The 41,055-nt window shown below is 57.7% G+C and carries 31 protein-coding genes and 6 pseudogenes; 23 read left to right on the plus strand and 14 right to left on the minus strand.

The annotated features are described in order from the left end of the window. Positions 1-254 (minus strand): annotated as a pseudogene (locus tag C492_RS08860) (ISH3 family transposase); the annotation flags it as partial. 543 nt (positions 255-797) lie between these two features. Between C492_RS08860 and C492_RS08870 the strand changes: the two are divergent. From C492_RS08870 to C492_RS25255, 9 genes are all read left to right on the plus strand, one after another. After that, on the plus strand, positions 798-1,691 hold the full coding sequence (locus tag C492_RS08870) for a hypothetical protein (RefSeq protein WP_008422571.1): 894 nt from the start codon (positions 798-800) through the stop codon (positions 1,689-1,691). A 451-nt stretch (positions 1,692-2,142) separates the two neighbouring features. After that, the gene (locus C492_RS08875) at positions 2,143-3,063 is read left to right on the plus strand and encodes an ArsR/SmtB family transcription factor (protein WP_008422572.1); all 921 of its coding nucleotides are present in this window, start codon (positions 2,143-2,145) and stop codon (positions 3,061-3,063) included. Positions 3,064-3,652: 589 nt separating this feature from the next. After that, positions 3,653-6,004 (plus strand): PAS domain-containing sensor histidine kinase, encoded by a 2,352-nt coding sequence (locus tag C492_RS08885; protein WP_049892905.1) that lies wholly within the window; start codon positions 3,653-3,655, stop codon positions 6,002-6,004. A gap of 604 nt (positions 6,005-6,608) precedes the next feature. Further along, entirely contained in the window at positions 6,609-7,205 is a 597-nt protein-coding gene (locus C492_RS08890; RefSeq protein WP_008422576.1) for a metal-dependent hydrolase, read from the plus strand. Between the two features lie 1,002 nt (positions 7,206-8,207). Then, the gene (locus C492_RS08895; RefSeq protein ID WP_008422578.1) at positions 8,208-8,447 is read left to right on the plus strand and encodes a helix-turn-helix domain-containing protein; all 240 of its coding nucleotides are present in this window, start codon (positions 8,208-8,210) and stop codon (positions 8,445-8,447) included. Continuing rightward, positions 8,434-9,021, plus strand: a complete 588-nt coding sequence (locus C492_RS08900) for an HTH domain-containing protein (RefSeq protein WP_008422580.1) — start codon at positions 8,434-8,436, stop codon at positions 9,019-9,021. Before C492_RS08895 ends, C492_RS08900 begins: the two co-directional genes overlap by 14 nt. Before the next feature lie 145 nt (positions 9,022-9,166). Further along, on the plus strand, positions 9,167-9,454 hold the full coding sequence (locus C492_RS08905; protein ID WP_008422582.1) for an ArsR/SmtB family transcription factor: 288 nt from the start codon (positions 9,167-9,169) through the stop codon (positions 9,452-9,454). 54 nt (positions 9,455-9,508) lie between these two features. Continuing rightward, on the plus strand, positions 9,509-9,811 hold the full coding sequence (locus C492_RS08910) for a hypothetical protein (RefSeq protein ID WP_008422584.1): 303 nt from the start codon (positions 9,509-9,511) through the stop codon (positions 9,809-9,811). Positions 9,812-9,890: 79 nt separating this feature from the next. Beyond that, entirely contained in the window at positions 9,891-10,883 is a 993-nt protein-coding gene (locus C492_RS25255; RefSeq protein WP_008422586.1) for a plastocyanin/azurin family copper-binding protein, read from the plus strand. A gap of 109 nt (positions 10,884-10,992) precedes the next feature. Here C492_RS25255 and C492_RS25875 read toward each other — a convergent pair. Continuing rightward, a pseudogene (locus C492_RS25875) lies at positions 10,993-12,249 on the minus strand (RNA-guided endonuclease InsQ/TnpB family protein). Between the two features lie 265 nt (positions 12,250-12,514). Between C492_RS25875 and C492_RS23635 the strand changes: the two are divergent. Beyond that, positions 12,515-12,709 carry a DUF7511 domain-containing protein gene (locus tag C492_RS23635; RefSeq protein WP_152424862.1) on the plus strand — a complete coding sequence of 65 codons (195 nt, stop codon included), beginning with the start codon at positions 12,515-12,517 and terminating at the stop codon, positions 12,707-12,709. Positions 12,710-12,733: 24 nt separating this feature from the next. Here C492_RS23635 and C492_RS22665 read toward each other — a convergent pair. The 8 genes and pseudogenes from C492_RS22665 to C492_RS08950 form a co-directional block, all read right to left on the minus strand. Continuing rightward, positions 12,734-12,907, minus strand: a pseudogene (locus tag C492_RS22665) (integrase core domain-containing protein); the annotation flags it as partial. A 212-nt stretch (positions 12,908-13,119) separates the two neighbouring features. Then, positions 13,120-14,339 (minus strand): annotated as a pseudogene (locus C492_RS08925) (IS4 family transposase); the annotation flags it as partial. A gap of 77 nt (positions 14,340-14,416) precedes the next feature. Beyond that, positions 14,417-14,982: pseudogene (locus C492_RS22670) on the minus strand (IS6 family transposase); the annotation flags it as partial. Between the two features lie 192 nt (positions 14,983-15,174). Next, the gene (locus tag C492_RS08930) at positions 15,175-16,065 is read right to left on the minus strand and encodes an NAD-dependent epimerase/dehydratase family protein (RefSeq protein ID WP_008422599.1); all 891 of its coding nucleotides are present in this window, start codon (positions 16,063-16,065) and stop codon (positions 15,175-15,177) included. A 492-nt stretch (positions 16,066-16,557) separates the two neighbouring features. Beyond that, on the minus strand, positions 16,558-17,040 hold the full coding sequence (gene mntA / locus C492_RS08935; RefSeq protein ID WP_008422601.1) for a type VII toxin-antitoxin system MntA family adenylyltransferase antitoxin: 483 nt from the start codon (positions 17,038-17,040) through the stop codon (positions 16,558-16,560). A gap of 715 nt (positions 17,041-17,755) precedes the next feature. Continuing rightward, on the minus strand, positions 17,756-18,772 hold the full coding sequence (locus tag C492_RS08940) for an NAD(P)-dependent oxidoreductase (protein WP_008422602.1): 1,017 nt from the start codon (positions 18,770-18,772) through the stop codon (positions 17,756-17,758). Beyond that, on the minus strand, positions 18,769-19,581 hold the full coding sequence (locus tag C492_RS08945) for a sugar phosphate isomerase/epimerase family protein (protein WP_008422604.1): 813 nt from the start codon (positions 19,579-19,581) through the stop codon (positions 18,769-18,771). Before C492_RS08945 ends, C492_RS08940 begins: the two co-directional genes overlap by 4 nt. Before the next feature lies 1 nt (position 19,582). Then, positions 19,583-20,677: a TrmB family transcriptional regulator gene (locus tag C492_RS08950; RefSeq protein ID WP_008422606.1), complete on the minus strand. Its 1,095-nt coding sequence runs from the start codon at positions 20,675-20,677 to the stop codon at positions 19,583-19,585. A gap of 632 nt (positions 20,678-21,309) precedes the next feature. Here C492_RS08950 and C492_RS08955 point away from each other — a divergent pair. The 7 genes from C492_RS08955 to C492_RS08985 all read left to right on the plus strand — a co-directional run bounded on the left by C492_RS08955 (position 21,310) and on the right by C492_RS08985 (position 30,151). After that, on the plus strand, positions 21,310-22,626 hold the full coding sequence (locus tag C492_RS08955; protein ID WP_008422607.1) for an ABC transporter substrate-binding protein: 1,317 nt from the start codon (positions 21,310-21,312) through the stop codon (positions 22,624-22,626). Between the two features lie 15 nt (positions 22,627-22,641). Then, a complete protein-coding gene (locus C492_RS08960) occupies positions 22,642-23,532 on the plus strand; it encodes a carbohydrate ABC transporter permease (protein ID WP_008422609.1) in 891 nt (296 codons plus the stop codon). Between the two features lie 4 nt (positions 23,533-23,536). Then, positions 23,537-24,448 carry a carbohydrate ABC transporter permease gene (locus C492_RS08965; RefSeq protein WP_008422611.1) on the plus strand — a complete coding sequence of 304 codons (912 nt, stop codon included), beginning with the start codon at positions 23,537-23,539 and terminating at the stop codon, positions 24,446-24,448. An 80-nt stretch (positions 24,449-24,528) separates the two neighbouring features. Then, positions 24,529-25,497, plus strand: coding sequence for an ABC transporter ATP-binding protein (locus C492_RS25565; protein WP_008422612.1), 969 nt, complete (start codon positions 24,529-24,531; stop codon positions 25,495-25,497). Further along, the gene (locus tag C492_RS08975) at positions 25,494-27,584 is read left to right on the plus strand and encodes an MGH1-like glycoside hydrolase domain-containing protein (protein ID WP_008422614.1); all 2,091 of its coding nucleotides are present in this window, start codon (positions 25,494-25,496) and stop codon (positions 27,582-27,584) included. Before C492_RS25565 ends, C492_RS08975 begins: the two co-directional genes overlap by 4 nt. After that, the gene (locus C492_RS08980) at positions 27,577-28,746 is read left to right on the plus strand and encodes an ABC transporter ATP-binding protein (protein ID WP_008422616.1); all 1,170 of its coding nucleotides are present in this window, start codon (positions 27,577-27,579) and stop codon (positions 28,744-28,746) included. Before C492_RS08975 ends, C492_RS08980 begins: the two co-directional genes overlap by 8 nt. A 19-nt stretch (positions 28,747-28,765) precedes the next feature. Further along, a complete protein-coding gene (locus C492_RS08985) occupies positions 28,766-30,151 on the plus strand; it encodes a hypothetical protein (RefSeq protein WP_008422618.1) in 1,386 nt (461 codons plus the stop codon). 11 nt (positions 30,152-30,162) lie between these two features. On the opposite strand, the pseudogene C492_RS22675 reads toward C492_RS08985, so the two are convergent. Beyond that, positions 30,163-30,393 (minus strand): annotated as a pseudogene (locus tag C492_RS22675) (IS5/IS1182 family transposase); the annotation flags it as partial. Between the two features lie 275 nt (positions 30,394-30,668). Here C492_RS22675 and C492_RS08990 point away from each other — a divergent pair. The 3 genes from C492_RS08990 to C492_RS08995 all read left to right on the plus strand — a co-directional run bounded on the left by C492_RS08990 (position 30,669) and on the right by C492_RS08995 (position 33,561). Next, the gene (locus C492_RS08990; RefSeq protein WP_049892906.1) at positions 30,669-32,018 is read left to right on the plus strand and encodes an FAD-dependent oxidoreductase; all 1,350 of its coding nucleotides are present in this window, start codon (positions 30,669-30,671) and stop codon (positions 32,016-32,018) included. A gap of 276 nt (positions 32,019-32,294) precedes the next feature. Continuing rightward, positions 32,295-32,468: a DUF1059 domain-containing protein gene (locus C492_RS22680; protein WP_008422624.1), complete on the plus strand. Its 174-nt coding sequence runs from the start codon at positions 32,295-32,297 to the stop codon at positions 32,466-32,468. Positions 32,469-32,478: 10 nt separating this feature from the next. Beyond that, positions 32,479-33,561 carry a class I SAM-dependent methyltransferase gene (locus C492_RS08995; RefSeq protein ID WP_008422626.1) on the plus strand — a complete coding sequence of 361 codons (1,083 nt, stop codon included), beginning with the start codon at positions 32,479-32,481 and terminating at the stop codon, positions 33,559-33,561. Between the two features lie 200 nt (positions 33,562-33,761). Here C492_RS08995 and C492_RS25265 read toward each other — a convergent pair whose 3' ends face one another. Beyond that, positions 33,762-33,905 carry a hypothetical protein gene (locus C492_RS25265; RefSeq protein ID WP_008422628.1) on the minus strand — a complete coding sequence of 48 codons (144 nt, stop codon included), beginning with the start codon at positions 33,903-33,905 and terminating at the stop codon, positions 33,762-33,764. A gap of 477 nt (positions 33,906-34,382) precedes the next feature. On the opposite strand from C492_RS25265, the gene C492_RS09005 reads away from it, so the two are divergent. Next, a complete protein-coding gene (locus C492_RS09005) occupies positions 34,383-35,183 on the plus strand; it encodes an alpha/beta fold hydrolase (protein ID WP_008422630.1) in 801 nt (266 codons plus the stop codon). 731 nt (positions 35,184-35,914) lie between these two features. Here C492_RS09005 and C492_RS23645 read toward each other — a convergent pair. Then, the gene (locus C492_RS23645) at positions 35,915-36,109 is read right to left on the minus strand and encodes a DUF7511 domain-containing protein (RefSeq protein WP_152424863.1); all 195 of its coding nucleotides are present in this window, start codon (positions 36,107-36,109) and stop codon (positions 35,915-35,917) included. A gap of 247 nt (positions 36,110-36,356) precedes the next feature. Continuing rightward, positions 36,357-38,126 (minus strand): MutS-related protein, encoded by a 1,770-nt coding sequence (locus C492_RS09010; RefSeq protein WP_008422632.1) that lies wholly within the window; start codon positions 38,124-38,126, stop codon positions 36,357-36,359. A 449-nt stretch (positions 38,127-38,575) separates the two neighbouring features. Here C492_RS09010 and C492_RS09015 point away from each other — a divergent pair, with 449 nt between their 5' ends. Together C492_RS09015 and C492_RS09020 are read left to right on the plus strand one after the other, a co-directional pair. Then, the gene (locus C492_RS09015; protein ID WP_049892908.1) at positions 38,576-39,835 is read left to right on the plus strand and encodes a multicopper oxidase domain-containing protein; all 1,260 of its coding nucleotides are present in this window, start codon (positions 38,576-38,578) and stop codon (positions 39,833-39,835) included. Further along, positions 39,836-40,981 carry a ZIP family metal transporter gene (locus C492_RS09020; protein WP_008422636.1) on the plus strand — a complete coding sequence of 382 codons (1,146 nt, stop codon included), beginning with the start codon at positions 39,836-39,838 and terminating at the stop codon, positions 40,979-40,981. It begins immediately after the preceding gene. The last annotated feature ends 74 nt before the right edge of the window (positions 40,982-41,055 follow it).

Here is a 41,055-nt window from a genome sequence, read left to right on the forward strand (position 1 = left end):
TCAAGCCACTCTCGGTTGAGCGTATGTAGCCAGTCCATGACAGTATCATCACAGGCAGCGTTGTCGTTGTCCTTGCATGTCTCCCAGATAGACGTCTGATTGACTGCTGCAAGAATGACAACAGTCCAGATATCGCCGGGATCGAGGGGCGAGCCCTCGATCCCTGGCAAGGGGAGCTGGCAGATGACGTCTTCCGCTAAATCTTTCACGTCCGAATCCGAAAGAACACCGTCTGGCTNGTATCTTGAACACATTCACTCAACCAGACATCTTCCTCATGAGACCAACGCTTTAGCTCCAGCTCTCACACCAGTCGGGAAGTACCGATTGTATGCCTTACGAGCTTGCGGAGTATTGATTGTCCGTCTATCACTATCCAATTGGTCGGTGAACACTCCCCTGAAATGTTGATAGTCATCGTAACGACCATTCAGAGCGCGCTCGTCTGGGGTACCGAGGACCTCACACTCGCTACGGTGCGGATCCCCTTACTTGCGACGATACCAGGACGGAACAGAGTATTCGAATTTTCCGCGTTCGTGCTCATCGCGGTCGCAACGCGAGAAGTGATGATCCGGCATCAGCGGTCTCCGTCGCCGGTGGCGCGAGGATTTCGAGCGCGTCCGTTCCCCCGGGACTGGACCGTTTCTCGCCGTGAACTCGTCGTCCTCATCGCTGGTGTCACACTCCCTGCGGCCGCGAACTACCGCGAAGCCAGCCAGATCGTTGAGATCACGGGTTTCTGAAGGTAGAGATTGACTTATGATGAGCTACGAAGAGATGGCGATACGAGACCGATGAACAGACACGAACTCCTCGACGTTGCGACGATCTCGATGAGTGGGCTACTCGTGCGAAATTCCAGGTTCTTTTCGCGGTCACTCTCCAGCGCTCCGATCGGTGATGTCGTCAGTGGTACCGCGATTGATATTGAAGACGTTCGAACCGGAAGCGTTCAGGAAGTATCTTCATCCACTCCAGTTGGGAAGTTCCAGGCAGCATATCTCGTCGCCCAGTGGCGAGGACCAGATGTACCGACCCTGCTGTATCATCACGGAAGCGGCGAGCAGCCGTTCGACTTCGGACGATTCAGTTCGAACTCGTTCCGTCGCCTCTTTGGGACAAACGCCGACCCAGACGTCAACCTAATCGCCCTCCGAGCGCCGTTTCACGACCGCTCGAACAGGGAGTACATACGAGCGATGGGCGACCTCGAACACTTCGTTGGAATGCTTGCTACGTCGGCTGCGCTCATTGAGGCACTGGCCGATCGATTGCGAGAGACTGGCTGCCCTGCTATCCTTGCCGCGGGAATCAGTCTCGGTGGCTGGGCTGTCAATCTCCATCGCGCCTACTGTGAAGGTGTCAATCGGTACGTCCCGATGTTTGCGGGGGCACGACTTGGAGAAATGTTCGTATCGTCAATCTATCGGAAACTGGCAGCTGAACCGGCGCTAACCGACCCGGAAGCACTTTGCAACGTCCTCGACTTTGAGGACCGCTTCACCGACGCCGATTCCGACGACTGTGATCCGCTACTCGCTCGCTACGATCGGATTATCGAGTTCGAGAAGCAACGATCAGCATACGACGGGATCGATATTGCGGTTTTGGAGAAAGGCCACCTCACCGGCTCACTCGCCACTGCCGCACTACGGACTCACATCCAGCGATCGATTGCCGACGTATGAGTGAGTCCTCAAAGACCACTGTTTCGTCCTTCGCGCCCACGGAGACAATCCTCTTCGAGTGTGTCTGCCAGACTCACTCGTTCCCCGGTCGGGAGTCGCATGTGAATCCATATCTCCGCCTGTGAGTCGGATGTCTTAAAAGTGGGTCGTAGCCTTGCACTCACGACCTCGATGAACCGAGTAGTTGGAAGCGTAATTATTTGGCGATACAATAACTGCGCCACGCTTTCTGTGAAGAGTCTACTTTAGTCCTCTCTTTAGGATCTCAAAAGGAATTGTGAAACCCAGCAACGATATATATTAGTTGATCATTCAGTTGTTGCGGCATGATAGACAGCGGCCCCGGAAACAAGCGCGATCACTAACCTGGCACCTGCACCGATTGTAAGTCCTATCGAAGCCCCGCTACCCACAAGAAACCGATTCGAGAGAGTCGGACGCTCTTATCTCGATGGAAGTACAGACAGACAGTAGTGGATTGAATATGGTAGTAGATCAAAACGTTCACATCGATCAGGAAGTGGTCGATGCGATCAATGCCCTCGGAAATTCTAAACGGCTGGAAATATTACTCGTTTTGGATAAAGTGGAGGAAGAACATCAGAAACCGTGGCATACGATGTCTTTTACGGAACTGTATGACGCAGTGGATATGGATAGTTCGTCCCAATTTTCGTATCATTTGGATCAGCTCGTCGGTCAATTTATCAGCGAAACGCCCGATGGATACCGGCTTACGTATAGTGGGAACAAAATCGTTCGTACGGTCGTCTCCGATGTATACGAAAGTACTTCAGCGTTCGAAGACAGCGAAGTCGCCGGTGCCTGTTTGTTCTGTGAAGAGGCGTCACTTCTAGCAACGCTTGACGCCGAACAGTTTCGTATTCGCTGCACCTCGTGTGACGCGATCCTCGTAACCGATTTCTTTCCGAAGAGTCAAACGCGTGGCCGGACGACTGCAGAGATCATCGAAAGTTTTGGCTACCGTATCTGGAGTATGTGTATCCAGTTACGAGGGGATGTTTGTCCGGAGTGTTTTGGCCGCGTCGATACGGCTGTTGATGTGTACGAACACGATGGAAAAACGATTCACCTCCACGTTAGCTCGTGTCGTGAGTGTCAACATATAATTACCATACCAATTGAAGTGACTGTTGCGTTTCATCCAGCAGTTCTATACCTATTCTGGGAACACGGCATTTCACTACTTGACGTTCCATTGTGGGAATTCTTTGAGTTCATCACATCCGATGTAATTGTAACGAATATCGTCTCCGATGATCCGTTTGCAGCTACTTTCGAAGTCACACTGGATGACGAGGTGATTCGTCTCAAAATGGACGATACAGAAACAGTTTCGATTGGGCAGTGAGGAGACGGTCTGTCTACTTTTTGCCTGTTACTCTCAGCGTCACTCCGGAAGCGATACCGGTTCGAACTCTTGTAACCCGAAGTACGTCAGTACGACAGCACCCAGTCCCGTCAAGAGAAGCCCGCCCCCGATCAGGTCCCCGAGAATCGGAATCACTCCGATTACCTGTAACAATACCATGACAGCAACGACTCCGAGACCGGTCGCCAGTCCGACTCGTGAGGTGTTCAGTTGTTGTCCAACGAGATATCCTAGCGCGATGATTCCGTAAGCAATCATCAACAAGCCTACCACCAGTTCCAAACTGCTTTCCACTCTACGTCATTCCGACATCATAATGACATCAGACAGGCATTCAACTGACATCAAACTTCACCGACTGCTGGACACTGCTTCGCGAGTTCCGCAGCACACGATTTTGAACGGTTAAATCAATACGACGACAGGGCCACCGATGTGGTACTGCTCAACCTCGAATTGCCGAATAACCCCGGAAGTAGTCTGAGCCAGGAACTTATCAGAGTCGGGGGTCTCTAGCAAGTATATGAGTGACCGGGCTGAGTCTTCTGGAGTGGCGTTCTGGGGAGATATGGACGACGATGACGCCATCCATCACTATCGTACCCTCATCAATACGATCGACAATGGGATCTATCGGCTCGACGCTGAAGATCGCCTCGTCTCGGTCAACGACGTCATTGTCGAGATAACCGGATACACGCGTGAAGAACTGCTCGGCGAGCACGTGTCCGTGCTCTTCGGCGGCAACAATGCGACGATCGAACAGGAGATCGACCGTCTCCGAACGAACGTCTCCGACCAAAGCGAGTCACTCGACCTCACCATGGAGACCGCTGAGGATGAACAGGTTCGCTGTGAAATACGGGTGAACGTGCTCAACGCGAGTGATACCGTGCAGGGAACAGTCGGAATCGTTCGTAAAGTTGACGAGCGTAAACAAACAGCAACGGAAACCACCGAAGCCACCTTTCGTCGACTGTTCGAAAACGTACCCGGCAATTATCTCGTCGTACAGCCCGACGACTACGAAATCGTGGCCGTGAGCGATGCATATCTGGACGCGACGATGACCGATCGGGCAGAGATCTTGGGCAAGACGTTGTTTGAGATCTTTCCGAACAATCCCGAGGATCCAACCGAGGGTGTCGAGAATCTACGCAAGTCGCTCGAGAGAGTAGGGGAGACCAGGGAGGCCGACGTCATGTCGGTGACGCACTATCCGATCCCTGACCGCGGGTCCGATGGCGACGAGTTCGAAGACCGCTGGTGGAGTCCGACTAATTCACCTGTATTCACCACGACGGGCGAAATCGACTACATTGTCCACAGCGTCGAGGACGTCACCCCGATTGTTGAGGAATTCTTGGCAGACGGCGAGGACGAGCTGCTACAAGAACTCGAAACGGCGGATTCACAGCTCGCATCGGACATCGTGCTGCGCGGACAGGAGTTACTACAACAGGCAAAACAAGAAGCGTACGAACAACTGCGCGAGAGCGAAGAACGCTTTCGCGCGTTGGTCACCACCACGTCGGATGTGGTGTTCAGTACGAACGCAGACTGGACCGAGATGCACAATTTAGAGGGTTCGGATTTCCTCGTGGACACCGACGAGCAAGGACCGTCGTGGATTGAAAAATACATTCCGCCCGAAGACCAGCCCCGTGTTCAGAAAACCATTGACGAAGCCATTCGAACGGAAAGTAGCTTCGAGTTAGAACACCGGATCGTTGATAAAGATGACACAGTAGCTTGGGTCGTCTCGCGTGCTACACCGCTCCTGGATGAAAATGGCGAAATCACTCGATGGTTAGGTGCGGCGAACGACGTAACTGAACGGGTTGAGCGCGAGCGCTATCTCGAGGATGCAAAAGAGCGGCTAGAAGCAGCGGCACAAGCTGGCGCTGTCGGGACTTGGGAGTGGAATATTCCCAATGACCAGATGGTCACGGGTGCGTCATTCGCCAAGAAGTACGGGATCGATCCCGAGGCGGCCACCGAAGGCGTCTCGTTCGACCAGTTCCTCTCGGCCATCCACGACGACGATCGCGAGCGGATCAAACGGAAAGTTGAGGACGCCATCGAATCGGGTGAAGAGTACAAAGCAGAGTACCGCGTTTGGAACAACGACGGCGAACTCCGGTGGGTTGTTGCGCGCGGTCACATCGAGTACGACGATACCGGTACTCCAGTGTCGTTCCCTGGCGCCCTGGCCGATATCACTGAGCGGAAGCAGTTCGAGCGGCGCCTCGAGAAATCGAACGAGCGCCTCGAGCAGTTCGCCTACGCCGCCAGCCACGACCTGCAGGAACCCTTGCGTATGGTTTCGAGTTACCTCCAACTCATTGAGAACCGGTACAAAGACGATCTCGACGACGATGCTGAAGAGTTTCTCGGCTACGCTATTGACGGTGCCGACCGGATGCGCGACATGATCGAGGAGCTACTCAAGTACTCCCGGGTCGATAGACAGGGCGATCCAGTCGAATCAATTGACCTAAATGCCATCCTTGAGGACGTGCTCGAGGATCTCCACGTTCAGATCGCGGAGAGCGATGCCGAAGTCACGGTCGAGGACCTACCTTGTCTCGAGGGCGATGCCAGCCAGCTCCGGCAATTGTTCCAGAATTTGCTCGATAACGCCATCACCTATAGCGGAGACGAGCCACCACAGATTCATGTGAGCGCCGGACGGAGAAACAACAACTGGATGATCTCGGTCGACGACAAGGGGATCGGGATCGATCCTAAAGATCAGGACCGTATCTTCACGGTATTCAACCGACTTCACAATCAGGAGGCGTACGAGGGGACGGGCATCGGGCTCGCGCTCTGTCAGCGCATCGTTGAGCGCCACGGCGGCGAGATCTGGGTCGACTCCGAGCCCGGTGAGGGAGCGACGTTCTCGTTCACGCTCTGAGCCGAAAGCGAACACGATCTGCGTACCGGTATGGACGGCCACCGCTTGTCTCAACTGAACACCCCGCTTTGCACGTTGAAGTAGGAGCGTAACGTAAGGGGTTGCAAGGACGGATAATGCCGATTACGGACTTCTTGTCGTGTACGCGTCGGTTGCGTCATCGGTTTCGTCATAAAGCCCTCTACTGAGGGTTGAGGCATGCTCGATGCGTAGACACCGGCGGATGAAATGCTGATATCCGCAATCGCGTTAATTGTCGTATCGCACGTAGGCGTCGGCAATTGATATAACGACTGGGTGAGGGACAGAGGGGAGATGAATGGCAGCAGGACGTAAAGAGGACCATGTCTCCCTGGCGCTGTTGTCCTGCTGCAATACCCAAAAAGATACTGTGTCTACTCTGGCGGGGAGCACAAAGTTACGCCGAGACTGTTCTGTGGCAGTCCCTTACTGGCGATCACGGCAGATCCCCGCCATGGGCGAGCAACGTACCTGTATCAGAATGTCGTTAACGAAGAATTATACACAGCCAGTCATCGACTGCCTCTGGAGCGGTCCCTGCAAACCAAACACGTATCCTATCACCGACCGTCCACACTAAAACATGGTGGACGTGAGCGGCCACTTTGCGATAACGCTACTGTTCGCTGCTCCGGCGTGGCTTCTCTGGGGGCGCCGTGGAGCCCTCGGATTCACAGCATTCGCGCTAGTGACGGCGATGCTTCCGGACTCCGATCTGGTCCTTCAGCACTATCTCCCAGTCACTCATCACGGCGTAACCCACACCGTACTCTTTGTCGCACTCGTCAGCGTTCTCAGCGGAGCGGTCGCCGCACGCTGGCTTACCGCCCGCTTCAATGCGCATCAGTGGATCAAGAGCACTACGATCCCAACCGAAACAATGTTCGTCTTCGCCACGGCCGGTATGCTCACCGGCGGTCTCAGTCATATTTTCGGAGACCTACTGTCGGCACCCGATATCGCAGCGCCACTCGCTCCGTTCTGGCCGGTATACACCGAACACATCATCATCGACGTCATCTACTACAATTCCCTGATCTGGAATTTCGGCCTGCTCGCCGTTGCCATCGCCCTCCACTTCGCACTCGCACGCCACCGAAAGTATCCTCTAAAGACACGCTATCGCATCGGTGAGCGCGACGGGAATGAGATCACTTCTGCCCCGAAGGACGGCAGGTGACATCCTCCCCGCCGTGAACGGCGGGGCTTCTCACGCCCACCAACGGGCGGTTCGTTGGGAGATTTCTGGTTTCCGGCCCGACGAACCGGTGGAGGTGCCACGCATCCGTTACTCCTCTCACGCTTGTGACTCGGAGTTATCTGGTTGGTTACTGTCGGTCTTTGTCCCACGGGCTTACTTGTTTGATGAGGCAAACACCGAGTCAACTGCCAGTTTGTGGGGTGCCGAGACGCGACAGGAGTCCGTCGCGTTGACGGGCAGATATACGCCTGTGGGGCCCTAAGCCTTCCGATTCAGGCGTTTGAGAAACGTGCGGCGCTGTATCCCCGCCCTAAAGGACGGGGTTTTAGCGCCTCAATTCGAGACAACTGCTGTCAGCGGGATGCCCTAACTGCTGTGACTCGGTTCCGCTACACTACACAAGATCGACATATACACCCTCTAAAGAAACAACATCGCTGTCGACTTGGAGTTCGTCAGTGGGAACACCGGTAAGCCACCACTTCGCTCGAATGAAGATACCAGCCTGATCGAGTAGTCGCTTACTGCGTTCACGGTAGCGCTCGAGCTCTCGCTGCTCGTCGACGTACTCGACTAACTCAGTGACCTCGTCGACCCGTTCGTTCGTCGCGGTGAGCTTCCGCTCGAGGCGATCGCCGGCGATGGGTCTCCTTCGAAACTGCGCTCGAAGCCGGCGAAGCCTATCAGATTGTCGGCGACCCCGGCGAGCTGCTCTCGGAGGGTTACCGAATTGTTCGATTGAGGGTTCGTTGTGTTAGTGTGGAAAAGCAAGCAGGCTGTGGCGGTGTATACTCGCTGACCTGCTCACAACGAGTTCACAGACGGCTTCTTTCGAGTACTGGGAGCGAAGCGGACAGTGATGCCCGTCAAATTTGACACTACTCGTGGTACAGCCGTTCAAGACAGGAACCCGCTACATGAGATTCGTGGACATCCCTCATCAAAGGTTTATATACAGAGCGGTAGCCGTCCTCCATGGTTATGATGCTTACAAACTCACAAGAGATCGCGGTGTCAGAACAAGAGGTGACAGAGATCGGTGATCTCGGATCATCTCAGTCAAAACTGGTCTATCTAACCCTCCTTACGGCGGAGGAGGCCACAGCGACTGAACTTCAGCAACTGCTTGGCCTATCAAAGCTCACGCTCCTACCGATCCTCACATCGCTGGATCAGAAAGATCTCGTCTCCCGTACGGAGGATGGATATGCCAGTCAGTAGTGGTGCGGATTTCCCAACAAACACTATCGACCGGGCTGAAAATATCCAGGTCGACTGTTACGTGCGGTCGGATGTTCCAGCTCCCGTCGCAGAGACGATCAACGCACTCACCAAGCGCCTGCAGCAGCTGTGCGATCACGGACCCATCTCCGACTTTCAGGTCTCTCAGTGGCCGCCGGAACACCATGGGGTTACTAAGACGGATGAGATGAGGCCTACACGCGACGAGCTCGTCGCTGAGTTCGAACAGTGGGCCGAGCAGCACGATTACACACTTGAACCAGCGTTCCGTCGGAATGAAATTCCATCGTCACCGCTCGGATTGGAGAGTAACGAGACACACGAACGGGTCCGAGTACCGTTCGTAGCAATAGCACTCTACGAGGCCGATACTGAGAACGGCCCGGATACAGAAGCACTCCGAGGGGTCGTCCCGTATACGGAAGGCTCCGATACGGTTGAGGACCGGACATATACTGTTCAGGAGTGGCTCTCTACACTCGAAGCGAAGGAATGTGAAAAGTCCCCAGACTCTCAATATGATCAGGCGGCAGCGCTGGAGGGGGCGCCATGATCAGTAAGTAGCTGTCGTACTGACGATGGTAAGCTGCTTCGTCCGTTCGCCCGGCATCTCAAAGCGACGCAATCGGACGGTGAAACCCCAGTATATCTCCACTCTCACCAAGTGTTTACAAGCCAGCTAAGCGATATTCAAGTGAATGGACGGCGTTCTCTGGTACCTACTCGCGAGTTCTCGCGGCGGTCCAACGCGAGTCCGGATCGTCCGGGCGCTCAACGAGCGACCGCAGAACGCCAATCAGCTCGCAACCGAACTCGAGATGGATTATACGACGATCCGCCATCACCTCGATATCCTGCTGGACAATAACGTCGTAAGGACCGCTGGCGGTGACTACGGGACCATGTATCTATTCACCGACCAGGTGACGTCGAACTGGGACACGGTCGAAGAGATACTCGAGACGGTCGATTCGGAGGAGTCGTAATGTGGGACAAAGTTTGGATAGCACCTATAACGATGACGACGCAATAGAAATCTGATGGAGGTCTGGCTCCAAGCAGCGAGGATTGCGGCGGGAGTGAATGTGGTACTCCTGCTAGCTCTCGGTTCGATCTGGCTCCGCAATTATCGCCAGCACGGTGCTCACCACACACTTGGACTCCTCGTATTTGACACGTTCCTCCTCGTTCAGAACCTTCTCTGGCTGTACTTCTACATCCTCCACCCAGACTTCATCGGTTGGTTTGTCAACTCCGGTACCGACGTGCAGATCGGTGTGACGATGTTGTGTGGATTAGAACTCGTAGCAATCCTATTTTTAGCCCGAATTACGTGGATCTGACAGGTCTCCCACTGAGTTTGGACGAATTTTGGATGAAGTCCGGAAAATGATCTTATACTGAAACGACGACCGAACAGGTATGCGCCTGAAACGACGCACACTACTCGGGGCGACGGCTGCAACATTCACCCTCGCGGGATGTCTCGGATCCGACAACTCGAGTGATGAACCGGCGACTAATTCGGACGACGAAAACGACACCGACGACGGATACAGCTTAGACGACGAGAAGGCCAACGACCCAGCAGGGCCAACGGTGCAGGTTCTCTGCCACTGTGACCACGACCCTATCCTCGTCGGTCCGACCGGCCAAACCTTGTATATGTTCGATCAAGATACACAGGGAGAGGGCGCGAGCGCGTGTTACGAGGACTGTGCCGAAAACTGGCCACCACTGACGGTCGAGGACGAACCCACGGTGGGCAACGATGTTGAGGCTGACGTGACGACGTTCGAACGCGAGGACGGCTCCATGCAGGTGGCCGCGAACGGCTGGCCGCTGTACTACTTCACACCTGACGAGGCACTCGGCGACATCGAAGGTCAAGGAGTCAACGACGTCTGGTGGGTCCTCAATCCTGCTGGAGAACCGATCACGGACCTCGGCTCACACAGCCATGACGGTGATGTTCCCGAGAGCCCGTCTGAGAATGCCGAGGTGGCGATGGTCTCCGACGACGGACACTATTTCAATCCCCATGTCGTCTGGATCAAACCAGGCGGCACCGTAACATGGACGCTCGAGAGCGGAGGTCACACGACGACCGCATACCATGCAGATGTGGATAAACCACAGCGGATTCCTGACGACGCGGAGAGCTGGGACAGCGGTATCTTAGACGAGGAAGGACAAACGTTCGAACAAACATTCGACGTCGAGGGGGTGTACGATTACTTCTGCCAACCCCACGAGGGAATGGGAATGGTGGGGAGCGTGATCGTTGGCGAACCAGATTCCCACGAACAACCCGTACTCGAACCACCGCAAGAAGATCTGCCTGACGGGGCTCGAGAGGCGCTCGAACAGCTGAATGACACGGCAAACGAGACGCTCGGGCATACACACGAATAGGAAAATTACACTCAATCTTTCGAGTGTGAGACTCCTTTTTGTATTTTCGTTCCCTCACGGGTCAACGGTCAATATAGAGGATAAGCTCAGCACGGTCACCAACCCACCCCTAACGGGGTGGGCTTGTCGGTGGACTCCCGTTCTGGCCGACCCTACTGAGTGGCAGGCGAGTAGCCGCCATTCACGTTCAGTGTCCCGGACTTCAGGGCGAGGTGACGTGTCGCCCCTCCGTGCGGAGACTTTTGCCCCGCGCGGAGTAGCCGAAATCCGATGTTCTTCGCCGCGTTGTAGTCTGCATTGACCTTGTAGCCGCACTTCTGGTAACAGAACTTCGCTTGCGACGGACGATTCTCGTCCAGTGTCGTCCCGCACTTCGAACACCGCTTGGACGTGTACGCCCGGGTCTACCTGCGTGGTTTCGATACCCTTCGCTTGGGCTTTGTACCCCGTATAGTCGTACAGTCTGCGGAACGCCCACGCATGGAACTTCTTTGCGCCCGGCATACGGTCGCGAATGTCTGTCAACTCCTCGAACGCTATCCGGTCGCACCCGTACGCGACGGCTTCTTGGAGATAACTTTCGAGATTCGGTGTAAGTAGTCCTCTACCCACCGTGTCTCGCGGCCGCCAATCCGTTCGATGGTTCGATGGGCCGATTCCGTGCCTGTCCGTTGAAGGCCGCCACGCACCCGCTCGTACCCCCGGCGACGGTGGTTGAGGTAGTCACCGCTCCAGAACTGTCCGGTTGACGTGACGGTAATCTGTTCAATACCGAGGTCCACGCCGAGGACTGTGCTGTTCTCGGCGTCGCCTTCGTCCGGTATCTCAGACTCCACGTCAGCCTTTGTTCCGATGTGGAGGAAAAAGGTATCCGTCGCGTCGCGGTACTGAAGCGTTGCACCTGTGACCTCGTACTCGTCGTTGTGGAGGTACTTCGTGTGCGGGTTGTCTCCCTTCGGCGAAAGAATGTATGTGGCTTCGATACGCCCGTTCACCGTTGAGAGTGATACATGGTCGTCGTGGAATGTCGCACTCCGTTTGTCGTACCGGTCAGAGGGCGTCGTGAAGTGTGGTTGCGACGCCTTCTTGCCGTTCTTCCACCGGGCGACGACGCCCTTGATGGCTTCGGCGGCCGGTTGCGTGCGGATTGAACGAGATTCGCCTGTAGGCGCGTCTGGTCGCGCACGTCAGAGTACGTTCGGTCGTGGAGTTTGGTCTTGGACGTAGGCTTGTAATCGTCCTTCCAAGCGTCTCGGACGACGTAGTTGCACGCCCACAAGTACTCCTCGACGGTTTCGTGGAGGAGAGTCGCGTCGTGGTCGTCTACGTCGAGTTTGACGACGACCGTGCGACGCACCTCCGCCATACTTCATATGTAAAAATATAGATTCATAAGTACTACGGTGGCGTGGGGGAGTCGGCCAGCCATCGGTCGACCGCTGAGTCCCACCACGCCGGCTTCCTCTCACGGCTAAAGCCGTGGGTTTCCGCCTTGTAATTCGTATGAACCAGCCGTTCCGTAGATATGCGTATCAACCCCTCAAAGGAATCTACTATTATCACTTTTAGGAGCTATAGATAATTGACTATATGTAATATTTTTCTATAGGGCGGGTGTCGGGTAGCGTAATATGACTGGATCCCCCGGAAACGACACCTCAAACGATATTTCGAGCCAATTTGAACTCATTCAGGTTCTAATCGAAAATTCACAAGAAGCTGATAAATGCATATTATTTCCAGAAAATGCCACAGACGACGAGCTACAGACGATGTGGGTTCTTGCTAAGGAAGATTCGTATATCCATCCAAAAGATGCTCAGTAGACTACCTACACATAACGGCACTGTCTAGTTCAGCACCTCCTCAGCTGGCGTTTTTCCATCGAGCGATTGATGCGGTCTCTGGTGGTTATAGTAATGCACGAACTGATCAATCCATTCGCGTGCGCTTGCCCGACTGCCCACCCACGAATTATGGAAACGGTCGACCCGCATTTTGAAGGTGTGAAACCACTTTTCGATCTGTCCCGTTTCGAGTTGATAAAGTCATCGAGCAACCATCCAACAGAATCCGTTGAAAGACTGCACCTATGCTTGAATAGTACACTATTCTCAAGGAAAATAGCCGAGAGAGAGCGTTCAACTTGAATCATCCACCAGATGTAGACGAGAACGGATGGACTGAGGAGTGCCGCCGCTCATAGCGGCGGCGCTCCAGTCGTCGTGAGACGGATTCAGCCGTAGGTTCGCAGCGATGTGTTCCACCGGGTGCGGATCGTTCGGATTGCTTCCGGCACGCCACCCCGTAGTGGGTGGCGCTGCCGGAACCATTCAACTAACACGTAGCCGATCAATGTGCAGAAAATTTCGAAGAGAACGCCGTTCAACGACTGAGAATGAAAGCTCTCGATATTCGTGTACTGCTTGAGTTCTCGGAAGAGGATCTCGATCATCGTGCGAAGCGTGTAGATGCTCATCACTTCAACAGGTGCGTACGCTGACGACAACGTCGTCAGGTACGCGAGTTCCTCGCCATCGACATCTTCGAAGACAATGCGGCGGAATTGCTTGCCAGTCTCGGCAAGCTCAATCAATTCATCACGGAGAACTCGTGTCCCCTGCTCGTCGGTAATCTCGACGTCCTGGATCTGTTCCAAGACGTCGACACGAGCATCTGCTTGGAGGAGACAGATGAAGTCCGTTTCACGCTCTTTGAGGTCACAGAACCGGTCATAATCAAGNAGACGTCGACACGAGCATCTGCTTGGAGGAGACAGATGAAGTCCGTTTCACGCTCTTTGAGGTCACAGAACCGGTCATAATCAAGGTAACCGCGGTCGAAGACGTGGATTGGCGAGTCGAGGTCTGCAAAGACCTCGACGTCGCTCTGGAGATGCTTGAACTGAGTTGGCTCACGCATTACGCCCGGCGTGATGGTGACGCCAAGCGGGTGCTTGGCGTCGCCATCGACACGCGCGGAAAGATTGAGATGGAGCCCTTTTTCACCGGGATCAATCTCATGTAGAATTTCGGTATCATGGCGTTCGCTTGGAACTGTAACTGATCTAGTGAGATTCAGATTAGTCGCATCAGTTGCTACAACGGCACGATCGAGCCAGTCAAGTCGTTTCCGTTGAACTCCGCGTTGGTGATAGAGCTGTGGTGAATGAAGCAATTCCAAGAACAGACGAACGACCGCGCGGTAGTCGCGGTCGTTCGTCAACCTGGAGAAGGTTGAACCAGCCATGTACGTCAACTCGTCATAGATGGTCGTTTTCTCAGCGAGTTCAGCAAGTGAGTCGGATGGATTGACTCCTTCGAAGATGGCGACTTTGAGGTGGTTGTCAAAATCGTGTCTAGCGGTGTGTGTTCCGATTTCGAAGTCGTCGGCAATGAACTCGCTGTCGACTGCGTCGAGCAGCGAGTAGAACTCAGCCCCAACAGTTGATGGAGAAATGCCGTCGATCTGTGTACCCATTGCTCGGAGCTAACGAACTCACACCGAATTTAAATACTCGGAACGGGACAGTTTTCGATGAGGTTTCGGTTGGTATAGTTCACCCGACCGTTCAGTCCTAATCGAGAGAGGGCAGTCCGATAACCAAACTGATCGACGAGAAACTCAGCGTTCGAGAGATCGTGTCTTTCGCGAAGTCCATGCAGAAACGCAGCCGCCGGATCGGTGCCGTGCCGACCGAACAACGCGACGTCGAGAATCAACTTTGTGTCGATGTCTATTGCAGCGTACAACCAAGACCAGTCGCCGTTGATCTTGACAGCGGTTTCGTCGACAGTGACCCGCTTCGGCTTCGCCTCAGGCGGGTCACGTCCGCTGTCAGACAGCCGATGTACCCAATTCCAGACCGCTCCATGAGATCGTTCAACACCTAATTCTGCGAGAATCGTAGTTGTCTCTCGAAGCGAACAACCGGCCTGATGAAGCCGGACGGCGAACGCCCTGACGGGCGTCCTCAGAACGCGAAGCGTTCTGATGGGCTGCACAAGAGCTTCGCTCTTGTGAACGTCGCCGTCCGTTCGTTCTCCCAAGATTCTTCTAAATCCGCGTCATAGCTCTCGCTGAGCAGGTCTGCGAGCATTTGATCCAACCAACTCAACGACCTGCTCATTCCTCAAACTGGCTCAACTAGACAGGACCCCTTTCTGAGATATCATTGTTTCCTTGACACCACCAAGAGTGGCCACAATTTTACTGAGATAAAGAATAACCGGCAACGCAGTATACAGACACACTCTTCTGGAGGATAGTGGTGCTGCCGGTTGGTGAATCGTTATAGTCGACGCCAACTCCACTCAGGTTCCCAGCTGAAGAGCTTTTCTGCCTTCGAGGTATCAACCAGCGACGCGTAGTCGCCCTCACCGAGACCGTGAACCTCTGCGTCCGGAAAGACAGTGGCTGCAATCTCACGGCTGGACGTTTCAGCACTCGTGTCGGGGGCTGACACCCAGACGCGTTCGTGGCTATCGAAATCCGCCTCGATGGCTCGCCTGACGAGATCAACCGCATCTGAGACGTGGACATAGGTGAACAGCGTGTTGCGCTGGGTGTGGAAGTTGCCCGACTTGCGTAGTCCGGACAGGGTCCGATCGGCCTCAACGAATGTCTCCTGAGCCATATCGTCGTCGACAACCCATGGGAACCGTACCGAGGTGATAGTCTGCGGTCGGTCTGCAGAGCGACGTGCAACCCCGTCGGCGATGACCTCCAGTGTTTGTTTGCCGAGTCCGTACGGGTTCGACGGCGTGAGGCGGTGCGCCTCGTCGACGGGCAGGTAATCCACAGTGACGGGTTCGGGCTCGAATCCGCCGCCCATGGCACTGAAGCTCGATGCCAGTACCACCGTATCAATCCCGAGTGCGCCCGCGGCTTCCAACACGTGGTAGCTGGACATCACGTTGCTCTCATAGGTTCGGTATCCTGGCGTCACGTCCGGCGTTGGGAGCATCCCCAGGTGAACGACTGCGTCGGCATCGGCCTTCGCGAGCGACCCATAGACTTCACCGGCATCAAGCAGATCCGTCGTCAGATAGGCATCCGAGTACTCCCCTTCGCGCTTCCCCCGCGAGAGATTGACAGTCTGGATATTCTCGCCGTTTAGATGCAGTAGAATACTTTGTCCGAGCCGACCGTCTCCACCGGTAACTGCGACAGTCTCAGTCATAATTCACATATCTGTTTCAGGAGTATAAAAAGAGCACTCTATTGAAAATGGGAGACGGCGTAGGGATTTGGTGATTTCGACGGGTATCTCAAATACCGTTCTCGGTATTCACTCTGGTATATATCTAGCTCGAGATGATTACGTCGATCACCGTCGAAACAGGAAGGGAAGTCATGCCACCCCTCAGTTGAAATGTATGATTCATCGGTTCAAAATACATCAATCCCGCCGCCGCACCTCATTTTCAATAGAGCAGTCTTCACGACTCTACCGAAGGAGCATCTTGCAGGACCGCTGAGCACATGCCACCTCAGCATTCACCCTGCTCTTTGGTGTGGTAACCGTTCTATGACACCCTCTTTGGGTAGTAATTACTTTCCAACTCTTCCCTGCTTAGTGACTGTTTCCGAGCAAGGATACCCAGACTGATCTCGATTGTCTCGACAGCATTCAGGATTCTGTTGAGACGATCTGGTGAGAAAGACTCGTCTGTCATTCGTTGTGCGTCTCACCGTCTGTTGCTGTCACAGCAGATCCGCTCAGGTGTTCGTCGATCTTGGTTAGTGCTGCATCGAACCGTTCACATGGTGATTGAGAAGATGACTCTGTCTCTGCGAGTTGGTCCCAAAGGGCAGTCGCATGGTTCGGATCACCAACAAGGAGAATTCCATGGTCGAAAATTGTCGCTGCCAGTTCTGGTGAGGCTATTTGGAGATCCACAAGGTCTACCGCATCAGTCTCGAGTGTCTCACTGAGATCAGCACTCAGTCCGAAAAAGCGTTCATTGTACGTCGGATCGGTTGGTTGGACGTCCTCGAGCTCGACTGCGATATCAATGTCACTTTGCGAATGGATCTCTCCGCTCGCGTGAGATCCAAACAGGATTGCCAGCCAGATCCCATGTTCTTGGAACACTTTCTGCAGTCTCTCGAGCGGGAGAGAGTCGTTGAAAGTGGCCTCCTTCCAGGTTCTCATTGTCCCAAAACACGCCCTCAGTGCACTTGACATCCTCCTCCGCCTTCAGGCGGACTAATCCCGACCGCAGTTGGGATATTAGGGTTTGCAATCTACCACCTCTGCCCGAGGTTGGAATCCTTGGGAGAGGTCGTGAAGGTAGACACCAGGATATGTAAATTATAAGGTACTTCTATCCCCACCCAAACTGGGTGTGAAGTACCTCGGGGACAAGCCCCGAGGCTTCACCGTTTTGACCGCACGCCCAAAAACGGGACGTGCGGTCGCAGGCGAATTTAATTCTCCTCGGCCTTCCTGAAAAGGGTCGGCTGGAATTAACACCCGAACGCTCGGTACGTCCGTGAGGGTCGGTCGCTCCACCACGACCCGACAACACCCGTCTCACCACGTCAAGGACGCGGGTTTTGAGAGGTGTCGCATTCCTCGCAACTGCGCGCAGTTGCTTCGGATTAAGGTCTTTAACTCACGTCGCAACTGTACTCGTCAGTACGGTGGAGAGCGTCATCTAGCTTGCGCGATTCACCCTCGGGGTCAAGCCCTGAGGCACTCTCGCTGTATCTCTGTAGACTCGGAGTTACTTTCTTCGTTGATGTCGAGTCAAATGTTCTCCGTCCCGTTCACGTCCGCGTTGAACGCCCCATCACACGCCTCGCAGACGTACAGCCCGCGCTCAACGGTATCATGGCTGAAAATTCACACTATGGATGGCGTCGCGTCACTCGGTCGCGCGGAAGTGAGCGTCGAGACGTTCGGACCATGACTTGTTGGCGTCGCGAGTTCGACCGGCGATATGGGGCGTGTGGATAACATTGTGCCGGTCGAGCAGCGAGTCGTCCAGTGGCAGCGGTTCCTCGTCCCAGACATCCGCAGCCAGCGCTATCTCACCGGCGAGAACGCGCTCGCGGACGGCACCTGTGTCAACTACGCCCGCACGGGTGATCAGAACCACGACGCAGCCCTCCGGCAGTGCGTGGATATGTTCGGCTGTGATCAATCCTTCGGTAGCGTCGGTCAAGGGGACTGTCGGCACGAATACTTCAGCGTCCTCTACGAGCACCTCCAATGAACAGACACGGTCGGCACCCGACCGATGGAAGCACGGCTCATCGGCGTATGGGTCGTAGGCTGCGACGTCCGCGCCGAGCGAGGCGACAGCGTCTGCGTACGTGCTCCCAATGTTGCCGACGCCCGCCACCCTGATGCGAGTGCCGGCAATGGTACCGTTCGTAAACGCCGGATCGTCCGCGAACTGGTGGCCGTTCGCGCCTGGTACCTCGTTGTTCAGCTTGTCAAGATCCCACGGATCATGGCTCTCAATCATCCTGGCGTGCTTCTGGGGGATCTTCCGAAGGGCGTCGATCGTCAGACCGAGACCGAACTCGGCGACCGACTGCGCCCAGAATCCTTCGTCAGTGTGGTCGTAGACGGTGACGCCGCGCCCCTCGAGGCGCTCGTGAGCGTCGGCGTCGACCGCGTACATCGATTCGGTCATCACGAACGCCGACTCCAGCGCGGTCAGCTGCTCGGCATCTGTTTCGGTAACGGGCGCGCCCAGCGCCGCGAGTTCGGTCACCTCGCTGGGCTCGTCCAGCACGTTGACGAGCCGCTCGGGAGTCTCGTCGAGACGCCGGAACTCGACGGGACCGCGTTCGGCCCACAGCTCTCGAAGGTGGTCGGCCGCGAGCGGCCAGACGTCCTCGAATAGCGGGCCGACGACAATTGTCCGGGTCATCGCCTATTATCTCCATCCTCGAAGAGAAACTGCATGGTCTCGAGCATATCGCCGGGCATTCGCTCGGGGAATGACGGGTAGGTAGGCACCTCAGCGGTGATCCAACCGTTGTAGCCGATCGCGTCGACGGCGTCGAGCGTGCGTTCCCAGTTCACGTCGCCCTGGAGTGGATAAGTGACGCGGTGGGCGTCCGTGAGCCAGTCTTTGATGTGGATCTTTGCAATGCGCCCCTCAAGCGCGTGCAGCCACCGGATCGGCAATCCCGAGCGGAGCGCGTTCCCGATATCGAAGTATGCCCCGATGGGGCCGGCATCCTCGACGTCATCGAGAAACGACGCGAACTCGTTAGGCGAGGGCAGGAAGTTGTTCTGGACGTTCTCGACCGCTACGCCGATGCCGCGGTCGGCCGCGTAGCCAGCGAGTTCGCGAACGGACTGGACGGCGCGCTGGTAGTCGGCGTCGTACGCTGCGCCGTCTTCGATTACGGCGGGGACGATCAGGACATCCTCGGCACCCAGCACTGTGGCGGCGTCGATCATGTCTCGGCTGATCGCTAGACCGGTCTCACGCAGTTCGTCGTCAGCGCTCGAGAGCGGGTACTCCCAGTGGCTGATTGTCGAGATGGCGGGCACCTGCAGATCGTGAGCCTCGACCGCCTCTGCCGCGACCTGCCGTCCCTCCTCGGTCGTTAATGGGCCGTCGCGCTCGACGTTCGGTTCAACACCGTCGTAGCCCGCCGCCGTGAGGATCGAACAGGTTTCCTCGAACTCATCGGACGGGAAGCCGGCCTGGTTGAGTCCATAGCGCATCTCAGTTCATCTCCTTCGACCAGACTTCGGGCTGATCGAGTACGACTCGAATCGCCTCAATGTCCTCGAGCGTCGCGCCTCGGCCGCCAATGCCATACTCCCGGCCGTCAGCTTCGAGCACGATCGTCGCCTGGCTGGCAAGCTGCGTGAGCGTCAGGGTGCCGTCGTCCTTCGGTGGCGCCGCCGAGATAATCTCGGTGATCTCGCCGGAGAGAGTGACGTCCTCGCCCGTTTGGACGTTGAAGCCTTGGACGGTAGCCGGGATCACCGTCCCATCGTTGACAATCGGCGCGATGTCTTGGACACACTCACGGACATTGATGTACTCTATTTTCGTGCCCTCCGTGACTGAGTCATAGACGTGTGGCCAGGTTCCCCAGAGCGCACCCTGAAAGTACCAGTGGAATACGTATGTTAGGGTGAGATCGTCGATGATGATGCCGTACTGGTCTGTCGGGTGGGACTGCGAAGAGAAGAATGTATGGGAGCGGTCAACCAACGCAGTGAACGGTGCTGGGAGCGTCCGATGGCGGACCTCAGTCGCAACACCCTCGAATTCCATCTCGTCGACAACGTGAGAGTCCTCTATCCCGGTCGCCACACAGAGCTTGACGAACACGCCCCGGTCGATGGCGTCTTCGAGCACTGGACGGACCGCCTCGAACTGCGAGGGCGAGACCCCGATCTGGATCCGGTTGGTGGCGTCCTCGGCGGCTGCTCGGAACTGCTCGATGACGGAGTCGAACCGCTTGACGATCGAGATCTTGTGGCCGCTAATTTCGGGCCGCTCCCAACGGTCCTCGATCGCCTCCGCGGTCGTCGCGAGCTTGTTCGCGCGCTGCTGAAGGTCCGACATCACCTCTGAGGGGTCCCGCGGGCGGACCGACAGCGCGGAGTCCTGCTCGAACGTCTCAACGAAGTCGTCGCGTTCGAGGTCCTCAAGGACATCATAAATCCGGGACTTTGGGATGCCAGTCTGCTCGGCGATCTTGACGGCTGGCGCTGTCCCCCGCTCCAGTACTGCAAGGTACGCGTTGGCCTCGTATTGAGAGAGCCCGGCCTCCTGTAATCCGTCGCGTAGCTCGTCTTCGTCCATTATCGCACCTCCTGATCGCACCAGAACTTAGATGCCGTACTGATCTCGATCGGAAAATCTGAGCGAGTAGGTTTCACTGTAGTGTATAATCCATAACAAACGCTTATATATTTTCGTTAGGTGGCCGCCGTATGAGCAGCGTCTCGGAAACTCTCCATGTTCTCACCCATCATACTTCTGTTAGATACATGTATAATCAGCCGATGCTGTAGAACCTATAGCAGCCGTACATTAACTGAGCGATTAACCTCGTGGAGTGTGACGACAACGACTCGTCGGCGTTCCGGTGATTCATGGAGACAACCACACCGCTGCTAGCGTGGCTCGAGTTCTGCTCTGAATCACCATAGGGCGTCGGGTTTCGACTGTTGAGCGTGCGTTGTAATCGCCTTCGATAAGGGTCAATTGAGGGTTTTGCAGGGAAAGCCACTGCTGAGAACGAACACAGGAATGTTCTTGCCACGATTGCCCGTCGCTTTCGACTCTAATCCGGACGCTGTCTAGTGATTCATCAGAGCCGTTCGAAGTCAAATCCCGCAGACTGCGGAGGGTTGTGATTGAGTAGTTACCCCAGTGAATAGTCCATCACAAAGATTTAAATACCTGCTCTACACTCATTGAGATGGATTACCATGACAGGTCCGAAGACCGGGCGCGAGCGGCGAACGGTGCTGAAAGGGATTGGTGCGGCGATGCTTGCCAGCGGACTCGCGGGGTGTATGGGCGGAGGAGGCAGCAACGACGAGGCAACAACGTACTGGACGACGCAAGTCGAACAGGACCGTCAAGAAGCGATACAGAATCTGATCGACGGTTTTGAGTCGGACGCCGACGGCACGATCGATATGGTGGCGGTCGAGGAAGGGGACCTGCCGACGCAGATCTCCTCGTCGACCGCTTCGGGGACGCTCCCGGCGTTCGGCGAGTGGGGGCTCGACCCCATGCAGAACCTCGGTAGCGAGGATCTGCTTTCGACAGAGTCCGCGGAGTCGGTTGTTGATAACATTGGACGGGACAACTTCTACGAGGGCGCGCTGTCGCTGGCGACCTCAAGTGACGGGAACCTGCTGGCTGTACCGGCCCATGGCTGGGTACAGGGGTTCTGGTACCGCCAGAGCGTGTTCGACGAGGCTGGCCTGTCCGCGCCGACTACCTGGGATTCCATCCTTGAGGCCGCCCAAACGCTACACGATCCCGACAATGACCAGTACGGCATCGTTGTCGGTTCCGACGAGACGCCGTTCGCGCGCCAGTGTTTCACAGCCTATGCACGCTCAAACGGCGCGCGGGTGTTCAACAGCGACGAGGAGATCGTGTTTGACAGCGACGCGATGGTCGAGGCGCTCGAATTCTACGGCTCGCTAGCGCAGTACAGCCCGTCAGGCGCCGACACGTTCGAAACGGCCAACAACACGTACCTCAACGAGCAGTGCCACATGATCATGTACTCGTCGTACATCATGGGCGACATCTCGAGCAACACTGACGGAATGGCGGGCGACACCTCGTTCGCACCGTACATCGAGCGCGATCGGCGCAGTTCGTTCGGTCAGCTCAACTTGTTCAACATCCTCGATACGGCCTCAGACGCGGATCGCGAGACCGCTAAGGAGTACATCGAGTACGTGCTCACCGGTGACCAGTACGTCGACTTCCTGCATATGGCACCTGGCGGGATGAACCCCGTGCTCAACTCGACAGCCGAAAGCGAGGCTTACCGCAGCAACGAGACGCTTCAAGAGTGGGGCCAGGAGACGCTGAGCAATATCTCTGGGGCATTCGACAACATCGAGCGGTTCGGGTACGTCGACGGCCAGATGATTCCAGCGTTCGGCGATATCACCAGTCGCAACCTCGTCGCGCAGGCGGTCAGGCGCGTATCCGAAGACGAGGACGCCCGGACGGTCGCGGATGACATCGCTGGTCAGATGCGCGACGTAATCAACTGACTCTCCAGTCGAACAATGATCTCACTCACCCGTAGCGGCGATCGAACGATCGAAGAGAAGGAGGCGCTGCTGGGGTACGCGCTGATTGCTCCCGCGCTGTTGCTGATCGCCGCAGTGATCCTCTATCCGGTGCTGTACAACGTCTACCTGAGCTTCACCGTCGTCCCGCTGCGGCCGGACGAGGCGCCCCAATGGATTGGACTGGAGCATTATTACAGTCTGTTCGGGAGTAGCGCGTTCTGGTCGGCACTTCGGACGACGATCGTGTTCACGTTCTTCAGCACGACGCTCGCGACGCTCGGCGGCCTCGGAACGGCGCTGCTGTTCAACCGCTCGTTCCGCGGTCGACGGTACATTCGTGGGATGGTCCTGTTGCCCTACGTTGCACCCCTAATTTCGGTGGCGTTCGTCTGGCGGTTCATGCTCGACCCGCTGTACGGCATCGTTCCGTTCCTGGGAAGCGACGTATTAGGACTATACGCTGGCGAGATCGATATCCTGAGCAACGGTGGCACCGCGATATGGGCGGTAATCCTCATCGACGCGTGGCGGTACTTCCCGTTCGCGTTCTTGATGCTGATCGCGCGGGTTCAGGCGATCCCCGGAGATATGTACGAGGCCGCGAAGATCGACGGCGCCTCAAAGTTCGCGCAATTCAAGGACATCACACTGACGGAACTGAAGTACATCCTAGCGACGGTGTTCCTGCTGCGGTGGATCTGGAACTTCAACAAGTTCGCGGACATTTGGCTGTTGACCCGCCGCGTCGAGACGTTGCCGATCTATGCGTACCAGGTAGCGTTCGCAAACTACCAGCACGGCCAGGCGGCCGCGATCTCAATGGTGCTATTCTTAGCACTGATCGTGTTCGTCCTCGGGTACGTCGCCTGGGCACTGGACTGGTGATACGATGAGTACGAAACAATCCACATACCGACACGTCGTCAACTCGTTCAAGACCGCGCTCGGACTCAGCGAGAACACCATCGAAACGTCGCTCGCGGAGCGCGTCGTGTTCTACATCGCGCTGGGGCTGACGCTGCTGATCTCGCTGTTCCCGTTCTACTACATGGCGCTGGCGAGTCTGCTGCCCGAATCGAGTCTGTACTCGCTGCCGCCAACGCTGCTCCCACAGGATCTGACGCTCGAACACTACCGGACCGTGTTCGGGCCAGAAACATTCCCATTCCTGACGTACTTTAGGAACAGCTTCGTCATCGCGACGACTACCGCGGGCGCGTCGGTAATCGTCGCCACGTTCGGCGCGTACAGCTTCGCACGGCTCGACTACCGCGGGCGCGGGATCATGTCTCGCGGTGTCCTGATAGTGTACATGTTCTCGGGCATCCTGCTGGTTGTGCCGATGTTTCAGGTGATTGTGTGGCTCGGCTTCGTCGATTCGCTGGCGAGCCTGTTCGTCACGTACTTGGTCCAGACGCTGCCGGTGTCACTGTACATGTTGGGCAACTACTTCCGGTCGATCCCCGAGGAGATTGAGGAAGCAGCGATCATGGATGGCTACTCGCGGCTGGAAGTAATCTTCAAGATTACGCTGCCGCTGTCGGCGCCTGCGATCGTGGCTGTGTTCTTCTTTACATTCATGATCGCGTGGAACGAGTACCTGTTCGCCAGTATCTTCCTCCAGTCCCAGAGCGTATTCACGCTGCCGATCGGCATTGAGGCACTATCCTCGAGCTTCCGGCAGGTCTGGGGCCAGATCATGGCGGCATCGCTGCTGACAAGCATTCCGCTGATTGTGATGTTCACCTATCTGGAGAAATTCATGGTCGAGGGCCTGACCTTCGGAGCGGTGGAGGGATAACATGGCGACGGAACGCACCCCTACCGCCAACGACACCGCAGACGCCGCCGCTCTTAGCCTGTCTCTTATACACATCTNATGTGTATAAGAGACAGGTCCTGCTCGGTCCGTCGGGCTGCGGGAAGTCGACGACGCTGCGGATGATCGCCGGTTTGGAGGTTCCCACCGAGGGCAGAATCGAGATCGGCAGCGAAGAGGTCACCGAACGCCTGCCTCAGAAACGGGACCTCTCGATGGTGTTCCAGAGCTACGCGCTGTACCCCCACAAGACCGTCCGGGGGAACCTCGCGTTCCCACTCGAGAAGATGGACATCGACGACGAGAAAGCCGACGAGCGAATCCGCCGGACCGCCGAACTGCTGGAGATCGATGGCCTGCTGGACAACAAGCCGGGACAACTCAGTGGCGGTCAACGCCAGCGTGTCGCGCTGGGACGGACCATCGTCCGCGAGCCGAAAGCGTTCCTGATGGACGAGCCGCTGTCGAATCTCGACGCTAAACTCCGAGTCCAGACTCGATCGGAACTACGCAGCCTCCAGCAGCGCCTCGGTACGACCACCGTGTACGTAACCCACGATCAGGAGGAGGCGATGAGTCTAGCCGATCGTATCGCAGTGATGAACGACGGCGAGCTCCAGCAGGTCGGCACACCGAAGGAGGTCTACGAGAACCCGGCCAACGAGTTCGTCGCCGGGTTCCTCGGAGAACCGTCGATGAACTTCCTCGATCCGGACCGATTGGCGACCGGAGCGTCCAACGATTCGTTCACAGGAATAGCGACTGTGGGCGTCCGGCCGGAGGACGTTGCGATCGTCGAAGAAGGCCGCCAGCAAGCCGACGGCGGACGTTCCTACGAACTCGGCGGCGAGGTGCTCGTCGTTGAACCGCTGGGCAACGCCTACGAGATTGAGGTCGACTGCGGCGGCGATCGGGTCACCGCTCGCCTGCGCGACCGGCCCGGCACTGTCAGTCCCGGATCGACCGTAACGCTTCGACTGCCCGCCGCCGCTATCCACCGCTTCGGTACCGACGGCGAGGTGATCGAATGATTCCGGACGACTGCGCGCTGGCGGTCCGCGACGGCGTCGTCTGCGTCGTTGGGGAGCGCGGTGACGTCCGATCCGATCGTTCCGAAACTGGCGTGTTCGCCAACGATACACAGTACCTCAGCAAGTTTGAGGTAGCTGTAACCGACCGCGATGCACCCAAGAGCGGGTGGGACCAGCTCGACCGGCAGGCCGGCCCGGACGGCGTAACGACCGTGCTGGTCGGTGCTGCGCCCGGCGAGGGCCGGGGTGATGCCCGCAAGTTCCTGCTGAAGAGGGACGTCACTGTTGGCAGCGACGTGGTGACCGTTGAGACGACGCTCCGGAACTACACGGCCGAGGAGCGCGTCATCAACGTCAAACTGACCGCCGCGTCCAACTTCGGCCACGTCTTCGAGTGCCCAGGGTTTTTTGCGGCACGCGATCCGGTCGATCGCGACACAACCGTGTCCGACCGCGAGAGCAGCGCGGAGCTATCCGGAACGTCCCCCGATGGGACAGCCCGAGCCGCGACGGTCCAATTGGAGGGCGGCCGGACCACGTCCGTGGAAGCCGGTACCGACACCGCCGGCGTGGTCGTCGAACGGATGCTGGAACTCCCGCCGGGCGACGAGGCGTCCGTCGTCGCGACGGCGCGGCTCAGGCCAACGCGCAGCCGGGTCGATCCGTCGTTCGACCCGTCGGTGTCGATGACGTCGTGCCCCGGGCTATTCGAGGCCGCCACGGACACACTGCGGGCTCTCGTGTTGCCCGAGGGCGTCCCAGCTGCCGGTGCGCCGCGGTTCGTCGCGCCGTTCGGGCGAGACGCACTGCTGGTCGGTTTCCAAACGCTGCCGTTTGCTCCAGATCTGACCCGGAGCGTGCTAACCTACTTAGCCGAGCGACAGGCCTCGACGACCGATGCCGAGACGCTCACCGAACCGGGCAAGATCCCCCACGAGGAACGGCGAGGCGACCTGCCGGCGCTCGGCCGGTCGATCCGTTCACCGTACTACGGGACTGTCGACGCAACGCCATTGTTCGCAGCGCTCGTGGCCGCCTACGGGCAATGGGCCGGCGAGGGCGCAATTACCGACGAAATGTACGACGCCGCCCTCAACGCCATCAAGTGGACGGTCGAGAGCGGCGACAAGGACGGCTTTGTGTGGTACGAACCCCACGACCACGAGCACGGACTCACACACCACGGGTGGAAAGACAGCGACCGAGCGATCGCGCGGCCCGGAGGCACCGCCGGGACGCCACCGATCGCGCTCGCGGAGGTGCAGGGGTACGCCTACCGCGCACTTCGCGGTGTGGCGGAGCTCGCGGCGGCCCGCGGAGACGACGAGCTTACACAGCGCCTCGACGAGCGTGCCGAGCACCTCCGCGATGCGTTCAACCGTGAGTTCTGGCTTCCTGACGAAGAGTGTTACGCGCTCGCGCTCGACGCCGACGGCGCAGTCAACGCCGTTGCCTCGAACCAGGGCCACGCGCTCTGGAGCGGGATCGTCCCGCCGGGGCGCGCTGACGACGTGATCGACAGGCTGCTGGCTCCAGACGTGCTGACCGACGCCGGACTCCGCACGTACTCGGCGTCCCACGACGCGTTCGACCCGCTGTCGTACCACCGCGGCAGTGTCTGGCCCCACGATACCAGCATCGCCGCAATGGGCTGTGCGCGCTACGAGCGCGACGACGCCACGGCGGCGCTTGTCAATCGGGGACTAGACGCGCTGGCGACCGGCGCGACCGGTGATCCAAGCCGCTGGGGGTTCCCCGAATTGCTGGTCGGTCTCGACGACGCCGACGTAGACGCGGGGCGGGTCCGCCACCCCGATTCCTGCGAGCCAGCCGCTTGGAGCGCCGGGAGCGGCTTCGGCTTCGCCCGGGCCGCACTCGGCCTCGGCGTAGAGTCAGGAAAGCCAGTTGCCGACCCCGTCACGGAGCTCAGCGGCACGGCGGAGGCGACGCTGTGCTGCCGCGGGCGGCGCTACGCCGTTCGACACAGAGGTGATTCGACGGTCGTGGCGCCGTTGTGCAAGGCGTCGGTGACCGGGGCCGACTCCGACAACGACTGCGATCACCCGGAGGTGACTACCGATGGCTAAACTCACGCTCAACGACGTTACGAAAGTGTACGACGACGCCGAAGGAACCGAAACCGCTGTCGACGAAGCGTCCGTGACTGTCGAGGACGGCGAGTTTCTCGTCCTAGTCGGTCCCTCGGGTTGTGGCAAGTCGACGACATTGCGGATGATCGCCGGCCTAGAGACGGTGACCGAAGGGACAGTCGAAATCGGTGATCGCGAAGTCCAGTACCTCGCGCCGAGCGAGCGGGACGTCGCAATGGTGTTCCAGAGCTACGCGCTGTACAAGCGTATGACCGCCCGCCAGAACATGGGCTATGGGCTCAAGCATTCGACCGACATGTCTGCCGAGGAGCGCAACCGGCGGGTGCGCGAAAGCGCGGAGCTGCTGGGAATCGAGGAACTGCTCGACGACAAACCCGAGGCGATGAGCGGGGGGCAGAAACAGCGCGTCGCGCTCGGGCGAGCCATCGTCCGCGATCCGGACGTGTTCTTGCTTGACGAGCCGCTGTCGAACCTTGATGCCAAACTGCGCTCACACATGCGGACGGAACTCCAGCGTATTCAGTCGGACCTTGACGTCACCGCAGTGTATGTCACACACGACCAGACCGAGGCGATGACAATGGCCGACCGGATCGCTATCATGAACGACGGCGTCGTTCAGCAGGTGGCCCCGCCAGAGGTCGCTTACGACCATCCGAACAACAAGTTCGTTGGAGCGTTCCTCGGCAGTCCCTCAATGAACACCTTCGACGCCGTCGCCCGCGGTGACGGGGATGGTGACGCCTACGCAATCGACGTTGATGGGATCACGCTCGGCAAGGTTCCCCGTGGAGCTGTCGAGGACAATATCGATGGCGAGTCAGTCTGCTTTGGTATCCGACCTGAAGATCTACATCTCGACAACCTCTCGGACGACGTGACCGACGTCTGCCAGTTCCCCGCGACCGTCACGATCACGGAATACCAAGGCAACGACAACTTCGTCTACCTCGATGTCGGCGACCGGTCGCTCACGGCACGGGTTCCGCCAGGCGTCTACCCCGACTCGGGCGATGAAGTAACGGTTCGGATCGCCGCCGAAGATGTCTTCCTGTTCGATCCGGAGACGACGGAGTCGATCAAGACCCGCGGCGTCGGCAACGAACATATTGACACTCAACCGATCACCCGTAGCTGATCCTCACTTCCTTATACCTATGACACATTCGCAACAGACGACGACAGGCAGTATCGTCCCCCAGCACGTCGACGTACCGATCGACGACCCGAACTTCCATCTCACTGTGCTGGACGAACTGAGTTATGACGCAAAGGTTGACGGCGCGGTGCCCCTGGCCAGTGATCCTGACAACCGGTACCCCTATGTCTATCCGCGTGACGTCGCTTCAATCACGCGTGCTTGGCTGACGGCACTTCGACACGGCGTCCAGTCGGATGCCTGCCGCGACCACGTCGTCGACGCGGCCCGCTTCCTGATCGCCGTAGAGGACGATGGATGGTGGTACCAGAGGTATGGACTCGATGGCACCGACCAGTCGATTTACCGGCAGGAGGACAACGTCGCTCACGGGATCAGGATAATCTCGCACGCGATGCTCGCACTCGACACGGCCGATGACCTTGAATCGGCAGATGGGACGTTCCTGTCGAACGCCATCGAGTGTATCGACGCTGCGGTGGCGGTCGCCCGCTCGGAGCTGTACGACGCCAACGCCCACCTGATCGAGAGCACGACGAGCATCCACGAGGGCGCTATCGAGTCCGGTTACACACTATGGGTGAACTGCGCGTTCCTTGCCGCCCTACAGTGGGCAGACGACGCGCTCGGTCGGGTTGAGGCCACTAGGCGATCCGAGGACGCTGACAAATCCGGTGACGTCGATCCGATCGCCGTTAGCGACGTCCTCAAGCGTATCGAAGAGCTTCGTTCGCTGCTGGAATCTGGTGTCGAGCGGTGCTTCGCCGTCGACAGGATGCCCGTACCGCGTCGGTACACCCCTAGCGGTAAGCGTGACGACCGCCCAGACATCACGCTGCTCGCGCCCGCCTACTTCGAACTCGAGGACGTGTTCGGCGAGCACGCCGTGCGCGCCGCTGAGCGAGCGACGGCGAGCCTAGAGGACCCGCGACTGGGCGGCCTCCAGCGCTTCCGCGGCTTTCACCGCGACCGTGACGTCCATCAGCACGGCGGTAACGGCCCATGGATGCAATACACGGCCTGGCATGCGCAGTTCCGATACGACCGCGGTGAGCGCGAGCGAGGCGACGACGTACTCTCGAGGATCACCGGCTACGCCGACGCCGAAGGCCACATCCCCGAGCACCTTTCCACGCGCGAGCGGTTTGAACAGTTCGTCGAACTGGAGTGGGATACAGGCGTCGACTTCGAGAAGGAGTTCGATGATGATGTACTCCGGGACGTACCGTTCGACCGTATCGCGGAGGAGTTGGGCCACATGCGTACGGCGTACGATGAGATGGCGGCTGCTCTCAAAGAACGAGATGTCATCTCTTTTGCGGCGCCGCTGGCATGGTGTCATGCGGAGTTCCTGACAGCGCTGCTCAAGCGCGAGGCGCAGTGATGTAGGACCGTGTCTTCGATCTCGTCGTGATTAAGGGCAAGCACGTCACGAATCTCAGCCATATATTTCAGCTGACTCGGCGTTTCGCGGTAGCTGTGGTCGTCTTCGAGCCAAAGACAGTCCAGGACAACGTGCCCCCAGCGGGCGAACCTGCCACTGGCGGGCTTGCCCGCACGCTTTCCCAACGCTTGTTTGACTAGGTCCCGCCACTGCTCAACGAAGTCGAGGAGATCGATTTCCATGGACAGAGTCGAATTCCTCTACTTCACCCTTCTAATCCGTGATATCAGCTGATTCAATCGCTATTCAACAGGGAAATTTTGACAGTTATTTTTATACTATCTATCCCCGGGATATCTTCTGTAACACTGCCAGACCTGATCTTCCAGCAGGGGAAGTTGAATAGTTCATATCTCCAGACATGTTGTGATTGCTTGTTACGAATGCGCTACCGAATGTGTGTGGGTATAGTTAACACGCTTGGCCGCGAAGGTTAACGGATAGGAGAGCAGGCATCATGACAGTCGCAACCGTTCCTCGATACACCAGCCACCAACCGATTGAGAGAAGCGGGGACGCAGTGGTGAGTGGGGCGGGTATGTCCGGCCTGCTCGCAGCCCGCATTTTAGCGGATAAATTTACCAACGTGACGATCATCGAACGAGATCAACTGCCCACCGGGCCAGTTGTACGCCGAGGAGTGCCGCAAGGCGCACATCCCCACGCGCTGCTCGAAGCCGGACGGGCAACATTGGAGGACCTGTTTCCCGGGTACGGTGAGGATCTCATCTCGGCTGGAGGCGTTGTCGTCGATTTCACTAGCGATGTGAACTTCTACAGCGAGGGAGGGTTCCTTGCTCACGGTCCAACTCCAATGGAGACGTACTCCGCAACTCGGCCGTTGATCGAGCAGATCGCACGACAGCACGTTTCCAATCTCGATGGCGTCCACATACGCTCGAACTGCCGAGTCACTGATTATCTGACCGACGACATAGCGACGGCCGTGGAAGGCGTGGTCATCCGTGAAGATGGTGAGCAAGAGGAGATCACCGCCGATCTGGTCGTGGATGCCACCGGGCGGACGAGTCGCACGCCGACGTGGCTCGAAAACCACGGCTACGCACCCCCGGAGGTTGAGGAAGTGCACATCGACGTGGCCTACAGCACTACCTTTATTGAGCGACCTACCGACGACCTACGCACGTTTCTCGTGCCACCGTCCGCACCGCACACACGCGGCGGCATGGCTGCGCCCGTCGAAGGAAACCGCTGGGTAGTGAGCGTACACGGCGTCCACGGTGACCATCCCCCAACGGATGCTGCTGGATTCGTAGAATTCGCAGCGAGCCTTCTGACCCCTGAGGTAACGCACCTCCTCGACGACCATCGACAGGTCTCTGCGGACATTGAGCAGTACCCCTTCCCGACCAATAGACGGTACCGCTACGGGGACCTCGGTCAGTTCCCCGATGGACTGATCGTCATCGGCGACGCGATCGCGAGCTTCAACCCTATCTACGGCCAGGGCATGTCGGTGGCGGCTCTGGAAGCGCTCGTGCTCCACCAGACCCTAGCGACGGGCGACCGTGAGGGTCTCGTGCTTCGGTTTTTCGATCACGCCGAAGCGGTAATCGACATGGCGTGGACGTTGGCGGCAGGCAGTGACTTCGCGTTTCCACAAACAACCGGCCCCAAACCACGCGGCACTGACATAATGGGATGGTATCTCTCCCGACTGACTCGGAAAGCCCACACCGATAGCACGTTATCCAGCGCGTTCTTCCGAGTCCTTACGATGGAACAACCACCAACCACACTACTGCGTCCGAGTCTTGTATGGCGCGTGCTTAAGCCGACCAATTAAACTGTTCTGTTGCTGGCCGGGAATATCACCAATTGGTGGGTGTCGTCTGAGATACTACGATCCTAAATACGTCGGTATAGGCGACGGTCTTTCTCATCAGTGTGCAAGATATACCCTTATGTATACCGCACCCACTTCTAGCAGCCTCGACTAATTCTCTCGAATAATAGATGGCGCGGAACGTTAGTACTACAAGAGAGAACTCCCCAGAACATAATTATCTTTAGTTATATTTATCTCGATAGTCGTCGATGGTGTTACTGGGGGCCAACAGCGATGGCTCAAGCACAGAGGCTCGATCGCGAAGCGGCTGCCGCCGATCGCCGGTTCGTTATTCGACTGGAAAAGAAGGACGAGGTGGTCAAATTGGCGAAAACCCACATGCGCGACGTTCACGGGAAGGAATACACAGACGACGAACTCCGGCGTGAACCACGACAACTCGTGTAGCAACGAAACTATGACGATAGACACTCGAGAGGATGCGGACTCGATCGACGAACAGAAACTGAACGATCTCGTAGAAACGTCACTTGTCGACCTCGGCGCGACGATCCACGCCGCGCTGGCCGTCATCGGCGACGAACTCGGCCTTTACACGGCATTGGACGAGTCCGGGCCGCTGACGTCCGCCGAGGTGGCCGAGGAAACAGATACCGCGGAACGCTACGTCCGCGAATGGTTGCGTGCGCAGGCTGCCGGCGGATACGTGACCTACAACCCCGAGACCGACCGTTACGATCTCTCCCCCGAACAGGCGTACGTCTTAGCCAACGAGGACAGCCCGGTGTTCATGCCGGGCGCGTTCCAGCTGGTCGCGTCGGCAGCCAAGATCGAACCCGACCTTCGTGAGGCATTTCGAACGGGCGAAGGTATCGGCTGGCATGAACACGATGAGGACGTGTTTCACGGTACCGAACGCTTCTTCGGACCGTCGTACGGGGCTTTCCTTCTCGATTGGATCGCGGCGCTCGAGGGGGTCGACGAGAAATTGCAAGCGGGCGGACGGATCGCCGACGTGGGTTGTGGCCACGGCGCACCGACGATCCGCATGGCTGAGGCGTACCCCAACTCGACGGTCGTCGGTATTGACTACCACGAGGAATCGATCGCGGTGGCGCGCGAGCGGGCGGAAGCGGCGGGCGTCGCTGATCGCGTTGACTTCGAGGTGGCGACCGCGCGGGGGTACAATGGAACCGACTACGACCTCGTGACGATGTTCAACTGCTTCCACGATATGGGTGATCCCGTCGGAGTGGCAGCTCACGTCCGAGAGACGCTCTCCGACGACGGTGCGTGGATGATCGTCGAACCCTATGCCGAGGATCGAGTCGAAGATACCCTTACCCCGTTTGGTCGTCTCGCGTACTCGATCTCGACGGTGGCCTGCACGCCGAACTCGCTCAGTCAGGATGTCGGCTACGGCCTCGGCGCACAAGCAGGAGAGGAACGTACTCGCGACGTCGTCACCGAAGGTGGATTTACACGCTTCCGCCGTACAGCTGAGACACCGACCAGTCTGGTCTTCGAAGCGAAGCCGTAGCAATATATCCGACCGATGAATTTTCAACTCTCTTGGTCAGTTCACCACGAGAACGAACGCGTTGTATGTCTACTCGGTCTTTCTCGTTCGTGATGCTCGGCAGTGAAGCGATCTGTATCGAACACGCCCGACTTCCTGATTCGGTCACGAACAGTGGCTGATATAGCGAGAGTCCTCGAAGTCGACCGGCCGATGATCCTCTATATCTGGAGTCCGTGTTCCTCACAGAGCGTGGGAACGGTCTCGAGGTCGGCCTCAAAGCCGTACCGCTCGCAGATTTCCTCGAAGCGAGCGAGCGTCTCCTCGTCGGCGGGGTCGACCGGGTAATCCTGTGAAATCTCCATAAAGAACTCCGAGAACTCGCCCGGCGCGATGATCTCGAGGAACCGGAGCGGTTCGTCGGCCGCGTTCCAGAAGGTGTGCCAGACGTTCCGACCCTTGACGGTGGCCTGTACGTTCCGGTCAGCCGAGGTTGGAGTACTGCGAGCGTTCTCGTAACTCAGCTCAGCTTTATCGTAGGAGCACTATTCGGGAATTCCCTCGTAAGCGGTCTCTCGACGACGACAGTAGCAATGCTTCTCGCAAGTGTCGGTGGTGTCCTCTTCGTCACGGGGTGACCGAATTACTGAGTCACAGAGCGAACCAATCCGGTAGACAGCTATATCCACTTCCGGAACACTAGTGAGATCCGTGTCTATACCCGCCTCGTACATCTGAGATCCTACCGACGAACGAACCTTCTGGCTCTGCAGTGTTCTTCGCCGTTATCTCGTTGGTCTGTTGGGTAGGCTTATGACCGAGTTTCTCGTACGATCATCGCTATGCCGTACATCCAGTGCAACGGGGCGGACCTCTACTACGAGGACCACGGCGAGGGGCCTCCGATCGTCTTTCTACACGGCGTCATGGCGAGCCACCGGTTCTTCGAGCCCCAACTGACGACCCTCTCGAGGGAGTATCGAACGATTGCCATCGATTTCAGGGGGCATGGCCGGTCGGAGAAGACAGAGCTAGGACACACGGTCACGCAGTACGCCCGTGACCTTCGGGCCTTTCTAAGCCAGCGCGAGATCGAAAACGTCGTCTTGGTCGGGTGGTCAATGGGCGCACTCGTCTCGTGGGAGTACGTCGATCAATTCGGAACTGAGGAAATCCGAGGAGTGGTAGACATCGATATGGAAGCTTCCCGGTTTCAGTGGTTTGACTATGACTACGGACTCACTGATCTGGATGGTCTCAAAACCACACTCGCATTGGCCCAGCAGGATCGGGTGAGTCTCATCGAACGGATCACCGAGCAGGTGTTCAAGGACCCACCCTCACCCGAAACGAGGGCTATGGCGTTCGACGAACTTTCCCGGGTACCAGCGCCGATCAAGAGCGCCATCCTCTTCGACGCGCTCACACGTGATTATCGGGACGTTCTCCACGAGATCGACGTGCCAATGGTTGTCTGTGCTGGTGCAGATGAAAAACGAGGATCTGTTGCGGCAACCAGACACGTCGCAGAGATCGTCCCGGAGGGTAGCTTCGAACTCTTCGAAGCGAGTGGGCACTGTCTGACCCTCGAGGAACCCGAGCGATTCAATCGGATCATGAGTCAGTTCGTCGAGTCGTTGTGATCGATACGCGTTGTCTACTCAGCAACCCCTTCCTCGAGCCAGACGATACCAAGTAGGGTCTCTCCGCCGAACCGAATGGCGCGGCCGACTCACTGGTCGCTGGAGTGGCCACCTCTCAGGATGCGATGCACAGTATTTACGTCTGAATGGCCTCTCTCTGTTGGAATGATATTGAATGAAACCACGGACGTGACGGCACCACAGGACGTGGTGTACCAATTCTTCGGGGAAATGGAGGACAGCTACGTCGAGTGGCACCCCGATCATATCACGTTCCGGTGGACCGTAGGAACCGGGTTGGTGCAAGGAGCGCAGGCGTATTTCAAGGAGCGTATCTCAGGGGCTACAGGAGAAAACGGTGCGATTCGTGGAGGTCGATCCCGATCGATACATCGAGTTTAAACCGACCTCCCTGCTGATCGGACTGCTCATGCCACGATTCAGGCGAAAAGCGGTCTTCCGATGCGGTTTCACCGGTGATCTTGAACGATATTTGATTTTAGGCGGGGATCAGAGCGTACGTCATAGCAATAGGTGATGTTATGACATTGTCATTTCGGTATGATTCTGAATCTAAGTCGTCGGTTCGTTATGTGGAGTGTGCACACTCATCGCCGTCTCTCTCATCAGCTGATAGAGATATTGAGAGAGCAGTGCTGAATACAGCGCGCGAATGTGGCACAGACTGAGAACCAATCTACGAAGATAAGTGATCGGTCAGTACAAGTGGTCTACTGAGCGTCTTTTGGATGAATATACGAACCCTCCTCAGCAAGAACCCACATTGTGTGTAGTTCGTCATCTGTTGCATTTTCTGGAAACAGTATGCATTCATCAGCTTCTCGTGAATTTTCGATTAGAACCTGAATGAGTTCAGATTGGCTCGAAATATCGTTTGAGGTGTCACTTTCGGGTGGTTCAGTCATATTGCGCTATCCGACACCCGCTCTATAGAAAAATGTTACATATGGTCAATTATTTACATCTCTTAAAAGCAACAATAGTATGTTCCTTTGATTGGTCAATACGCACGAGTAGTGGATAAATGTTCGTTGATTTATATGTGGAATGAACTGGCACTGTCTAGTTGAGCCAGTTTGAGAAGTGAGCAGGTCGTTGAGTTGATTTGGTCTAATGCTCGCAGACCTGCTCAGCGAGAGAGTACTCACTTCCTTACTTGTCAGCGGCCCGGCGAACGTCCGCAAGCGTGCGCTGAACGGCCTCGTTTCCGACGGCCTCTCCCAGCGTCTCGAATCCGGTGCGTTCGCTTCGGTCGCTCGCATTTGCGACGAGCCTCGAGACGATGAACTCTGGTGTCGACCGCCCCACGGTGTCGAAGCGAGGCTGGTAGTCGACGACCAACTCGAGGTCGGGACTCAGCCCCTCTGCGAAGATGCCGTCGATGCGGGCCTCGGGCGGCAGGGGCTCGAGGTCGTCCGCGAGGTGGGTAACGAACACGCCCAGCGCTTCGCGGTCGACGGTCAGTGTCACCAGTCCGTGCAGGAGGTCTGCCGCACTGCCAGGTTCGGTGATCGCCTCGAACTCGTCGACCAGCATCAGGGTTTTCCCGTCAGCCGATAGCGGCGGCACGATCGAGCGCAGCGTCGACTCGAGGACGCCTGCATTGAAACTCGCGTGGCGGCGGTGAAAGACCAGCGCGTCAATTGGTGTCACTTCGGCCTGCTCAGCGGGAACGGGCAGCCCCATCGTCGCCAGCAGGACGATCTGGCACAGCGTCTCGAGCAGGGTTGTCTTCCCGCCGCTGTTCGCTCCCGTGAGGACGGTGACGTGCTGCTGGCCGGGAATGCCAGCGTCTGTGGGTCCCTCGGTAACGGTATGGTCGCCCAGCGCGTAGGTGATCGGCTGAACGTCCTCGCCGCTCGCGTCAACTGTAAGGTTGCGCGCGGCGACGACAGAGACGGCCGCGCCGTCCTCTCCCCGGAACGTCGGTCGGGTGCAGTCGTGGGCGAGTGCAAAGCGCGCCAGCGAGAGGTGGAACGCGATTTCGTCGACGGCGCTGACGGCCTGCTCGATGGCTTCGTCCCGCTCTGAAAGCGTCGATTCGAACTCCTCCGCGACTCGTTCTTCACGTTCGTCGGCGGCCTCTCGGAGGTCTGACTGCAGCCGGCGGAGCGTTCCGCCGACGAAGTCTGTGGCGTCCGTCGCGTTCGTCGGCATCGCTTCCCGTACCTGCTCGACCGTAACATCAGTATCGGAGAGAAGTCGAGCCTCGAACGCCTCGCGAAAGTCTGTGACGTCCTGAACACCGCCGTCTTGGAGCTCATCGATGAGTTCGAGCGCATTCGCATCCATGTCCTCGACTGTGCCTAGCGTGTCGCGCAACCGGTCGAGTTCCTCGTCTGCTCCCTCGCGGACCCGACCGTTGTTGAGTGCCGCAAGCGCAGTCGCGGCCGCCTCGAGAGCGTCGGCCTCGATATCCGCGATCAACGCGAAGGGACCGGACTTTACACCGGATTCGAGCAGCGCGAGCGCAGCTTCGACGGCGGCGAGTTCACTCCCATTGCGCTCATCGTAGCAGTTGAACGCCGCGAGCACGACCTCTCGGTCGTCGTCGGCGAGCGCCTCCCAAGCGTCTCGAGCCGCGAGCACGTTATCAAGGCGGTCTTCCATTGCCTTCTTGCTCTCGAGTGGTGTAAGCACCCGGATCCGGTCGGCTGCGCGCTGGGTGACGGCGTGATCGACAGCGAGGTCTAGCAGTTCGTTGTACGCAGATCGGGCATCGCTCGTGGCCAAGATGTCCATTCTCTCGCCGCCGGTCGCCCGGCGAAGGATCCGCGTCGCCCGTCCCCGGGCGAGTCCGGTGTCGGAGAGTGTCCGTATGTCCCCGCTCTCAATCGCTTGGACCGCTTGCTCTTGACCCAGCTCCTTGACCAATGTCTCCCGTGTCTTCGGACCGACTCCCCAATACTCCTCGAGTCGCATACTTCTGAGTTCGAGCCGACCATCTTGAACACTGTGCCTTAAACATCGAGTGGATCCGAACGGGATTGTGGACCCGCCGTACCGGGTCCACCGCTCGACAGGCTTCGGCGTGACTATCCTTTCGTGCGCACAGAAACTGAGATTGCGTCGTTCGATGCGTATGGAGTTACCCCTGTCTCATTCCACCATTTCAGCAGACTCACCGTGGGTGACATCCTCCTCCAGCACATCCGCAGAAGTCTCGTAGTGACTGTCGTTCGGTGTTTGGCCGTCTTACGGTGGGCGTGTTCCCCGGTTACTGCCGTGTCTGATCAGTTTTCCAAGCCAAGGGTCGGGATGACTTACTTATTTGACTAGGCTCTACCTAAGTTTAGATGCGTCAAATTAAAGCATACCCTCGTCTAATGGTCGAGTGTGAGAGGTCGGGCCATCGGATTGGAGAGGAAGAAATGCCGTCGATAGATTACAATAATGCGGCAGAGGTCACGGAACAACTCGAAGACCGACTCGTCAAGTCACTCGTCGGTGACACAAGCGTCGATCGCCGGACGGTTCTTGGCGGCCTCGGTGTTGCTGGGAGTGCAGCGTTAGGGTTCGGGAGCACTCAGGCGGGTGCCGATCCCGGCCGCGGGGACGAGAACGAACACGGCAACTTCGGCGCCGTCGACGAATACCGAGACACAGATTTCGACCCCCACGAGTTCTTGACCACGTTCAACACTGGGGAGAACGGTCAGGAGTCCGTCCCACAGCGAGTCTACGAAGAGGACGGACGGACCGTTCGGGAGTTCGAGTTCACCGCCGTCGACACGACGATAACGATCGCGCCCGGTATTGAGTTCGAAGCGTGGACATTCAACGGGCAAGTTCCGGGCCCGACGATCCGTGCCGTCGAGGGTGATCTCATTCGAGTCTCGTTCGAGAACCATAGTCAGCACGCACATACGATTCACCCACATCTGAAGAATCTCGATCCGGACATGGACGGGACGCCGCAGAACGGTCCCGGGGTAATCGATACGGGCGAGTCGTTCACCTACGAGTGGATCGCACAACCCGCCGGGACTCACTTCTATCACTGCCACACGCTCCCGCTGAAAGAACACATGCATCGCGGGCTCTACGGCACGATAATCGTTGATCCCGACCCCAGACGCGCCGAGGAAAATCCCCGCGAGTATGTCAACTACCACGGGCCGATCGACGGGGAGTTTCGCGAGCGACTTATCGACGAGGCGAAGAGCCGGAATCACGAGTACGCGGAGAACGACGCCGTCAACGAGATGGTGATGGTGATGAACTCGTTCGACACCAATTTCGACGGCGAGAATGAGGTGTACGCCGCGAACACGCGAGCCTTCGCGTACGGTGTCGGGGAGAGCGACGCCAAAGGCAACTGGAAGGCAGGCGAGACAAAACACCCCATTCAGATCGACAAGAACGAACGACAGCGGGTGTATCTCGTCAACGCAACGGAGTTCGACTTTATTAATTCGTTCCACACTCACTCCCAGTTCTTCGATTACTACGACCACGGAACGACGCTGATGCCAACGAGCAAAACCGTCGATACGATCATGCAAACCCAGGCTCAACGCGGCATCATCGAACTCGACTACTCCGGCCACCAGCCGGGGCTGTACATGTTCCACGCTCACCAGTCGGAGTTTGCCGAACTTGGTTGGATGAGCTTCTTCGAGGTGGTCTAAGTGACGGATAAAAACCGAGACACGACGACAGATGGCGGTGTAACGGCTGGCAAAGAGATTGCACAGCCTCTCGGACTCCCGCGATGGGTCTCCGCGTTGCTCCCCATCGTGTTACTCCTACTCGTCTTGGGTGTGTTTGCGTTCACGTCGCCCCTCGCCGGTGTTCAGAGTGGTGAACCACTCCCCGATGTGACGGTCAGCCACGCTACCTTGCCCAGTGACGACACGGTCGTCCTTCACGTCACTAATAACGGCCCGGAGGAGGTTACGATCTCCCAAGTGCTCGTCGACGAAGCCTACTGGAACTTCCGGGTCGAAGGGGCCGCTGGTGACCAGACACTTGAACCCCGCGAAAACGCCCGTGTCATTGTCCCGTATCACTGGAACCCTGGATGGGACTTCGAGGTCGATCTCGTGCTCTCGGATGGCACGACGATCGGCCACGACGTCGAAGCCCCTCAACCGTCACCCGGATTCAGTGCTGATATCTTGTGGACGCTGGCGCTCATCGGGCTGTTCGTCGGGGTGATCCCGGTCGTACTCGGAATGCTGTGGTTCCCATTCCTCCGGACGATGAGCGATCGCGCATTGCACGCCGTCCTCTTGTTCGCCGCCGGTGTGCTCGGCTTTCTCGCGTTCGATGCCGGGTTCGAGGCGTTCGAACTCGCTGGGGGAATTCCGGGTGTCTACGAAGGCAAACTGCTGGTCGTCTCCGGTATCCTCGGTGCGCTGTTACTCGTGCAGGCGATCAGCTCGTGGCGCGAGGGACGCGTCGCCGCCGGTGACAGTCGAGCAAGCAGCGGACTCTGGGTCGCATATCTGGTTGCCCTCGGGATCGGTCTCCATAATCTCGCCGAGGGATTGGCGATCGGAAGTTCGTTCGCGCTGGGGCGTGTCTCGCTCGGTGCGTTCCTCGTCATCGGATTCATGCTCCACAACGTGACCGAAGGCCCGGCGGTCGTCGCACCAGTTGCCCGCGACGAACGCCCGGCGTTGAGGCACTTTGCGGCACTCGGTCTCCTCGCCGGCGCGCCCGTCATCCTCGGCGGGTGGATTGGGAGTCTCGCCTACTCGCCGACAATTGGTGCGTTCTTCCTCGCGATCGGTGTCGGTGCGATCTTACAGGTCAATTGGAGCCTGTCATAGAAAGCGTCACGTACGAAGCAGCAGAGTGCGGAAAGTGTGTCCAGCACAACCGCAACCCTGCAAGATGTGGATTC

Origin of the sequence: Natronococcus jeotgali DSM 18795 (assembly GCF_000337695.1) — an archaeon.
In the GTDB taxonomy this organism is placed as follows: Archaea; Halobacteriota; Halobacteria; order Halobacteriales; family Natrialbaceae; genus Natronococcus; species Natronococcus jeotgali.

What these genes read in the sequence shown, in the direction of transcription:
- C492_RS09005 (WP_008422630.1), top strand. Translation starts at nt 34,383, where the DNA reads ATGCCGTACATCCAGTGCAACGGGGCGGACCTCTACTACGAGGACCAC.
- C492_RS08985 (WP_008422618.1), top strand. Translation starts at nt 28,766, where the DNA reads ATGACACATTCGCAACAGACGACGACAGGCAGTATCGTCCCCCAGCAC.
- C492_RS08910 (WP_008422584.1), top strand. Translation starts at nt 9,509, where the DNA reads ATGGAGGTCTGGCTCCAAGCAGCGAGGATTGCGGCGGGAGTGAATGTG.
- C492_RS23635 (WP_152424862.1), top strand. Translation starts at nt 12,515, where the DNA reads ATGACTGGATCCCCCGGAAACGACACCTCAAACGATATTTCGAGCCAA.
- C492_RS09010 (WP_008422632.1), bottom strand. Translation starts at nt 38,126, where the DNA reads ATGCGACTCGAGGAGTATTGGGGAGTCGGTCCGAAGACACGGGAGACA.
- C492_RS08965 (WP_008422611.1), top strand. Translation starts at nt 23,537, where the DNA reads ATGAGTACGAAACAATCCACATACCGACACGTCGTCAACTCGTTCAAG.
- C492_RS08975 (WP_008422614.1), top strand. Translation starts at nt 25,494, where the DNA reads ATGATTCCGGACGACTGCGCGCTGGCGGTCCGCGACGGCGTCGTCTGC.
- C492_RS25255 (WP_008422586.1), top strand. Translation starts at nt 9,891, where the DNA reads ATGCGCCTGAAACGACGCACACTACTCGGGGCGACGGCTGCAACATTC.
- C492_RS09015 (WP_049892908.1), top strand. Translation starts at nt 38,576, where the DNA reads ATGCCGTCGATAGATTACAATAATGCGGCAGAGGTCACGGAACAACTC.
- C492_RS08885 (WP_049892905.1), top strand. Translation starts at nt 3,653, where the DNA reads ATGGACGACGATGACGCCATCCATCACTATCGTACCCTCATCAATACG.
- C492_RS08980 (WP_008422616.1), top strand. Translation starts at nt 27,577, where the DNA reads ATGGCTAAACTCACGCTCAACGACGTTACGAAAGTGTACGACGACGCC.
- C492_RS08930 (WP_008422599.1), bottom strand. Translation starts at nt 16,065, where the DNA reads ATGACTGAGACTGTCGCAGTTACCGGTGGAGACGGTCGGCTCGGACAA.
- C492_RS08870 (WP_008422571.1), top strand. Translation starts at nt 798, where the DNA reads ATGAACAGACACGAACTCCTCGACGTTGCGACGATCTCGATGAGTGGG.
- C492_RS22680 (WP_008422624.1), top strand. Translation starts at nt 32,295, where the DNA reads ATGGCTCAAGCACAGAGGCTCGATCGCGAAGCGGCTGCCGCCGATCGC.
- C492_RS08960 (WP_008422609.1), top strand. Translation starts at nt 22,642, where the DNA reads ATGATCTCACTCACCCGTAGCGGCGATCGAACGATCGAAGAGAAGGAG.
- mntA (WP_008422601.1), bottom strand. Translation starts at nt 17,040, where the DNA reads ATGAGAACCTGGAAGGAGGCCACTTTCAACGACTCTCTCCCGCTCGAG.
- C492_RS08875 (WP_008422572.1), top strand. Translation starts at nt 2,143, where the DNA reads ATGGAAGTACAGACAGACAGTAGTGGATTGAATATGGTAGTAGATCAA.
- C492_RS08995 (WP_008422626.1), top strand. Translation starts at nt 32,479, where the DNA reads ATGACGATAGACACTCGAGAGGATGCGGACTCGATCGACGAACAGAAA.
- C492_RS08945 (WP_008422604.1), bottom strand. Translation starts at nt 19,581, where the DNA reads ATGCGCTATGGACTCAACCAGGCCGGCTTCCCGTCCGATGAGTTCGAG.
- C492_RS08890 (WP_008422576.1), top strand. Translation starts at nt 6,609, where the DNA reads ATGGTGGACGTGAGCGGCCACTTTGCGATAACGCTACTGTTCGCTGCT.
- C492_RS08955 (WP_008422607.1), top strand. Translation starts at nt 21,310, where the DNA reads ATGACAGGTCCGAAGACCGGGCGCGAGCGGCGAACGGTGCTGAAAGGG.
- C492_RS08895 (WP_008422578.1), top strand. Translation starts at nt 8,208, where the DNA reads ATGATGCTTACAAACTCACAAGAGATCGCGGTGTCAGAACAAGAGGTG.
- C492_RS23645 (WP_152424863.1), bottom strand. Translation starts at nt 36,109, where the DNA reads ATGACTGAACCACCCGAAAGTGACACCTCAAACGATATTTCGAGCCAA.
- C492_RS08905 (WP_008422582.1), top strand. Translation starts at nt 9,167, where the DNA reads ATGGACGGCGTTCTCTGGTACCTACTCGCGAGTTCTCGCGGCGGTCCA.
- C492_RS25265 (WP_008422628.1), bottom strand. Translation starts at nt 33,905, where the DNA reads ATGGAGATTTCACAGGATTACCCGGTCGACCCCGCCGACGAGGAGACG.
- C492_RS08990 (WP_049892906.1), top strand. Translation starts at nt 30,669, where the DNA reads ATGACAGTCGCAACCGTTCCTCGATACACCAGCCACCAACCGATTGAG.
- C492_RS08900 (WP_008422580.1), top strand. Translation starts at nt 8,434, where the DNA reads ATGCCAGTCAGTAGTGGTGCGGATTTCCCAACAAACACTATCGACCGG.
- C492_RS08940 (WP_008422602.1), bottom strand. Translation starts at nt 18,772, where the DNA reads ATGACCCGGACAATTGTCGTCGGCCCGCTATTCGAGGACGTCTGGCCG.
- C492_RS08950 (WP_008422606.1), bottom strand. Translation starts at nt 20,677, where the DNA reads ATGGACGAAGACGAGCTACGCGACGGATTACAGGAGGCCGGGCTCTCT.